The sequence below is a fragment of the Leifsonia sp. genome (assembly GCF_051955155.1).
GTDB lineage: Bacteria > Actinomycetota > Actinomycetes > Actinomycetales > Microbacteriaceae > Leifsonia.
The window spans coordinates 1-45,631 of record NZ_JBQCGZ010000123.1; the positions used below are offsets into that span (position 1 = coordinate 1).

General features: G+C 72.6%; 37 protein-coding genes. 24 read left to right on the forward strand and 13 right to left on the reverse strand.

The annotated features are described in order from the left end of the window. Window positions 1–76 precede the first annotated feature (76 nt). Window positions 77–1,042, reverse strand: coding sequence for an aldo/keto reductase (locus ACTHMF_RS13130; RefSeq protein WP_440318153.1), 966 nt, complete (start codon window positions 1,040–1,042; stop codon window positions 77–79). Between the two features lie 95 nt (window positions 1,043–1,137). On the opposite strand from ACTHMF_RS13130, the gene ACTHMF_RS13135 reads away from it, so the two are divergent. Continuing rightward, complete coding sequence (locus ACTHMF_RS13135) at window positions 1,138–1,908, forward strand: SDR family NAD(P)-dependent oxidoreductase (RefSeq protein ID WP_440318155.1); 771 nt, start codon at window positions 1,138–1,140, stop codon at window positions 1,906–1,908. A gap of 116 nt (window positions 1,909–2,024) precedes the next feature. On the opposite strand, the gene ACTHMF_RS13140 is transcribed toward ACTHMF_RS13135, so the two are convergent. Further along, window positions 2,025–3,443 (reverse strand): amidohydrolase, encoded by a 1,419-nt coding sequence (locus ACTHMF_RS13140; protein WP_440318157.1) that lies wholly within the window; start codon window positions 3,441–3,443, stop codon window positions 2,025–2,027. Between the two features lie 107 nt (window positions 3,444–3,550). On the opposite strand from ACTHMF_RS13140, the gene ACTHMF_RS13145 reads away from it, so the two are divergent. The 5 genes from ACTHMF_RS13145 to ACTHMF_RS13165 are packed head-to-tail and all read left to right on the forward strand — an operon-like array spanning window position 3,551 to window position 8,895. After that, window positions 3,551–4,672, forward strand: a complete 1,122-nt coding sequence (locus tag ACTHMF_RS13145; RefSeq protein WP_440318159.1) for a zinc-binding dehydrogenase — start codon at window positions 3,551–3,553, stop codon at window positions 4,670–4,672. A gap of 32 nt (window positions 4,673–4,704) precedes the next feature. Further along, window positions 4,705–5,667 carry an aldo/keto reductase gene (locus ACTHMF_RS13150; RefSeq protein ID WP_440318161.1) on the forward strand — a complete coding sequence of 321 codons (963 nt, stop codon included), beginning with the start codon at window positions 4,705–4,707 and terminating at the stop codon, window positions 5,665–5,667. A 23-nt stretch (window positions 5,668–5,690) separates the two neighbouring features. Continuing rightward, window positions 5,691–6,671, forward strand: coding sequence for an alpha/beta hydrolase (locus tag ACTHMF_RS13155; protein WP_440318163.1), 981 nt, complete (start codon window positions 5,691–5,693; stop codon window positions 6,669–6,671). After that, entirely contained in the window at window positions 6,668–7,690 is a 1,023-nt protein-coding gene (locus ACTHMF_RS13160; protein ID WP_440318165.1) for an alpha/beta hydrolase, read from the forward strand. The genes ACTHMF_RS13155 and ACTHMF_RS13160 overlap by 4 nt, the downstream gene beginning before the upstream one ends. Next, window positions 7,687–8,895, forward strand: a complete 1,209-nt coding sequence (locus ACTHMF_RS13165; protein WP_440318166.1) for a multidrug effflux MFS transporter — start codon at window positions 7,687–7,689, stop codon at window positions 8,893–8,895. The genes ACTHMF_RS13160 and ACTHMF_RS13165 overlap by 4 nt, the downstream gene beginning before the upstream one ends. A gap of 68 nt (window positions 8,896–8,963) precedes the next feature. Here the strand turns inward: ACTHMF_RS13165 and gap are convergent, their stop codons facing one another. The 3 genes from gap to ACTHMF_RS13180 all read right to left on the reverse strand — a co-directional run bounded on the left by gap (window position 8,964) and on the right by ACTHMF_RS13180 (window position 12,614). After that, window positions 8,964–9,959 carry a type I glyceraldehyde-3-phosphate dehydrogenase gene (gap, locus tag ACTHMF_RS13170; RefSeq protein WP_440318167.1) on the reverse strand — a complete coding sequence of 332 codons (996 nt, stop codon included), beginning with the start codon at window positions 9,957–9,959 and terminating at the stop codon, window positions 8,964–8,966. 111 nt (window positions 9,960–10,070) lie between these two features. After that, window positions 10,071–11,027 (reverse strand): GlxA family transcriptional regulator, encoded by a 957-nt coding sequence (locus ACTHMF_RS13175; RefSeq protein ID WP_314147389.1) that lies wholly within the window; start codon window positions 11,025–11,027, stop codon window positions 10,071–10,073. 123 nt (window positions 11,028–11,150) lie between these two features. Further along, on the reverse strand, window positions 11,151–12,614 hold the full coding sequence (locus ACTHMF_RS13180; protein ID WP_440318169.1) for a GMC family oxidoreductase: 1,464 nt from the start codon (window positions 12,612–12,614) through the stop codon (window positions 11,151–11,153). Window positions 12,615–12,814: 200 nt separating this feature from the next. On the opposite strand from ACTHMF_RS13180, the gene ACTHMF_RS13185 reads away from it, so the two are divergent. Then, window positions 12,815–14,254, forward strand: coding sequence for an aldehyde dehydrogenase family protein (locus tag ACTHMF_RS13185; RefSeq protein WP_440318171.1), 1,440 nt, complete (start codon window positions 12,815–12,817; stop codon window positions 14,252–14,254). Between the two features lie 66 nt (window positions 14,255–14,320). Here the strand turns inward: ACTHMF_RS13185 and ACTHMF_RS13190 are convergent, their stop codons facing one another. The 5 genes from ACTHMF_RS13190 to ACTHMF_RS13210 form a co-directional block, all read right to left on the reverse strand. Continuing rightward, entirely contained in the window at window positions 14,321–16,612 is a 2,292-nt protein-coding gene (locus tag ACTHMF_RS13190; RefSeq protein WP_440318172.1) for an arylsulfatase, read from the reverse strand. Beyond that, entirely contained in the window at window positions 16,609–17,439 is an 831-nt protein-coding gene (locus ACTHMF_RS13195) for an ATP-binding cassette domain-containing protein (protein ID WP_440318173.1), read from the reverse strand. Before ACTHMF_RS13195 ends, ACTHMF_RS13190 begins: the two co-directional genes overlap by 4 nt. After that, window positions 17,436–19,253, reverse strand: a complete 1,818-nt coding sequence (locus ACTHMF_RS13200; protein ID WP_440318175.1) for a dipeptide/oligopeptide/nickel ABC transporter permease/ATP-binding protein — start codon at window positions 19,251–19,253, stop codon at window positions 17,436–17,438. The genes ACTHMF_RS13195 and ACTHMF_RS13200 overlap by 4 nt, the downstream gene beginning before the upstream one ends. Then, entirely contained in the window at window positions 19,250–20,191 is a 942-nt protein-coding gene (locus ACTHMF_RS13205) for an ABC transporter permease (RefSeq protein ID WP_314147382.1), read from the reverse strand. Before ACTHMF_RS13205 ends, ACTHMF_RS13200 begins: the two co-directional genes overlap by 4 nt. A gap of 69 nt (window positions 20,192–20,260) precedes the next feature. Next, the gene (locus tag ACTHMF_RS13210) at window positions 20,261–21,781 is read right to left on the reverse strand and encodes an ABC transporter substrate-binding protein (RefSeq protein WP_440318178.1); all 1,521 of its coding nucleotides are present in this window, start codon (window positions 21,779–21,781) and stop codon (window positions 20,261–20,263) included. 301 nt (window positions 21,782–22,082) lie between these two features. Here ACTHMF_RS13210 and hpaH point away from each other — a divergent pair, with 301 nt between their 5' ends. The 7 genes from hpaH to ACTHMF_RS13245 all read left to right on the forward strand — a co-directional run bounded on the left by hpaH (window position 22,083) and on the right by ACTHMF_RS13245 (window position 29,961). Further along, a complete protein-coding gene (hpaH, locus tag ACTHMF_RS13215) occupies window positions 22,083–22,868 on the forward strand; it encodes a 2-oxo-hept-4-ene-1,7-dioate hydratase (protein ID WP_440318179.1) in 786 nt (261 codons plus the stop codon). Further along, window positions 22,853–23,665: an HpcH/HpaI aldolase family protein gene (locus ACTHMF_RS13220; protein ID WP_314147379.1), complete on the forward strand. Its 813-nt coding sequence runs from the start codon at window positions 22,853–22,855 to the stop codon at window positions 23,663–23,665. The genes hpaH and ACTHMF_RS13220 overlap by 16 nt, the downstream gene beginning before the upstream one ends. Window positions 23,666–23,861: 196 nt before the next feature. Continuing rightward, window positions 23,862–25,295: a fumarylacetoacetate hydrolase family protein gene (locus ACTHMF_RS13225; protein WP_440318181.1), complete on the forward strand. Its 1,434-nt coding sequence runs from the start codon at window positions 23,862–23,864 to the stop codon at window positions 25,293–25,295. Next, window positions 25,277–25,963 (forward strand): GntR family transcriptional regulator, encoded by a 687-nt coding sequence (locus ACTHMF_RS13230; protein ID WP_440318183.1) that lies wholly within the window; start codon window positions 25,277–25,279, stop codon window positions 25,961–25,963. The genes ACTHMF_RS13225 and ACTHMF_RS13230 overlap by 19 nt, the downstream gene beginning before the upstream one ends. A gap of 26 nt (window positions 25,964–25,989) precedes the next feature. Continuing rightward, window positions 25,990–27,552, forward strand: a complete 1,563-nt coding sequence (hpaE, locus tag ACTHMF_RS13235; RefSeq protein ID WP_440318185.1) for a 5-carboxymethyl-2-hydroxymuconate semialdehyde dehydrogenase — start codon at window positions 25,990–25,992, stop codon at window positions 27,550–27,552. Window positions 27,553–27,601: 49 nt separating this feature from the next. After that, window positions 27,602–28,735 (forward strand): 3,4-dihydroxyphenylacetate 2,3-dioxygenase, encoded by a 1,134-nt coding sequence (gene hpaD, locus ACTHMF_RS13240; RefSeq protein ID WP_440318188.1) that lies wholly within the window; start codon window positions 27,602–27,604, stop codon window positions 28,733–28,735. Between the two features lie 95 nt (window positions 28,736–28,830). Beyond that, a complete protein-coding gene (locus ACTHMF_RS13245; protein WP_440318189.1) occupies window positions 28,831–29,961 on the forward strand; it encodes a hypothetical protein in 1,131 nt (376 codons plus the stop codon). A 37-nt stretch (window positions 29,962–29,998) separates the two neighbouring features. Here ACTHMF_RS13245 and ACTHMF_RS13250 read toward each other — a convergent pair whose 3' ends face one another. Further along, window positions 29,999–30,541 (reverse strand): cysteine hydrolase family protein, encoded by a 543-nt coding sequence (locus ACTHMF_RS13250; protein WP_440318191.1) that lies wholly within the window; start codon window positions 30,539–30,541, stop codon window positions 29,999–30,001. Between the two features lie 12 nt (window positions 30,542–30,553). Next, window positions 30,554–31,813 carry an APC family permease gene (locus tag ACTHMF_RS13255; RefSeq protein WP_440318193.1) on the reverse strand — a complete coding sequence of 420 codons (1,260 nt, stop codon included), beginning with the start codon at window positions 31,811–31,813 and terminating at the stop codon, window positions 30,554–30,556. A gap of 59 nt (window positions 31,814–31,872) precedes the next feature. Between ACTHMF_RS13255 and ACTHMF_RS13260 the strand changes: the two genes are divergently transcribed. The 10 genes from ACTHMF_RS13260 (at window position 31,873) to ACTHMF_RS13305 (ending at window position 42,926) form a co-directional block, all read left to right on the forward strand. Further along, window positions 31,873–32,247 (forward strand): (deoxy)nucleoside triphosphate pyrophosphohydrolase, encoded by a 375-nt coding sequence (locus tag ACTHMF_RS13260; protein ID WP_440318194.1) that lies wholly within the window; start codon window positions 31,873–31,875, stop codon window positions 32,245–32,247. Between the two features lie 132 nt (window positions 32,248–32,379). Then, window positions 32,380–33,756 carry a purine-cytosine permease family protein gene (locus ACTHMF_RS13265; protein ID WP_440318196.1) on the forward strand — a complete coding sequence of 459 codons (1,377 nt, stop codon included), beginning with the start codon at window positions 32,380–32,382 and terminating at the stop codon, window positions 33,754–33,756. 63 nt (window positions 33,757–33,819) lie between these two features. Next, window positions 33,820–35,373: a hydantoinase/oxoprolinase N-terminal domain-containing protein gene (locus ACTHMF_RS13270; protein WP_440318198.1), complete on the forward strand. Its 1,554-nt coding sequence runs from the start codon at window positions 33,820–33,822 to the stop codon at window positions 35,371–35,373. Beyond that, entirely contained in the window at window positions 35,370–36,464 is a 1,095-nt protein-coding gene (locus ACTHMF_RS13275; protein WP_440318200.1) for a DUF917 domain-containing protein, read from the forward strand. Before ACTHMF_RS13270 ends, ACTHMF_RS13275 begins: the two co-directional genes overlap by 4 nt. After that, window positions 36,461–37,579, forward strand: coding sequence for a DUF917 domain-containing protein (locus tag ACTHMF_RS13280; RefSeq protein WP_440318202.1), 1,119 nt, complete (start codon window positions 36,461–36,463; stop codon window positions 37,577–37,579). The genes ACTHMF_RS13275 and ACTHMF_RS13280 overlap by 4 nt, the downstream gene beginning before the upstream one ends. Before the next feature lie 18 nt (window positions 37,580–37,597). Beyond that, window positions 37,598–38,626 carry an S-methyl thiohydantoin desulfurase domain-containing protein gene (locus tag ACTHMF_RS13285; protein WP_440318204.1) on the forward strand — a complete coding sequence of 343 codons (1,029 nt, stop codon included), beginning with the start codon at window positions 37,598–37,600 and terminating at the stop codon, window positions 38,624–38,626. Further along, window positions 38,623–40,152, forward strand: coding sequence for a PucR family transcriptional regulator (locus ACTHMF_RS13290; RefSeq protein ID WP_440318205.1), 1,530 nt, complete (start codon window positions 38,623–38,625; stop codon window positions 40,150–40,152). Before ACTHMF_RS13285 ends, ACTHMF_RS13290 begins: the two co-directional genes overlap by 4 nt. Beyond that, the gene (locus tag ACTHMF_RS13295) at window positions 40,152–41,180 is read left to right on the forward strand and encodes a zinc-binding dehydrogenase (protein ID WP_440318213.1); all 1,029 of its coding nucleotides are present in this window, start codon (window positions 40,152–40,154) and stop codon (window positions 41,178–41,180) included. Before ACTHMF_RS13290 ends, ACTHMF_RS13295 begins: the two co-directional genes overlap by 1 nt. Window positions 41,181–41,374: 194 nt before the next feature. Further along, the gene (locus tag ACTHMF_RS13300) at window positions 41,375–41,974 is read left to right on the forward strand and encodes a cyanamide hydratase (RefSeq protein WP_440318207.1); all 600 of its coding nucleotides are present in this window, start codon (window positions 41,375–41,377) and stop codon (window positions 41,972–41,974) included. 22 nt (window positions 41,975–41,996) lie between these two features. Continuing rightward, window positions 41,997–42,926 (forward strand): 3-methyladenine DNA glycosylase, encoded by a 930-nt coding sequence (locus ACTHMF_RS13305; protein WP_440318209.1) that lies wholly within the window; start codon window positions 41,997–41,999, stop codon window positions 42,924–42,926. Here ACTHMF_RS13305 and ACTHMF_RS13310 read toward each other — a convergent pair. Then, complete coding sequence (locus ACTHMF_RS13310) at window positions 42,923–45,421, reverse strand: penicillin-binding protein (RefSeq protein WP_440318211.1); 2,499 nt, start codon at window positions 45,419–45,421, stop codon at window positions 42,923–42,925. The two genes, ACTHMF_RS13305 and ACTHMF_RS13310, sit on opposite strands and share 4 nt — an antisense overlap. Window positions 45,422–45,631: the final 210 nt, after the last annotated feature.

Here is a 45,631-nt window from a genome sequence, read left to right on the forward strand (position 1 = left end):
CCCCCCCCGCCCGGCCGCGGACGCAGAGTCAGGGCGCCCCCCCCCGTCTCGGGCCCACTTTCTGCGTACTCGGCTGTTACCAGGCGCCGGTGGGGGCGAGGTGGGAGTCGAGCCAGAGGGTGCGGGTGAGGGTGCGGATGGCGTCGGGACCGACGCGGTCGAGGAGGGCGAGCGCGCCGAGGTTGTCCTCGAACTGCTCCAGGCGGCTCGCCCCGAACAGCACGTTCGCGGTCGCCGGGTGCGAGAGCACGAACGCCAGCCCGAGCTGCGTCGGCGTCGCATCCAGGGAGGCGGCGATCCGCTGCACCTCGGGATAGGCCGCGACGATCGCCTCCCGGATGCCGCCGACGTCGGCGCCGATCTTGCGGCCCGGCGTCAGCTTGCCGGCGAGGATGCCGCCCTCGAACACGTCGGAGGCCTGCAGTGCCAGCGCGCCGCGGGCGAACAGCTCGCCGTACGGCTCGCCCTCGGCCATCGTCCGCCGCACCAGCCCGTACTTCAGCTGCGCGAAGGTCGGCGGGGTCAGCCCCTCCGCCTGCGCGAAGGCGATGGCCGCGCGCACGTCGTCGATCAGCCAGTTGTTGACGCCCCAGCCCGCGAAGCGGCCCTTCTCGATCTCGGCGGCGACGTCGGTCACGATGCGCGGGACATCCACCTCGCCGAGGTAATCGCCGACCACCACCAGGTCCGCGCTCTCGACGCCGATCCGGTCGAGGGAGACCGCCAGCTGGTCGGCGAACGACCGCGCCGGGTACTCCCAGAGCCACAGCTTTCCGCAGAGCAGGTAGTCCTCCCGGCGCAGCCCGGCGGCGCGCACCGCCTCGCCGAACAGGATGTCGGTGCGCGCGTTCTCGGCGTGCGGGCCCATGTCGTAGTGCGCGACGTCGAAGAACGCGGCGCCCGCCTCCGCGGCCCGGTGCACGAGCGCGACCGCGTCGTCCGGGGTCATCCGGTCCCAGGTGTTCCAGGAGCCGAGGGCGAAGACCGGGACCTCCGGGCCGCCTGGCCCGAGCGTTCTGGTGGGGACGGGTGCAGCGGACACGGTGCCTCCTTGCGACGGTGGATGCGTTTTTCTACGCTTGTATAATATAACTGGACCCGCGACGCTGCGGGCCGTTCGAGCAGAGAGGGTCCACCGTGACCGACAGCACCAGCATCCCGGCCTCCCCGACCGCCCCCGGCGACCGCGTCGTCCTGGTCACCGGCGGCGCAGGCGGCATCGGCCGCGCCATCGCCGAGGCCTTCCTCGCGGTCGGCGACCGCGTGATCGTCGCGGATGTCGACGCCGACGCCGCGGCGGCCACCGCCTCCGCGCTCGGCGCGACCGCCCTCGCCGTGGACATCACCGACCCCGCCGCCGTGGCCGCCGCCGTCGACCAGGTCGTCGCCGACCACGGCCGCATCGACGTGCTGGTCAACAACGCCGGCATCCTGTCCGTGCACGGGATGCTGACCGAGCTGAGCCCGTCCGACTACGAGCTGATCGTGCGCGTCAATATCCTCGGCACCTTTACGATGACGCAGGCCGTCGCCCGCCGGATGACCGCGGACGGCGTGCGCGGCGCCATCGTCAACATCTCGTCCATCGGCGGCAGCCAGCCGACGCCCGGCATGGGCGCGTACGAGTCCAGCAAGGCCGCGGTCGACTCGCTCACCCGCTGGGCCGCGATCGAGCTCGCCGCCTCCGGCATCCGCGTGAACGCGGTCGCCCCCGGCCCGGTGCTCACGCCGATGCTGCGCGCCGGGATGCCGGAGGGCTCGCCCGCGCGCGAGGCGTGGGCGTCGCGCATCCCGCTCGGGCGTCTGGCCGAGGTGGAGGATGTGGCGCCGGCCGTCGTCTTCCTCGCCGGCGCCGAGCACATCACGGGGGTGAGCCTGGCGGTCGATGGGGGCCAGCTGCTCGCCTGAATCGGCCGACCGTCCGAAAGGGAGGACATCCGGGGCCCAGACGCCCTGGGGGCGGGGAAGGGAGGACGTCCGCGCGCGAGCCGCGCGGAAGTCCTCCCTTCTCGACGGCTGCGCCGTCAGACCGCGACGCCCACCCGCTCGAACACCACATCACCGTCGACCACCGTCAGGTCCACCCCGACCCCGGGCAGCTCCGCCGGGCTGAGTGTCAGCGGGTCCGCCTGCAGCACGCACAGGTCCGCCGCCTTGCGCGGCTCGAGCGAGCCCTTCCACGGCTCCGCGCCGTCCTGCTTCGCCGGCACCGTGGTGTACGCCCGCAGCAGGTCGCGCATCCGCTCGGTCTCGCCGCCGGGCGCCGGGGCGCCGAGCCAGGCGTCCGCGTCCGCGATGCCCTGCCGCCAGTCCGGGGCCAGGATCGGCGCATCCGAGCTGAGCGACACGTCCACCCGGGCAGCACGCGCCGCGGCGAGCGGCCAGGCCGCTGCTGCGACCTCCTCGCCGAGCACGCCGGCCAGCCACGGCGCCGTCTTCACCGCGATGCCCGGCTGGACGTTGAGCCCCATCCCGAGCGCCGCCATCCGCCGCAGCGCGTCCGGCGTCACGAGGTCGCCGTGGATGACGTAGTGCCGCAGCTCCATCCTGCTCTCGGCCAGCGCCGCCTCCACCGCATCCACGACGGTGTCGATGGTGCGGTCGCCGGTCGCGTGCACGCCGACCTGCAGCCCGAGCCGGTTGGCCGCGCGGATCCTGCCGGCGAGGGCGGCCGTCTGCTCGTCGAGGTCCGTCCCGTCGATGAGCAGGCCGCCGCTCGCGCCGTCCGGGTAGCGGTGCCTGGTCCAGGCCTGGTGCATGGGCGGGATGCCGTCGGCGAAGATCTTGACGCCGGCGACCCGCAGCCAGGTGGGCCGGTCGGTCTCGCGGCGCAGGTCGCGGACGCCCTCGACCACGTCCCGCAGCGTGCTCGGCCCGTCCAGCACGCCGAACAGGGCGAGGACGTTCACACGGGCGGTGAGCGCGCGCTCGGCCTCCAGTTCAACGTAGGCGTCGAAGACATCCTGCCCGAAGCAGCCGGTCGCGCCGCCGTTCTCGCCGGGGCCGAGTCCCGGCTCGGTGTAGCTCGTGATGCCGAGCGAGGCGATCAGCCGGCCGGCGCGCAGGATGGCCGCCCTGCGGTCCTCGTGCGTCGTCAGCAGCGGGGCGGAGTGCGAGGTGTCGTGCGGGTCGCCGTGCGCGGCGTCGTCGGGCGCGGCCGGCGCGTCCTCACCGCCGCCGAACACGGTGCGGGGCCACATCGCCCCGAGCCAGGTCGCGTGCAGGTGCGAGTCGTTGATGCCGGGGAGCACGGCGCGGCCGTCGAGGTCGACGACGCGCGTGCGCCGGCCGATGGTCGCCTCCACCTCCGCGTCGGTGCCGACCCGCAGGATGCGGCCGTGCCGCACCGCGATCGCCTGTGCGGTGCCGTCGTCCGCGTCGAGGGTGTGGACGACGCCGCCGCGCAGGACGAGGTCGGCGCTGGGATCGGGTGCTGTCTGCACGGGTTCTCCTGTTCTCCGGTCGACCTCGCTATTTTGGTCAACGTATGTAGAATAACCCACGCAGACGCTTTCGCACCCGCGTTCCGTCCCGACGATCTGGAGTCTCGATGACGATGCCCAGCACCCTCCCCGCCTCCACCCGCGCCGCCGTGCTCACCGAGCACGGGCGCCCGCTGGAGCTGCAGGAGATCCCGCTCCCCGCCGAGCTCGAGCCGGGCGCTGCGCTCGTGCGCATCGCCTGCACGACGCTCTGCGGCACCGACATCGAGATCTGGGCGGGAAAGATGACCTTCCCCGGGATGCTGCCGATGGTGCTCGGCCACGAGATGGTCGGCGAGATCGTCGCCGTCGGCGATGGCACCGCGGACGCGCTGGGCCGGCCGCTCTCCCCCGGCGACCGCATCGGCTGGTCCGAGTCCACCTGCGGCGCCTGCTACGGCTGCACGGTGCTGCGCGAGCCCGTGCACTGCTCCGCGCGCGGCTACGGCTTCCTGCAGCGCTCGGACGTCCCGCCCTACGCGACCGCAGGCCTCGCCGACTACGCGTACGTGACGCCAGGAGCGGCGAAGCTGCTGCTGCCCGACGAGGTCGCGGACACCTGGGCGTCGATGGCGGGATGCGCGGCCAAGACCGTGCTGCGCGCCTTCCACCGCGCCGGCGGCGTGCGGCCGGGCTCCCGCGTCGTCGTGCAGGGCTCCGGCGCGCTCGGCCTCTTCGCCACCGCCGTCGCCCGGCTCTCCGGCGCGGGCGCGGTGATCACCGTCGGCGCCCCCGCCGACCGGCTCGCGATGGCGCAGCGCTTCGGCGCGGACGCGGTCGTGGACATCGCCGGCGGCTCCGAGCAGACCGTGCAGCGCGTGCTCGAGATCACCGAGGGGCACGGCGCGGACCTCGTGCTGGACTTCGCCGGCGCGCCGAGCGTCGGGCCGGAGGCGCTGGCGATGGCCGCGCAGCGCGGCACGTTCGTCGTCGTCGGCTCGACGGGGCCCGCCGGCGACCCGGTGGCGCTCAGCACCATCATGGGCAAGGAGCTCACCGTGGTCGGCTCGCTCAACGGCGACATCGCCGACTACGCCCGCGCGATCGAGTTCTTCCGCGACTTCGCCGGGCGGATGCCCTGGGACGAGCTGTTCAGCGCGCCCGTCGGGCTGGCCGAGGCGTCCGAGAAGATCGCGAGCATGGCCGGCCTCGGCGAGATCAAGGCCGTCATCGACCCGCGCATCGGCTGAGCCAGCGCACCCCGCGCTCAGGAAGGAACGACATGACCACCCGCATCCCCACCCGCCCGCTCGGCTCCTCCGGGATCGAGGCCGGCGTCCTCGCCCTCGGCTCCTGGCACACCTACGACCGGATGGACTTCGCCGACGCCGTCGAGATGGTCGGCTACGCGATCGAGCACGGCGTCACCCTGTTCGACGTCGGCGTGTACGGGTTCCGCGGGATGCAGCCGCCGGTGTTCACCGACGTGCTGTTCTCCGCGATCGTCCGCGCGGCGGGCATCGACCGCTCCGACTACCTGCTCTCCGAGAAGCTGTGGCTGGAGGGCTACGGCGACGGCGGCTTCCGGCCGCAGCTGGAGCACGCGCTGTTCCGCGTCGGCTCCGACTACGCCGACCTCGTCGTCCTCGGCGACCTGCGCCGCGACGACCTGGAGCTGCGCGACCTCGTCCTCGACCTCGCCGGGCTGACCGAGGCCGGCCTGATCCGGGCCTGGGGCGTCAACAACTGGTCGGCGGCGAACATCGAGACGCTCCTCGACATCGCGGAGGCCGAGGGCGTGCCGGGACCGCAGCTCGCCCAGCTCAAGTACAGCGTGGCCAGGCGGTCCATCCCGGACGGCGCCCCCTTCGCCCGGCTGTGGGAGCGCGGCCTCGCGATGCAGGCCTCCGACGTGATGGAGGGCGGCATCCTGGCCGGGAACGTGCAGCCCGGCCGCGAGGTCGGCCGCGACCCCGGCGGCATCCGCGAGCGGATCGTCGCCGACGTTCCCGCGTTCGCCGCGGTCGCCTCCGACCTCGGCACCACGCCCGCCCAGCTCGCGGTGGCGTTCAGCCTCACGCACCCCGCGACGGCGACCACCCTGTTCGGCGCCAGCCGGCTGGAGCAGGTGCGCAGCAACCTCGACGCCGTCGCGCTCGTCGAGCGCGTCGGCGCCGAGACCATCCGCGCCGCGGTCGCCCCGTTCTGGGCCGACCGGGACGTCGTCGACCCCGCCGGTCCGTGAGCCGGCCGACCAGAAGGAGTGCCATGATCCCCGTCCCGTTCGACCCCGAGATCGCGCCCGTCATCGACGCGCTGGCCGCCGACCCGCAGCCGCCGCTGAGCAGGGAGACGCTCCCGCAGAGCCGCGCGGGCGCTGCCACCGCGTTCCCGGCCGCGGCCGACGTGATCGGCGACCTGCCGATCGACGCGGAGGACCGCGTCATCCCCGGGCCCGCAGGAGCGCCCGACCTCGAGATCACCATCCTCACGCCGCGCGGGCACGACGCGAGCGCCCCCGCGCTGCCCGTGCTCTACAACATCCACGGCGGCGGGATGATCGTCGGGCACCGCAGCTGGGAGACCGGCCGGCTCGTCGAGCTGGTCGCCGAGCTCGGGGTGATCGCCGTGAACGTCGAGTACCGGCTCGCGCCGGAGAATCCGTACCCCGCCGGCGTCGAGGACTGCTACGCCGGGCTGGTCTGGCTGGCGGAGAACGCCGCGTCGATCGGAGCGGACCCCGAGCGCATCGTCGTGATGGGCGGCAGCGCGGGCGGCGGCTTCTCCGCGGCCGTCGCGCTGCTCGCCCGCGACCGCGGCGGCCCCGCCATCGCCGGCCAGCTGCTGCTGTGCCCGATGATCGACAACACCAACTCCACGGTCTCCAGCCACCAGTACGCGGGCCTGGGCACCTGGACGCGCGAGGCCAACCTGCTGGCCTGGGAGTGCGTGCTGGGCGAGGAGCTGGCCTACAGCACGGACGCTCCGGCGTATGCAGCGCCCTCGCGCGCGACCGACCTCTCCCGGCTGCCGCACGCCTACATCGAGGTCGGGGCGGCCGAGCCGTTCCGCGACGAGGACATCGCCTACGCCTCGCGGATCTGGGCGGTCGGCGGCGAGGCGGAGCTGCACGTCTGGTCCGGCGGCTTCCACGGCTTCGACATGTACGCCCCGGCGAGCGAGGTCACGCGCGCTGCGCTGGCCGCCCGGTTCTCCTGGCTGCGCCGCGTGCTCCGGCTGAACCCGTGACCGACGCGACGCCGCGGCCGGTGCCCTACGACCGCGAGCTCGAACCCGGCCTCGCGGCGTTCCTCGACCTCGTGGAGCGGATCCCGCTGCGCGCGCACACCATCCTGGAGAACCGGGCGCACTTCGCGACGATCATCCCGCCGATCCAGGCGCAGGTCGCCGGGCTCCCGGTCGTCTGGGAGGACCGGGTGATCCCGGGGCCGGTAGGCGCGCCCGAGGTGAGCGTGACGGTGATCCGGCCGACCGCGCCGCCGACCGCCGGGCCGGCCGCCGCGCCGGGCCGCGCACCCGGCGTGCTCGGCATCCACGGCGGCGGCCAGGTGCTCGGCACCCGGTTCTTCGGCACCGGCGAGCTGATCGACCTCGCGGTCCGGTACGGGACGGTCGGCGTCGCCGTCGAGTACCGGCTCTTCCCGGAGGCCGCGGGCGACGGCGTCCCCGGCACCGCCTCCGGCGAGGACTGCTACGCCGCGCTCGAGTGGTTCGCCGGGCACGCGGACGAGCTCGGCGTCGACCCCGACCGCCTGCTCGTCTCCGGCGCGAGCGCGGGCGGCGGCCTCTCCGCGTCCGTCGCGCTGCTGGCACGGGACCGCGGCGGCCCGCGGCTCGCCGGGCAGCTGCTGAACACGCCGATGCTGGACGACCGCAACGACACCGTGTCCAGCCGCCAGTACGACGGGATCGGCGCGTGGGACCGCAACAACAACGACACCGCCTGGGACGCCATCCTCGGCGCCGTGCGCGGCACCGACGCGGTCTCCCCGTACGCCGCGCCCGCCCGCGCGCGGGACCTCTCCGGCCTGCCGCCCGCGTACATCGAGGTCGGCTCGGCCGAGGTGTTCCGCGACGAGGCGGTCGACTACGCGACGCGCATCTGGGCGACGGGGGGCGAGGCCGAGCTGCACGTCTTCAGCGGCGCGTACCACGGCTTCTCCGGCTTCTCGCCGGACGCGATCGTCTCCCGGGCGGCGCTCGATGCGCGCGACAGCTGGCTGCGGCGCGTGCTCCGGCTGTCGTGAGCGTCGTCGCGGCGCCGCCGCTGATGAGCGTGCGGCGCAGCATCCTGGTGCTCGGCGTGCTGGAGGCGTTCGGTCCGCTGTCGATGGACCTCTACCTCCCGCAGCTGCCGCAGCTGGCGTCCTCGCTCGGCACCAGCGACGCGCTTGCCCAGGCGACGATGGCGGTCTGCATGGCGGGGCTCGGCGTCGGCCAGCTGGTCGCGGGTCCGCTCTCCGACCGGTTCGGCCGCCGTCGGCCGCTGCTGGTCGGCGTCGCGCTGTTCACGCTGTTCTCTCTGGCCTGCGTGCTCGCGCCGACCATCCAGGTGCTGCTCGTCGCGCGCCTGCTGCAGGGGCTCGCCGGGTCCGCCGGGCTGGTGATCACGATGGCGGTCGCGCGCGACATGTACAGCGGCGCCGATTTGTCCCGGATGCTCAGCCTGCTCGCCCTGGTCAGCGCGTCCGCGCCGATCCTCGCGCCGGTCGCGGGCGGCGCGCTCGCGCTGGTGCTGGACTGGCGCGGGATCTTCGCCGTGCTCACCGGCGTCGGGGCCGCCCTGTTCGTGCTCGCCTTCACCGGGCTCCGCGAGACGCTGCCGCCGCCGGCCCGGCACCGCGGCGGGATGCGCACCCTCGGCGCCCACCTGCGCTTGCTCGCGCGCGATCCGCTGTTCGTGCTCGTGGTGATCGCCGCGGCGGCCGGCGGGGCAGCGTTCTTCGCCTACCTGTCGATGTCGAGCTTCGTGCTGCAGGACCAGTTCGGGCTGAGCCCGCAGGCGTTCAGTCTGTTCTTCGCGGTCAACGCGCTGGCGAACCTGCTCGGCGCGCAGCTCAGCCGGGTGCTCGTGCGGCGGCTCGGGCCCGCGCGGATGTATCTGACCGGGCAGCTGGCGTCCTGCCTCGCGGCGGCGCTCCTGCTGGCCTCCGTGCTGCTCGGCTGGGGACTCCCGGGCATCCTCTGCGCGCTGCCGCTGTTCCTGTTCGCGTCGGGCGTCGGCGGTCCCAACGGCACCACGCTCGCGCTCGGCGCGCACGCCGCCCGCGCGGGCACCGCGGCCGCGCTGCTCGGGACGGTCACGTTCACCGTCGGCCCGATCGTCGGCCCGCTCGCCGCGCTCGGCGGCGCCTCCGCGCTCGCGATGGCCGTCACCATCGCCTGCGCCAGCACGCTCGCGGCCCTCGTCGCCTTCGGCGCCTCCTCCCGCTCCCGCACCCCCTCCGCATAGCACCCGCCGAGTACGCAGATCGTCTGCGTACTCGGCGGTTCTGGTGCGATTTTCTGCGTACTCGCGGGTTACTCGGCGAGGAGGGCGAGGGTGTCGACGACGCGGTTGGAGAAGCCCCACTCGTTGTCGTACCAGGCGACCACCTTGATGTGGCGGCCGTCGACGCGGGTGAGCGCCGAGTCGAAGATGGAGCTGGCCGGGTTCCCGGTGATGTCGGAGGACACCAGCGCGTCCTCCGAGTACTCCAGGACGCCCGCCAGGCGGCCCTCCGCCGCCGCGCGGTACGCGGCGAGCACCTCGTCGCGTGTCACGTCGCGGGACACGGTGGTGTTCAGCTCCACGATCGAGCCGACCGGGACCGGGACGCGGATGGAGTCGCCGGAGAGCTTGCCGTCCAGGTTCGGCAGCACCAGGCCGATCGCTTTGGCGGCACCGGTCGTGGTCGGCACGATGTTGACGGCGGCGGCGCGGGCGCGGCGCGGGTCGCGGTGCGGGCCGTCCTGCAGGTTCTGCTCCTGGGTGTACGCGTGCACCGTCGTCATGAAGCCGTGCTCGATGCCCGCCAGTTCGTCCAGCACGTCCGCGAGCGGCGCGAGGGCGTTGGTGGTGCAGGAGGCGTTGGAGACGATGGTGTGCACGGCGGGGTCGTAGGCGTCCGTGTTCACGCCGTAGGCGAGCGTCACGTCGGCGCCGTCGGCGGGTGCGCTCACGAGCACCTTCTTCGCGCCGGCCTCGATGTGTGCGCGCGCGGCGGTCGCGGAGGTGAACCGGCCGGTCGACTCGAGCACGATCTCGACGCCGAGCTCGGCCCACGGCAGCTGCGCGGGCTCGCGCTCGGCGAGGACCTTGATGCGGTGGCCGTCGACGACGAGCTCGTCGCCCTCGGCCGAGACCGGGCGGCCGAGACGGCCGGCGGTGGAGTCGAAGGCGAGCAGCTTGGCCAGGGCGGCCGGCTCGGTGAGGTCGTTCACGGCGACGACCTCGAGCGCGGTGTCGCGCTCCAGCAGGGCGCGGAGCACGTTGCGTCCGATGCGGCCGAATCCGTTGATGGCGATGCGGGTCATGGGAGTGGAGGTTCCTTTCTTCCTTCTCCCGTCCAGGCTCGCGCCCGGCGCCGCGGCACGACAGCGGCAGGAACGACACGGTTCGAAAGCATCCCGCCACGCGGGTGCCGGTCACTCCGCGTCGCCCGCGAACGTCCTCCGGTACTCGCTGGGCGTCGTGCCGAGGATGCGCTGGAAGTGCAGGCGCAGGTTCGCGCCGGTTCCGAGCCCCGCATCCGCGGCGATCTGCTCGACGCTGCGCTCGGAGCGCTCCAGCAGTTCGCGGGCGAGGTCGATCCTGGCGCGCATGACCCACTGCATCGGGGTGTAGCCGGTGTCCTCCACGAACCGGCGGGAGAAGGTGCGCGGCGACACCGCGGCGCGCCTGGCCAGCACCTCCAGGGTCAGCGGTTCGCCCAGCCGGTGCAGCGCCCACTCCCGCACCTCGGCGAAGCGCTCGCCGAGCGGCTCCGGGACGCTGCGCGGAACGTACTGCGCCTGCCCGCCGCTGCGGTACGGCGCCGCGACCAGCCGCCGGGCGGCGTGGTTGGCGGCGGCGATGCCGAGGTCGCCGCGCAGGATGTGCAGGCACAGGTCGATCCCGCTCGCCGCGCCTGCGGAGGTGAGCACGTCCCCCTCGTCCACGAACAGCACGTTCTCGTCGACGCGGATCAGCGGGTGCTTGGCGGCCAGCGCGCGCGTGTAGTGCCAGTGCGTCGTCGCCCGCTTGCCGTCGAGCAGGCCGGTCGCCGCGAGCGCGAACGCGCCGGTGGAGATCGCGGCGAGCCGCGCGCCGCGGTCGTGCGCGGCCAGCAGCGCGGCGACGACCTCCGCGGGCGGGTCCTCGCGGTCGGGATGCCGGTAGCCGGGCAGGAAGACGATGTCGGCCCACTCCAGCGCTTCGAGCCCGGACGCCACGTGGTACGACAGCCCGTCGCCTCCGGTCACGAGCCCGGGGGCCGCACCGCAGACGCGCACCTCGTACGGCATGCTCGCGCGCGTCGTGAACACCTGCGCCGGGATGCCGACGTCGAGCGGCTTCGCGCCCTCCAGCACGAGGACGGCGACGCGGTGGAGACGCTCGGGCACCCCACAACGCTAGCGCCCCGCCCCTCGCCATCGCTTCCGGAGTTGTTCACGCCCGGCACCGGCGTGTCGCGTGAGGAACTCCGGAACGGATGGCAGGGCGCGCCGGCGAGAGGGGTCGCCGTGTCAGGCGCCGGCGAGGAGGAAGCGCGCGGCCTGCTCGCCGATGACGACGCTCGGCGCATTGGTGTTGCCTGTGGTCACCGTCGGCATCACCGACGCGTCCGCCACCCGGACGCCCGCGACGCCGTGCACGCGCAGCGTCGGCGAGACCACCGCGTCCTCCCCGATCCCCATCGCGCAGGTGCCGACCTGGTGGTGGTACGTGATCGCGGTGCGCCGCACGTAGTCCTCCAGCGCGTCGTCGCCCACCTCGGGACCGGGGTGGATCTCGGTCGCGCCCCACGCGGCGAGCGCCGGCCGGGCGCCGATGCTGCGGCACTGCCGCACCGACGCGACGAGCGAGGCGACATCGTCCGGGTGGCCGAGCGCGTCCAGATCGATCAGCAGCGGGTCGTGCGGGCCGGGTCCGGAGAGCCGGACGCTCCCGCGCGCCTTCGGCGTGACGATCCCCGCCATCAGCGAGAACCCGTCCGCCGGCCCGGTCATGCCGTCCTGGTACATCGGCACGGAGAAGTGGATGGGCTGGGTGTCCGGCACCGGGAGGTCCTGGTCGCTCTTCCAGAACAGATGCGACTGGGTCACCGACACCCCCTCTCGCGGCGGCCCGACCGGGCGCTCCGTTCCGAAGATCACCGGAGACAGCAGGTGGTCGTGCAGGTTCCGGCCGACGCCGGGCAGGTCGGCGACCGGCTCGATGCCGAGCGCGCGCAGCTCGTCCGCCGGGCCTATGCCGCTGCGCAGCAGGATGCGCGGCGAGTCGAGCGCGCCCGCGCACAGCACCACCTCGTCCGCGTGCAGCCGCCGCACCTCGCCGTCCTGCTCGAACTCGACGCCGACGACGCGCGCCTCGGCGCCCTCGATCAGCAGCCGGTGCACCCAGCATCCCGTCCGCACGTCCACCCGGTCGCGCACCGGCTTCAGGTAGGCCATGTAGGTGTTCCAGCGCCGGCCGTCGCGCAGGGTCACCTGCTGCTGGGAGACCCCGTCGAGGTGGTCGCCGTTGTAGTCGGGGTTGCGCTCCAGCCCCTCCTCCACGGCCGCCTCGACGATGGACTCCTGGATGGGGTCGAGCGGATAGTCGTCCGTCACCGAGAGCAGCGCCTCCGCCTGCTCGAACAGCGGCCGCAGGTCGTCCCACGCCCAGCCGGCGTTGCCGCGCGCCGCCCAGCCGTCGTAGTCGGCGGGCGCGCAGCGCACCCAGATCATCGCGTTCAGGGCGTGCGAGCCGCCGAGCACCTTGCCGCGCGGCAGGTGCAGGCGGCGCCCCGCCGCGCTCGGCTGCGGCACGGTGACGTAGTCCCAGTCCTCCGGGCTGTGCCAGAGCTCGCCCATCCGCGACGGGTCGTGGATGGCCGGGTTGGTGTCCTCTCCCCCGGCCTCCAGCACGGTCACCGCGTGGCCCGCATCCGCGAGCCTCCTGGCCACGACGCTGCCGGCGGAGCCGGCGCCGATCACGATGACGTCCATGGGTGTCCTCCTCGTCGAGTGCTGGGGTCACCTGCGAGGCTGGCACGGAGGCGCACCCGCGCGGAACGCCCGCGCGCGCGGCGTTCCCGGATCGTCAACGGCCATGCCGTGCGCGTCAAGACAGCCCGAGCCGCAGCTTTGGACACTGGTTCCGTCCCACCCAACGGTCCACAGACCACAGGCAAGCGAAGGAGCACCCCGTGGCCACCAAGTTGTTCATCGACGGCGAGTGGACGGAGGCGTCCGGCGGCGCCATCGCCACGGTCGACCCCGCCACCGAGCAGGTCATCGAGGAGGTCGGCACGGCCGCCGCCGCCGACGTGGACGCCGCCGTCGCGGCCGCCCGCGCCGCCCTGGGCCGCGCCGACTGGGCGGGTCTGCTGCCTGTGCAGCGCGCCGCGCTGCTGTTCCGCCTCGCCGACCTCATCGACCAGCACGCGGACGAGCTCGCCGCCCTGGAGACGCGCGACCAGGGCCAGCCGATCGGCATCTCGCGCATGGTCAGCGTCGGCGGCGCCGCCGAGCACTTCCGCTACTACGCCGGCTGGGTCACCAAGATCCAGGGCACCGTGAACCCGGTCTCCTTCCCCGACACGCTGCACTACACGCGCCGCGAGCCGGTGGGCGTCAACGCGCTGATCACGCCGTGGAACTTCCCGCTGATGATCCTCGCCTGGAAGCTCGCGCCCGCGCTCGCCACCGGCAACACCGTCGTCATCAAGCCGAGCGAGGTCACCCCGCTCACGAGCATCCGGCTGGTCGAGCTGTGCCGCGAGGCCGGCATCCCGGACGGCGTCGTGAACCTGGTCACCGGCGACGGCTCGACCGGCGCGCTGCTGGCCGAGCACATGGACGTCGACCACCTCTCGTACACCGGCTCCACCGCGGTGGGCAAGATCATCACCCGCGCGAGCGCCGACTCGAACCTCAAGCGGCTGACGCTGGAGCTGGGCGGCAAGGCGCCCTCGATCATCGCCGCGGACGCGGACATCGACGCGGCGGTCGCCGGGAACATCCAGGGCAGCATCCTGAACTCCGGCCAGGTGTGCGCCGCATACACCCGGTTCTACGTCGACAAGAAGCGCGAGGCGGAGTTCGTGGACAAGCTGGCGGGCGGCGTCTCGGGCCTCCGCCTCGGCAACGGCCTGGAGGAGGGCACCGACCTCGGCCCGCTCGTCTCGGCCAAGCACCTCGGCCACGTGGAGCGGCTGGTGGAGGTGGGCCGTCAGCAGGGCGCGGAGGTCGTCACCGGCGGCGCGCGCGCCGACCGCGATGGCTTCTTCTTCACCCCGACCGTCTTCGCCGGGGTCACCGACGAGATGACGATCATGCACGACGAGATCTTCGGGCCGGTGCTCTCCATCACCTCGTACGAGGACACGGACGAGCTGGACGCGATCATCGCCCGCGCGAACGACACCGAGTACGGCCTGGCGGCGACCGTGTGGACGAGGGACATCGCGACCTCCCAGCGGCTCGCCAACGGCATCCGCGCCGGCGCCGTCTTCGTGAACATGCCGTCCATTCCCGACATGGCAGCCCCCTGGGGCGGCTACAAGGCGAGCGGCTGGGGCCGCGAGATGGGCCCCTGGGCCATCGACGCCTACACGGAGACCAAGTCCGTCTGGCTCCACTACTGAACACTGAGGGGCGGCTCGTTGCGACCTTCCGCACCGCGGAACCCGCAACGACTCGCCCCTCGACGCCTACTCGTAGATGCGGGCAATGGCGCGCTCGACGGGGACGATGACCTCGGGGTTCTCCGGCGCGCGCTCGCCGGGGAGGTAGCGCACCCAGCGCAGCGTCCCGGTGAACGGGTCGGAGCGGCGGCGCTCGTGGCGGTCCCAGTCGCCGGGGCCGCCGCGGTCGAGGCCCACGCTGATGCCGGTGAACGGCGCCATCCCGAGCAGCTGCAGCACGGGATCCAGCGCGAACAGCTCCTCGCCGTCCGCGGACGCGGCGATCCGCCAGCGCAGGCCGGGCTCCGCGGCGAACCGCAGCAGCACCTCCGTCTCGCCCGCGGTGTCGAGGCCGCCCAGCGGCGCGGACGCCCGGTGCAGGCGGCCGTACTCGTTGTATGCCAGTTCGAGCATGCTCTCGCGCACCGACAGCGCATAGCCGCCGCCCTGGTCGCCGTGCGCGACCAGGACGCCCTCACCGCTGCGGAAGTCGGCGCGCACGAGGACGTCGAAGCTGCGCAGCTTGGTGAGCTTCGACGACCGGAACCGCTCCAGCGTCGCCGTGCCCGGGTACAGCGTCACGGGACGCTCCAGGTCCAGCTCGGTGGACGGCCGGTGCGTGAACAGCGAGCCATCGTCGTCCAGCGGGAACACCGTGTTCCACCACGCCGCGCGCCGCCACTCGGCCGCGAGCTCCGCCACCACGTCCGGGTGCACGGCCGCCAGGTCGTGCAGCTCCGTCGGGTCCAGCTCGGTGTCGTACAGCCGCCACTCGGCGTCGTCGTAGGCGTCGCCCCAGCGGTGCTGCGTCACGATCTTCCAGCGCCCGCGCGAGAACGCACGGTTCCCCGCGAACTCGGAGTACTGCTCGGCGCGGGCCGGCGCGGCGGCCGGCGAGCGCAGCACGGTGTCGAACGGGACGCCGTCCACCTCGTGCGGGGAGGCGGCGCGCGGCACCCCGGCCAGCGCGAGCAGCGTCTGGCCGAGGTCGGTCACGTACGCGTACTGCGACCGGATGCCGTCGTCGCCGTCCGCGCGCGGCAGCCCGGCCGGCCAGGACACCACGAGCGGGACGCGGATGCCGCCCTCGTACGTCGCGCCCTTGTACAGCCGGAACGGCGTGTTCGAGACGCGCGCCCAGCCGGCCGGGTAGTGCGCGTGCACGCGCGGACCGCCGATCAGCGACGGGTCGCGGTCCACGTCCCGCTCCCAGTCGGCCGGCAGCCCGGCCAGCTGCACGAACTGGCTGAAGTAGCTGCGGGTGCCCTCCGGGCCGCCCTCGCCGGTGCCGCCGTTGTCGGAGGCGACGACCACGATCGTGTTCTCGTACTCCCCGAGGGCGCGCAGCTCGTCCAGCAGCCGCGCCAGGTTCTGGTCCACGTTGTCGACGGCGGCGGCGTACACCTCCATGTAGCGCGCGAAGAGGTCGCGCTGCTCGTCGGTCAGCGACTCCCACGGCACGTCGCCGGGCGCCGGCTCGGTGCCGGGCGGGAACAGGCCATCGCGCACCTGGCGGGCGAACCGCTCCGAGCGGATGTGGTCCCAGCCGCGCTCGTACGCCCCGCGGTAGCCCTCGATGTCCTCCGGCTTCGCCTGGATCGGGCCGTGCACCGCGTGGTGCGCGACGTATAGGAAGAACGGCTTGTCCGCGTCGTTCGCGCGCAGCGTCCTGATCATCCCGATCGCGCGGTCGGTGAGGTCGTCGGTGAGGTAGTAGCCGTCCGGGTACTCGTCGACGGTCACGGGCGAGTTGTCGGACACCAGCCGGTGCGGGTGGAACAGCGTCGTGAAGCCGTCCATCGAACCGAAGTAGCGGTCGAAGCCGCGCTGCAGCGGCCACGAGCCCTTGTCGGCGCCGTCGTGCATCTTCGACTCGGTGGTCAGGTGCCACTTGCCGACCATGAAGGTGGCGTAGCCGGACTCGCGGAACGACTGGGCGATGGTCGGCACGTCCTCCGCGATCTCCATCACGTAGCCGGGGAACCCGGGATCGGCGTGCACGACCGACGCGAAGCCCGCCCGGTGCGGGTTCAGGCCGGTGAGCAGGGCGGCGCGCGCCGGCGAGCAGACCGGCGTCGAGTGGTAGTTCGTGAACCGGTAGCCGGTCTCCGCGAGCTCCTGCACCGCCGGGGTGCGGATCTCGCTGCCGAACGGCGACAGGTCGCTGAAGCCCAGGTCGTCCAGCAGCACGACGACGACGTTCGGCGCACCCTCCCGCGCGCGGACGCGCTGCGGCCAGGACGGCACCGACGCACTGGCGACCTCGGCGACGACGCCGGCGAAGCCCTCGTAGCCGCGGCTCGGCGGCGCGTCGGTCACGCCGCCTGCTCCCGCAGCTTCAGCCACGCCGCTCGGCGCTCGGCCTGCTTGACCGGGTCCGCGATCGGCGAGGCCGTGAGCAGCCGCCGGGAGTAGGGATGCTGCGGGTCGCGGGTGATCTGCTCGCCGTCCCCGGTCTCCACGATCTCGCCGCGGTACATCACGGCGACGCGGTGGCAGATCCGGCGGACGACGCCGAGGTCGTGCGAGACGAATAGGTAGGAGACGCCGGTGTCGCGCTGCAGCTCGATGAACAGGTCGATGATGGTCGCCTGCGTCGTCAGGTCGAGCGCGCTGACCGGCTCGTCGCACACGATCAGCCGGGGCTTGCGCACGAGCGCCCTGGCGATCGCGATGCGCTGCCGCTGGCCTCCGGAAAACTCCTTCGGGTAGCGGTCGATGACGTTCGCCGGCAGCTTCACCCGATCGAGCATCTCGGCGACGGCCGCCCTGGCCTGCCTCCGGCCGGTGCCGGCCGTGGTGAGCGGCTCGGCGAGGATGTCGCCGATCGTCATCGCCGGGTTCAGCGACCCGTACGGGTCCTGGAAGACCACCTGGATGCTGGAGGCGAGCTCGCGCCGCTTGGCGACCTTCAGCCGGGTGATGTCCCTGCCGTCGAACGTGATGGTGCCACTGGTGACCGGCACCAGCCCGAGGATCGCCTTGCCGAGCGTGGACTTGCCGGAGCCGGACTCGCCGACCAGGCCGACGCACTCCCCCGCCCCGACCTCGATCGACACCTCCTTCAGCGCGCGGAACGAGCCGCGGCGCTGACCGTAGTCGACGACAACGTTCTCGGCGGTCAGCAGCGGGGTGGGCGCGGTCATGCGAGCACCGCCTTCCTGTTCTCGGTGTCCGCTCCCGCCGCGACCGTCGCGTCGAGCTCGCTGCGGCTCGCCGCGCCGTCGAGGGACGCGGCGATCAGCTCGCGGGTGTATGCGCGGGTGGGCTGCGCGAAGATGCGGTCCACGTCGCCGATCTCGACGATCTCGCCGCTGCGCATCACCACGACGCGGTCGCAGATGTCGGCGACGACGCCGAAGTTGTGGGTGACGATCACCAGCGCCATCCGGTACTCCTGCTGCAGCTCGCGCAGCAGCTCCAGCACCTCCGCCTGCACGGTCACGTCGAGGGCGGTGGTCGGCTCGTCGGCGACCAGCACCGACGGCTTGCCGGCGATCGCCCCGGCGATCAGCACGCGCTGAGCCATGCCGCCGGAGAGCTGGTGCGGATAGGACCTCATCACGCGCGGCGGGTCGACGATGCCGACCTTCTCGAGCATCTCCAGCGCACGTCGCCTGGCGTCCGCCCTGGACAGCTTGTGCACCGCGCGCAGCGGCTCCGTCAGCTGGTGGCCGATCGTGAACGACGGGTCCAGGTTCGACATCGGCTCCTGCGGGATGTAGCCCACCTCGTCGCCGAGCAGCCGCTGCCGGTCGCGGTGGCCGAGGCGCGTGACGTCTCGGCCGCCGATCCAGATGGCGTCGGCCGTGCACGCCCCGCCGGCCGGCAGCAGGTCCAGGATGCTGAACACGGTCTGCGACTTGCCGGAGCCGGACTCGCCGACGATGCCGAGCACCTCGCCGGGCGCGACGTCGAGGGTGATGCCGTGCACCACCTCGGTCTCGCCGCCGTCCGGCGCCGCGTAGCTCACCCGCAGGTTCTCCAGCCGCACCGCGGAGTCGGAGGCGCGGTGCGCGACCGCACCCGTCGAGCTCGTGACCGCGCCCGGCTCCGCGCCGGCGCGGGCGCGGCGCCTGCGGCGGTGGACCGGGGTCTTCACGCTGACGACGTCCGCGAGAGTCGAACCGAGCACCGCGAGCGCCGCGATGGTGATGCCGAGCGCGAGCGACGGCCAGAGCAGCAGCAGCGGGCTGGTCAGCATGGTGCGGAAGCCCTCGTTCATCATCGCGCCCCAGCCCGGGGTGCGCGCGCCGCCGATGCCGAGGAACTGCAGTCCCGCTTGCATGCCCATCGCCATCCCGGCGGTGAGCGCGGTCTGGATGATGACGGGTGCGTAGACCGCCTTGACGATGTGCCGCGCCATGATCCGGGCGTTGCCGAGGCCGGAGACGCGGGCCGCATCCACGTACGGCTCGTTGCGCACGGCCAGGACGGTCGAGCGGGTGAGCCGGAAGTAGCCGGGCGCCATGAACACGCCGAGCGTCGCCATCAGCACGGTGAAGTCGTTGCGGGTGCCCGCGGCCACGATGAGCAGGATGATCATGCCGGGAACCGCCTGCAGCGCGTCGCTCACCCAGGTGGCGCCGCGGTCGAACGCGCGCCCGTAGTATCCGGCGGCGAGGCCGGCGGGGACGCCGACGATCATGGCGACGACGATGGTGACGAACGCTCCCCACAGCGTGGACTGCGTGCCCCAGATCAGCCGGCTGAGCACGTCCCTGCCCGCGCTGTCCCCGCCGAGGGGATGCGCGGCGCTCGGCGGCGCCTTGGTGAGGGCGAGGTCGACGAAGTTCGGGTCGTGCGGCGACAGCAGCGGCGCGAGCACCGCCACCAGCAGCACCAGCGCGAGCACGCCGAAAGAGACCGCGCCGGCCGGGCGCTTCAGGAAGCGGACGAAGGTTGAGCCGCGCCGCGGCACGACGGCCTTCGGGTCGATGATGACTTCGGTCGCCGTCATTGCACACGCGCCTTCGGGTTGATCCAGCCGAGCACCACGTCCAGGACGAAGTTGACGACCACCACGAAGATGACCGTGATCACGGTGATGCCGAGCAGGATGGGGATGTCGCCGTTCTGGGAGGAGCCCGAGGTGAGGGCGCCGATCCCCGGCAGGGAGAAGATCTGCTCCACCACGATCGCGCCGCCGAGGAGGCCGACGAACATGAGCGCGAGCACCGTGAGGGAGGCGGGGGCGGCGTTGCGCACGAGGTGCACGACGACGCGCGGCTGCGACAGGCCGCGGCTGCGCAGGGTGCGGACGTAGTCCTGGTTGTTCGCGGAGATGATCGCGTTGCGCAGCTGCTCGGCGATCATCACGATCGCGCCGAGCGAGAGGGCGATCGCCGGCAGTGTGATCGAGCGGAGCCAGCCCTCGACGCTCACCGCGGGCTGCACGTAGCCGACGGCGGGGAACCACTTGAGGTTGACCGCGAACCAGATGACGAGCACCAGGCTGACCCAGAAGCCGGGCAGCGCGAACAGGATGACCGAGGCCGCCTTGATGATCTTGTCGAGCACGCTGCCCGGCCGCAGCCCGGCGAGGATGCCGAAGACCCCGCCGAACAGTGCGGACAGCAGGGTCGCGGCCGTGACGACGGAGAGCGTGACCGGCAGCTTGATCGCGATCTGGGCGTTGACCGGCTGGAAGTTGCGCCAGGAGTCGCCGAAGTCGCCGACGATGGCGTGGCTCCCCCAGTCCCAGAACTGCACGAGCAGCGGCCGGTCGGTACCGATCTTCGCCGCGAGAGCCGCCTGCTGGGCCGGCGTCGCCGAGCTGCCGAGCAGGCCCGCGGTGGGATCGCCGATGGCCAGGTGGGCGAGGAAGAACGTGCCGATGGACACGGCAACCAAGAGGATGACGCCCGAGATGAGCCTCTTGATCGTGAATCTGATCATGTGCGGGGTTCCTGCCGGTCGGATGGTCGGGAGGGCGGGCCGCGACGGCTGCGCGGCCCGCCCCTGGTGCTACTTGGCCGCGATCTGCCGCAGCGTGGGGAACATCATCCCGACCACCGGCGTGACCTGGATGTTCGAGGTGGACGTGTAGCTGTTGTTCGCCTGGTACCAGACCGAGAACCACGCCTTCTGGGTCACGAGCGTGTTGAGCGCCTCGATCTGGGCGGCCTGCGCGCTCGGGGCCGCGGTGAGGACCTTCTGCACGGCCGCCTGCACGTCGGGGAACTGGTCGATCTCCGGAGTGGGGTTGTACCACTGCGGCAGGTTGATCATGCGCTGCACGGTCGCGACCGGGTTGGCGTCCATCGACAGGAAGGCGACGAACATCGGGTAGGTCGGGGCGTTCTTCTGGTAGTCCATGTACTGCATGTCGTCCCAGGTGACCGTGATGCCGAGCTGCTTGAACGTCTGGTCGACGACCGGCTGCCAGACCTGGAAGACCTGCGACATCGGCATGTGCAGCTCGAACCCGTCCGCGTAGCCGGCCTCCGCCAGCAGCGACTTGGCCTTGGAGACGTTGTAGGCGTACAGCGAGTTCAGCGACTCGACGTTGCCGGGCAGGCCGGCAGGGAACACCTGGTTGGAGACCTTGCCCGCTCCGCTGCCGACCGACTTCAGGATGCTCGCGCCGTCGAACGCGTAGTTCAGCGCCTGGCGGACCCTCTCGTCGCCCAGCGGCTTGAACTTCGTGCCGGCCCGGTCGGTGAACTGCAGGCCCACCCAGCCGGAGACCTTGGCCGCGACGTTCCAGCCGTTCTCCTTCGCTTGCTTGAGCGCGGTGTCGTCGGCGTAGTTCACGTTGATCTGGCCGGAGAGCATCGCGTTGTCGCGCGCGGTCGCGTCCTGGATCGGGTAGACCGCCAGCGGGTCGAACGGGAACTCCTTGGCGTCCCAGTGCTTCTTCACCTTGGTGAAGTGGTACTCGGAGCCGGCGACCGAGGTCGAGTCGAGCGTGTAGGGGCCGGAGCCGACCGGCTTCTTGGCCAGCGTGCCGGCCGCGATCGCCTTCGGGGCCATCATGTAGCTGCGCCCGATGCCCATGAAGTAGAGCAGCGTGTCGTCGCGCTCCTTCAGGTCGATCTCGACGGTCTTGTCGTCGACCGCGACGAACTTCTCGACGCTGCGGTATGCCTCTCCGCTGCGCGCGCCCTGCTTCAGGTACTCCAGGCTCTTCACCGCCGCCGCGGCGTCGAACTTCTCCCCGTCGGAGAATGTCACGCCGGTGCGCAGGTCGAGGGTGACCTTCTTGTAGTCGTCGGAGACCTTCCACGAGGTCGCCAGCGCCGGGACCGGCGTGCCGGCTCCGTCGACGGCGATCAGCGGGTCGTACACGGCGGACAGGTAGGGGCCGGCGAAGCCGACGTCGGCCAGCGACGGGTCCCAGCTGGTGACGTCGGCGAAGTTGCCGATGTTGAGCGGGCCGCCGGCCGCACCGGTCGTGCTCGCGGTGTCGCTTCCCCCGGAGCCGCAGGCGCTCAGCGCCAGCGCGGTCACGGAGGCCAGGGCCACCGCGATCAGTGCTTTCTTCATGGTGTCTTCTCTCGGTTCGCAAGGCAGGGTGTGGAACTCGAAACTGCGACGGGTGGAGCGAGACCGACCGTGATCGGCCGACACTCCGCTGTGTCGTGGCGGTAATTCTACAGTTGTTGACAAGAAAGGCAACTGGTGGAGAAAAACGACAGGAGAAGCCTGACACGGCGGTGCCGCGGACGGGAAATCCACGCATTCCGATTGCGGATGCGTGCACGACCGTGGCCAGGATGTACGGGATGATATACGATCCAAGCGGGGCGTTCTCCGCCCTCCTCCGACGGCGAAGGGAGCCATCACGGTGCTCGACACCACGACCATCCAGGCCATCGCGGACGAGCTGGCGGCCGCCGAGCGCGACCGCTCCACCGTCCCCCTGCTGACCGCCAGGCACCCGGACATGACGGTGGAGGACTCCTACGCCGTCCAGAAGGTCTGGGTCGAGCGCGGGCTCGCTTCCGGCCGTCGCCTGGTGGGCCGCAAGATCGGCCTCACCTCGAAGGTGATGCAGCAGGCCACCGGCATCACCGAGCCCGACTACGGGGCGATCTTCGCCGACATGGTCTACGAGACCGGTGCGGTCATCCCCTTCGACCAGTACTCCAACGTGCGCATCGAGGTCGAGCTCGCCTTCGTCCTCGCCTCGCCGCTGAAAGGCCCGGACGTGACCCTGTTCGACGTGCTGAGCGCGACGGAATACGTGGTGCCGGCGCTCGAGATCCTCTCCTCCCGCATCGAGATGCAGGGCAGGACCATCGTGGACACCATCTCCGACAACGCGGCGATGGGCGGCATGGTCCTCGGCGGCCGCCCGGTCGCCGTCGACGCCGTCGACCTGCGCTGGGTCGGCGCCCTGCTCTACCGCAACGAGACCATCGAGGAGTCCGGCCTGGCCGCGGCCGTGCTCGACCATCCCGCGAGCGGGGTGGCGTGGCTGGCGAACAAGCTCGCCAAGCACGGCTCCCGCCTGGAGGCCGGCGACATCGTCCTCGCCGGCTCGTTCACCCGCCCGATGTGGGTCGAGCGCGGCGACACCGTGCACGCCGACTACGGAACCCTGGGAGCCATCACATGCCGATTCAGCTGACCCCGACCCCGACCTTCGCCGACCGGCTGCGCGCGGCCGACCGCACGCTCTACGGGATGTGGTCGTGCGCGGGCAGCCCCCTGGTCGCCGAGATCTGCGCGGGCAGCGGGCTGGACATCGTCCTGATCGACGGCGAGCACTCCCCCGTCGGCCTGGAGTCGATCCTCGCCCAGCTGCAGGCCGTCGCCGCCTACCCCGCCGTGCCGCTCGTGCGCGCGCCGATCGGCGACCCCGTGATCCTCAAGCAGCTGCTCGACCTCGGCGCGCAGAACGTGCTCGTCCCGATGGTGGACGGCGCGGAGCAGGCCGAGGAGATGGTGCGGGCGCTGCGCTATCCCCCGCTCGGCGTGCGCGGAGTGGGCAGCGCGCTCGCCCGCTCCTCGCGCTGGAGCCGCATCCCCGACTACCTGGCCCGCGCGCACGAGCTGGTCTCGCTGACGGTGCAGATCGAGACGGCGGAGGGCCTCGCCGCCGCCGCGGACATCGCCGCCGTTGACGGGGTCGACGCGATCCTCGTCGGCCCGGCCGACCTGGCGGCCTCGCTCGGTCTGCTCGGTCAGCAGAACCACCCGGACGTCGTCGCCGCCGTCGAGGACGTCATCCGCGCCGGCCGCGCCGCCGGCACCCCGGTGGGCGTGAACGCCTTCGACCCGGCGACCGCCGAGCGCTACGCCGCCGCGGGCGCCGCCTACGTGCTGGTCGGCAGCGACGTCACGCTGCTCGCCCGTGCCTCGGAGGGCCTCGCCACCCGCTTCATCGGCGACGACCCCGCCGCCCCGACCCCGGCCTCGTACTGATGCGCGCCGTCCCCGCGCCGAAAAGGGAGGAACTTCCTCCCCGACCTGCCCCTCGCTTCCTCCCTTTCCTGCAACACGCCGGCTCCCGCGACGTGAAGTCCTCCCTTCCCGACACCGCGCCTTGCCCCACCGTTTCCAAATCGTATACAATCTCGAATACGTTCCACTCATCCCCGACGACGAGGAGCCTCCACCCGTGAGCGCCATCAGCCTTCCCGGCAAGATCATCGCGGTGCACCTGAACTACCGGTCCCGCGCCGCCCAGCGCGGCCGCACCCCGGCGCAGCCGTCCTACTTCCTCAAGCCCGCGTCGTCCGTCGCCGCCACCGGCGACGCGCTGGAGCGTCCCGCCGGCACCGAGCTGCTCGCCTTCGAGGGCGAGATCGCGCTCATCATCGGCCGGCCCACCCGCCGGGTCTCGCCCGAGGAGGGCTGGGCCGCCGTCTCCGGCGTCACGGCCGCCAACGACTTCGGCGTCTACGACCTGCGCGCCGCCGACAAGGGCTCCAACGTCCGCTCCAAAGGCGGGGACGGGTTCACGCCGCTCGGCCCGGACGTCATCCCCGCCGGCTCGGTCGACCCGGACGCGCTGCGCGTGCGCACCTGGCTGAACGGCGAGCTGGTGCAGGAGGGCACGACCGACGACCTGCTCTTCCCGTTCGGCCGCCTCGTCGCCGACCTCTCCCAGCTGATGACGCTGGAGCCGGGCGACGTCATCCTCACCGGCACGCCCGCCGGGTCCTCCGTCACGCAGCCCGGCGACACGGTCGAGGTCGAGGTGGATGCCCCCAGCGCCCCCGGCGCCCCGACCTCCGGCCGTCTTCTCACGCGGATCACCGAGGGGACGGTCCCGTTCGGCGACTTCGGCACCAAGCCGAGCGTCGACGACCACCAGCGCTCGGAGGCGTGGGGCGCGCCGCCCACGCCGGGCTTCGTGCTCACCGACGACCTGCGCGCGAAACTCGCGAGCGTCGCCACCGCCACCCTCAGCTCGCAGCTGCGCAAGCGCGGCCTCGACAACGTCTCGATCGACGGCCTCACCTCAACGCGTCCCGGCACCCGCGTCGTCGGCACCGCCAGGACGCTCCGCTACCTGCCCAACCGCGAGGACCTGTTCGCGTCGCACGGCGGCGGCTACAACGCCCAGAAGCGCGCCTTCGACGCGGTCGGCGCGGGCGAGGTGCTCGTGATCGAGGCCCGCGGCGAGCGCGGCAGCGGGACCGTCGGCGACGTGCTCGCGCTGCGCGCGCAGGTCAACGGCGCCGCCGGGATCGTCACGGACGGCGGCGTGCGGGACCTCGCCGTCGTCGCCGAGCTCGACATCCCCACCTACCATGCCGGCCCGCACCCCGCCGTCCTCGGCCGCAAGCACGTCCCGTGGGACGCCGACATCGCGATCGCCTGCGGCGGCGCGACCGTGCTGCCGGGCGACGTGATCGTCGGCGACGCCGACGGCCTGCTCGTCATCCCTCCCGCGCTCGTCGAGGAGGTCGTCGCCGATGCGATCGAGCAGGAGCGCGAGGAGGAGTTCATCGCGGAGATGGTCACCGCCGGCGAGCGCATCGACGGCCTGTTCCCGATGAACGCGGCGTGGAAGGAGAGGTACCGCGCATGGCTGACGCAGCGCTGAAGGCGGCCGCTCCGAGCAAGTCCCAGCTTGCCTACGAGTTCATCCGCGCGCGCATCGACGACGGCCGCTACGTCTCCGGGTTCCGGCTCGTGCTCGGCCAGATCGCCGGCGAGCTGGAGATCAGCGTCGTCCCGGTGCGCGAGGCGATCCGCCGGCTCGAGGCCGAGGGCCTCGTCACCTTCGAGAAGAACGTCGGCGCCCAGGTGGCCCTGCTCCAGGACGCCGAGTACACGTACACGATGGAGACGCTGGCGCTCGTGGAGGGCGCGGCGACCCAGCTGTCCGCTCCCCTGCTGAACGGCGACCACCTGCACCGCGCCCGCATGGTCAACCGCGACATGATCGCGTGCCTGGACGACTTCATCCCGCACCGCTTCACGCAGCTCAACCAGGAGTTCCACTCCGTCCTCTTCGAGGAGTGCCCCAACCCGCACATCCTCGATCTCGTGCACCGCGGCTGGAACCGGCTGACCGTGCTGCGCGACTCCACCTTCAGCTTCGTGCCCGGCCGCGCCCGCGAGTCGGTCGACGAGCACGAGCAGATCCTCCAGCTCATCGAGTCCGGGGCGGACGCCCTGGAGATCGAGCTCGCCGCCCGCCGGCACCGGCTGGCGACCCTGGACGCCTTCCACGCGTACCAGGACGAGCACAAGCAGCAGCAGCACTGACCGACAGCAACGACAGGAGGCCGCGCATGGCGCAGCACGCAGAGTCCACCCACTACGTCCCCGAGAACCTTCCGGAGAAGATCCAGCACTTCATCGACGGCGCGTTCGTCGACAGCGTCTCCGGGGCGACCTTCGACGTCCTGGACCCGGTGTCGAACGAGACCTACGTGCAGGCCGCGGCGGGGCAGAAGGAGGACATCGACCTCGCCGTCGCCGCCGCGAAGCGCGCGTTCGAGTCCGGCCCGTGGCCGCGGATGAAGCCGCGCGAGCGCGCCCGGATCCTGAACAGGATCGCCGACGCCGTCGAGGCGCAGGACGCCAGGCTCGCCGAGCTGGAGACCTTCGACACCGGCCTGCCGATCACGCAGGCGCTCGGCCAGGCGCAGCGCGCGGCGGAGAACTTCCGGTTCTTCGCCGACCTGATCGTCGCCCAGGCGGATGACGCGTACAAGGTTCCGGGCAGCCAGCTCAACTACGTCAACCGCAAGCCGATCGGCGTCGCCGGCCTGATCACGCCGTGGAACACCCCGTTCATGCTGGAGAGCTGGAAGCTCGCCCCGGCGCTCGCGACCGGCAACACCGTCGTGCTGAAGCCCGCCGAGTTCACCCCGCTCTCCGCCAGCCTCTGGGCCGAGATCTTCCGCGGCGCCGGCGTGCCGGACGGCGTCTTCAACCTGGTCAACGGCCTCGGCGAGGAGGCGGGCGACGCGCTGGTCAAGCACCCGGACGTCCCGCTCATCTCGTTCACCGGCGAGAGCCGCACCGGGCAGATCATCTTCGCCAACGCCGCACCGTTCCTCAAGGGCCTGTCGATGGAGCTGGGCGGCAAGTCCCCCGCCGTCGTGTTCGCCGACGCCGACCTGGACGCCGCGATCGACTCGACCCTGTTCGGCGTGTTCTCGCTGAACGGCGAGCGCTGCACCGCCGGTTCGCGCATCCTCGGCGAGCGCGCCGTGTACGACGAGTTCTGCGAGCGCTACGCAGCGCTCGAGAAGAACATCGTCGTCGGCGACCCGCACGAGAAGACGACAGAGGTCGGCGCGCTCGTGCACCCCGAGCACTACGAGAAGGTCATGAGCTACGTCGAGATCGGCAAGCAGGAGGGCCGGCTGCTCGCCGGCGGCGGCCGGCCGGCCGGGCTCGACACCGGCAACTACGTCGCCCCGACCGTGTTCGCCGACGTGAAGCCGGACGCGCGGATCTTCCAGGAGGAGATCTTCGGCCCGGTCGTCGCGATCACGCCCTTCGACTCCGACGAGGAGGCGCTGCAGCTCGCCAACGGCGTGCGCTACGGCCTCGCCGCCTACATCTGGACCAGCGACCTGGAGCGCGCCCACACCTTCGCGCAGAACGTGGAGGCCGGGATGGTGTGGCTCAACTCGCACAACGTCCGCGACCTGCGCACGCCGTTCGGCGGCGTCAAGGCGTCCGGGCTCGGCCACGAGGGCGGCTACCGGTCGATCGACTTCTACACCGACCAGCAGGCCGTGCACATCACGCTCGGCCCGGTGCACACCGCCCGCTTCGGCGCGACGGAGCACCAGCCGGAGGAGGCGGCGGAGGCGGCGGAGGACGCCGGCGACGCCTGAGACCAGACCCGAGAACCATCACCACTCGACGAAGAGGAAACACCGCACCATGACCATCACTCCCGACTCCCCGGAGCCCATCGTGACCGGCGCCGACCCGGTCCCCGCGCCGGCGGACCGCATCCCCACCCCGAAGGCCGCCCCGCCGGACGTCGTCCGCTGCGCCTACATGGAGCTCGTCGTCACCGACCTCGAGGCCAGCCGCAACTTCTACGTCGACGTCCTGGACCTCGTCGTCACCGAGGAGGACGAGAACACCGTCTACCTGCGCAGCTTCGAGGAGTTCATCCACCACAACCTGGTGCTGCGGAAGGGCCCGGTCGCCGCGGTCGCCGCGTTCTCGTACCGCGTGCGCACCCCGGAGGACCTGGACCGCGCCGTCGCGTTCTACACCGAGCTCGGCTGCCGCGTCGAGCGTCGCGCCGAGGGCTTCACGAAGGGCGTCGGCGACAGCGTCCGCGTGGAGGACCCGCTGGGCTTCCCGTACGAGTTCTTCTACGACGTGCAGCACGTCGAGCGTCTCGCCTGGCGCTACGACCTCTACACGCCGGGCGCGCTGGTCCGCCTCGACCACTTCAACCAGGTGACGCCGGACGTCCCGCGCGCCGTGAAGTACATGGAGGACCTCGGCTTCCGCGTCACCGAGGACATCCAGGACGCGGAGGGCACCACCTACGCCGCGTGGATGCGCCGCAAGCCCACCGTGCACGACACCGCGATGACCGGCGGCGACGGCCCCCGGATGCACCACGTCGCGTTCGCCACCCACGAGAAGCACAACATCATCGCGATCTGCGACAAGCTCGGCGCGCTGCGCATGAGCGACGTCATCGAGCGCGGACCCGGCCGGCACGGCGTCTCCAACGCGTTCTACCTGTACCTGCGCGACCCCGACGGCCACCGCGTCGAGATCTACACGCAGGACTACTACACCGGCGACCCGGACAACCCGGTCGTCACCTGGGACGTGCACGACAACCAGCGCCGCGACTGGTGGGGCAACCCGGTCGTCCCGTCCTGGTACACCGACGCCTCCCTGGTGCTCGACCTGGACGGCAACCCCAAGCCGCTGACCGCCCGCACGGACGACTCCGAGATGGAGGTCACGATCGGCGCAGACGGCTTCTCGTACACCCGCAAGGGCGACGAGGAGAAGGGCTTCAAGCTCGGCGCGCAGGTCTGACGCCGGCTCGCGACCGAACGGGGCTCCCGGATTTCCGGGGGCCCCGTTCGGCGTCCGCGGTCCTACTCTGGGTGCGTTCGAGATCGGAGCACACCATGGGATGGAGCATCAAGAACCTCACGACGACGACCGCCGGGGCGCGCGAGGCCGTCTACCAGCCGACCGCGTGGCTGTTCGCGCAGTTCACCCGGCACGTCGTCTTCCAGGGCTTCGACCCCACGAACGGCGACGACGGGCAGCTGTACGAGCTGTACTGCAGCGCGAGCGACGACTGGCACGTCAAGAACCTCGTCTCGGAGGCGGGAGGCGCGGCGGCCGCGACGAACGCGAACGGCTACATCTGGGCGCACCAGGGCTCCCAGCACGTCGTCTACCAGGGCAGGCAGTTCGACGGTCACGTGCACGAGCTCTGGTACACGAGCGACGACGGCTGGAACGCGAACGACCTGACGAACGCGGCGCACGCGCCGCTCGCGCTCGGCCAGCCGTCCGGCTACGAGACGTTCTACGACGGGTCGCAGCGCGTCGTCTACCAGGGCAGGGACCTGCACGTGCACGAGCTGCGGAACGCCGGCAACGGCTGGCACCACCTCGACCTGACCGCCGCGACCGGCGCGCCGAACGCCGACCCGGTGTCCGCCCCGGTCGGCTACGCGTTCGAGGACCAGCGGACCGCGCACGTCATCGTGCACACGCCGACGGACCGCGGCCAGGGCCACATCCTGGAGTACTGGGCGGACGCCTCCGGCTGGCACTGGGGCGACCTGACCACGGCCACCGGCGCTCCCCCGGTGTCGGGATGCGAGAGCATCCACGGCTACGTGTTCCGGGGCGAGGGGACGCAGCACGTCGACTACGTCGGCGTCGACGGGCACGTGCACGAGCTGTGGTGGAGCACGGCGGGCTGGCACCACAACGACCTGAGCGCCGCCGCGTCCGCGCCGACCCTCGCGGCGCAGGGCTCGAGCCCGGCCTGCTACGCGTTCGAGTCGAGCCTGTTCCAGCCGACCGCGACCCAGCACGTCGTCTACGCCGGCACCGACTCGCTGCTCCACGAGCTGTGGTGGAGCGCCGGCGCCTGGCACGTGAACGACATCGCGGCGCGCGTCGGCGCTCCGCCGGTCGTCGGCGACGCCGACGCGTTCGTGGAGGTGGACGACGGCACCCAGAACGTCTTCTACCTCAGCGACGCGCACCAGATCATCGAGCTGCGCTGGCGCCCCTGAGCGCGCGGTTCAGAGCGCGCGGCTCAGAGCGCGCGACTCAGAACGCGACGTCGGCGGCAGGGACGACCGCGAAGGACTGGTCGGGGTAGCGCAGGCCCGCGAAGTAGCGGTTGGTGTGCGCGACGATCTGCTGCCCGCTGACGGCGACGCCGTCCCACTCCGTGTCCACCGTGGTGTGCGCGTCCCCGACGAGGGTCACGTCGTAGCCGCGCACCGCCGCGCTCTGGGTGGTGGTGCGGATGCAGTAGTCGCTCTGCGCTCCTGCGACGATCAGCCGGGTGGCGTCCAGCCCCTCGAGCACCTCGTCCAGGTCCGTCTCCGCGAAGGCGTCCCGGTACTCCTTGCGCACGCGCGGCTCGCCGGACGCGGGCACGAGCTCGTCCACCAGCTGCCAGTCGTCGCTGCGGTACGGCATCTCCGGCTCCTCGTGCTGCACCCACACGACCGGCGTGCCGGCCTCGCGCGCGCGGCCGACGAGGGCGGCGGTGCGCGCGACGACGCCGTCGGCGTCGAAGCAGCCGGGCAGCACCCCCTTCTGCAGGTCGATCACGAGCAGAACGGTGTCGGAGGATGCGGTCACGGCACCATCCTGTCAGAAGCCGTGCGGGCGCTCCCGCCGCTGCACGCGGAGCCGGACCGCCCGGATGGCGAAGCCGGCCGCGACGACACCGGCCCCGGCGAGGACGCCGGCGATCGGCAGCGTCACCGCGAGCAGCGCGCATCCGGCCATACCGGCCGGCTGCAGCCAGCGCGGATACCGCCGGGCCGCTCCGCGCTGCCGGAGCGCCGCCGCGTTCGCGACGAAGTAGTAGAGCAGCACGCCGAACGACGAGAACGCGATCGCGCCGCGCAGGTCGACGAGCAGGACGAGGGCGACGACGACGACGCCGAGCGCCACCTCCGCGCGCCGCGGCACCCGCCAGCGCGGATGCACGGCTGCCAGAGCGCGCGGCAGGTCGCCCTCGCGGGCCATCGCCAGGGTGGTGCGGCCGATCCCGGCGATGAGCGCGAGCAGCGCCCCGAGGGACGCCGTCGCCGCGCCGAACCGCACCACAGGCGACGCCCATGACCAGCCTGCCGCGGTCACGGTGTCGGCGAGCGGCGCTGTCGACGCCGCCGTCCCCCCGGCGCCGAGCACCAGCAGCACGGTCACCGCGACCACCGCGTAGACGACGACCGTGATCGACAGCGCCAGCGTGACCGCGCGCGGGATGGTCCGCCTCGGGTCGCGCACCTCCTCGCCCATCGTCGCGATGCGCGCGTAGCCCGCGAACGCGAAGAACAGCAGGCCGGCCGACTGCAGGACGCCGTAGACCCCGCCCGCACCCCCCGCCGACGACCCGAACCCGGCCTTGGGCGCCGCGCCGCCCGCGACCACCACCAGGGCGAGCACGGCGAGCGAGATCACGACCAGGACGCGCGTGAGCTGCGCCGTGCGCGTCACGCCGAAGGCGTTCACGCCGACGAGCGCCGCGACGGCGGCCGCGGCCACCGGCCGCTCCCAGCCGGGCGCGGCGTAGGCGGCGAAGGTGAGCGCCATCGCCGCGCAGCTCGCCGTCTTGCCGATCACGAAGCTCCAGCCGGCCGCGAAGCCCCACCACTCGCCGAGTTCCGCGCGACCGTACGCGTACGTGCCTCCCGAGGTGGGATACACGGCCGCGAGCTGCGCGGAGGCCGTCGCATTGCAGAACGCCACGGCCGCGGCGAGCACGAGCCCGGCGAGCAGCCAGGCTCCCGCCGCGTGCGCGGCGGGCGCGAACGCCGAGAACACGCCGGCGCCGATCATCGAGCCGAGCCCGATGAAGACGGCGTCGCCGAGGCCGAGCCGGCGGTGCAGGGAAGGCTGGGTCACAGGCAGATGGTAGCGGTGCCGGGGGAACGGCCGGTGCGCGTGCACGGCACAATGGACGGGTGCCCCTCCTCGTCGTCGCCGCCGTCATCGAGCACGACGGACGGCTCCTGGCCTGCCGCCGCGCGCCGCACAAGGACGCGGCCGGTCGCTGGGAGTTCCCCGGCGGCAAGGTGGAGCCCGGCGAGACGCCGGAGGCGGCGCTGGAGCGCGAGCTGCGGGAGGAGCTGGACGCGCGCATCCTCGTCGGGCGGCTGCTGGATCGCACCGTGACCGGGCACGTCGACCTGGCCTGCTACGCCGCGACGCTCGCCGGGCCGGCGCCGGTGCGCAGCACCGACCACGACGCGCTGCGCTGGCTTCGGCCGGACGAGCTGGTCGGTGTGGACTGGGCGGACGCCGACCGGCCGGTCGTGGCGCTCCTGGCGCAGCGCTGAACCTCCGCGACGGACCCGCGATGTGCAGCACGCACACATTCCGTCCGAATTCGTGCACACCGCACATTCCACGGCCGGAGAGGCGCGAACTACCGTGTTCGCAACCCTCCCCCCCGTCGATAGGACCCCCTCATGGCACGTACAGCACATGCCGACGACTTCGCCCTCAGCCGCGTCACCCCGGACGCGCGCAAGCCCTGGTTCGGGATCGCCGTTCAGCGATTCGGCCAGGTGTCGGCCCTCTCGCAGTTCCTCCTCGGCGCCACCCTCGGCTACAGCATGAGCTTCGGGCAGGCCGCCCTCGCCCTGCTGCTCGGCTCGATCATCCTCGAGGTGATCATGTGCATCGTCGGCATCATCGGGCAGAAGGAGGGGCTGAACACCGCCCTGCTCGCCCGCTGGACCGGCTTCGGCGAGATCGGAGCCTCGCTCGTCGGGCTCGCGATCGGCATCAGCCTGATCGGCTGGTTCGGCATCCAGTCCGCCATCTCCGCGCAGTCGCTGGACGCGTTGATGCCCGGCGTCATGCCGATCTGGGTCTGGAGCCTGCTGTTCGGCCTCGCCGTCACCGCGATCGTCGCGTTGGGCTTCGTCGGGATGCAGTGGCTGGCGAACATCACCGTCCCGCTGTTCCTCATCCTGGTCGGCTGGTCGGTGCTCAGCGAGCTGAGCAAGCACTCCTTCGCCGACCTGCTCACCTCGCCGGCCCCCGGCCCGACCATGACCGTCTGGCAGGGCACCGGCATCGTCGCCGGCGGCCTCATCGTCGGCGCGATCATCACGGCGGACATGACCAGGTTCAACCGCTCCAAGGCGGACGTCGTCAAGCAGACCGTCGTCGGCGTCACCCTCGGCGAGTTCGTGATCGGCCTGGCCGGCGTCCTGCTCGCCCACGCCGCGGCGACCGGCGACATCGTGGCGATCGTCACCTCGTCGATCGGCTTCGTCGGCCTGATCATCGTCATCACCGGGACGCTGAAGATCAACGACTGGAACCTCTACTCCTCCACGCTGGGCCTGGTGAACTTCATCTCCACCGCGTTCTCGAAGAACCTGCACCGGGTCACCACGACCATCGTGCTCGGCATCGTCGGCTCCGTGCTGGCCGCTGCGGGCATCCTCGCCCAGTTCACCGGCTTCCTCACGATCCTCGGCGTCGCCTTCCCGCCGATCGCCGGCATCATCGTCGCCGAGTACTTCTTCGTGCGGCGCTGGCGCGGCGACCTGGAGGCGACCCGCGCCTCCGGCCGGCTGCCCGAGTACGCTCCGCGGATCGTCCCGGCGACCATCGTCATCTGGCTCGTCTCGTCGCTGGTCGGCTACTTCGTGACCTGGGGCATCCCGGCGATCTCCTCGCTCGTGCTCTCGATCGTCCTCTACACGGTCGCCGGCCGGCTCGGCTGGGTGCGCGGCGTCGGCCGGGCACGCACCCTGCAGCCGCTGGCGGAGGGGCCGGAGACGGGCACCGCAGGCACGGCAGGGACCGCGGAGGCGATCCCCTCCAGCTGATCCCCCGCGACACCCGCGACCGCACCACCAGCTCCACCCGCACCGGAAGAAAGCGAAGCGACAATGCATATCGGCATCGACGTCGGCGGCACCAACACCGACGCAGTGCTCATGGACGGCAGGCAGACCCTCGCCGGCGTCAAGAACTCGACCAGCCCGGATGTCACCAGCGGCATCGTCAACGCCATCGAGGCGCTGCGGGCGGCCAGGGACTTCGACGGCGCCGAGATCGACGCGGTGATGATCGGCACGACGCACTTCATCAACGCGCTGGTCGAGGCGAAGCGGCTCGCCCCCACGGCCGCGCTCCGGCTCGGCCTGCCGGCGACGAAGGCGCTCCCCCCGCTCGTCGACTGGCCGGTCGCCCTGAAGGACGCGATCGGCGCGCGCAGCTACCTGGCGCACGGCGGCTACGAGTTCGACGGCCGGCCGATCTCCCCCATCGACAGGGCGGAGCTGAAGGGCCTCGCCGCGGACATGGCGGCGAACGGCGTGCGCTCCGTCGCGATCTCCTCGGTGTTCTCCCCGGTGAACCACGACGTCGAGACCGAGGCGGCGGCCATCATCGCCGACGAGCTCGGCGAGGACGTCGCCATCTCGCTCTCGCACGAGATCGGCCGCATCGGCCTGCTCGAGCGCGAGAACGCGACGATCATCAACGCGGCGCTGCGCGAGCTGGCCTCCGAGATCGTCGACGGGCTCACCTCCGCCGTCCGGGCGCAGGGCATCGAGGCGCCGATCTTCCTCAGCCAGAACGACGGGACGCTGATGGACGAGGACTCCGGGCGCCTCTACCCGGTCGCGACGTTCGCCGCCGGTCCGACCAACTCGTTGCGCGGCGCCGCGCTCACCAGCGGCCTCGACACCTGCGCCGTCGTCGACATCGGCGGCACCACCGCCGACATCGGCCTGCTCATCAACGGCTTCCCCCGGGAGACCGCCAACGAGGTCAAGGTGGCCGGCGTCCGCACCAACTTCCGGATGCCGGACGTGCTCTCGATCGGCATCGGCGGCGGCTCGATCGTGAACGAGGAGACCGCGGAGGTCGGGCCGGAGTCCGTCGGCTACCGGCTCACCGAGGAGGCGCTGGTGTTCGGCGGCTCGACGCTCACCGCGACCGACATCGCCGTCGCCGCCGGGCGCGCGAGCATCGGCGACCCGGCCAGGGTGGCGCACCTCGACCCGGCGTTCGTGCAGCGCGTGCTCGACCGGATCGCCGAGCGCGTCGCAGAGGCGGTGGACAGGATGCGCACCTCCCCCGACCCGATCCCCGTCGTCGCGGTCGGCGGCGGCTCCATCCTGCTGCCGGACGAGCTCCCGCTGTTCGGGACGGTGCACCGGCCGGAGAACTACGCGGTGGCCAATGCGATCGGCGCCTCGATCGCCCAGGTCGGCGGCGAGATCGACAAGGTCTACGCCGTCGAGCCCGGCCGCCGTGACGACGCCATCGCCGCCGTTCGGGCGGAGGCGGTGGACAAGGCGATCGCGGCCGGGGCCTCCCCCTCCTCGGTCGCGATCGTCGACTTCGACGAGGTGCCCATCCCCTACCTGCCCGGCAACGCCACGCGCATCCGTGTGAAGGCCGTCGGCGACCTGGACATGGGGGTGCGGGTATGAGCTGGACGCTGACCGCCGACAGCATCGGCGACCTGGCCCGCGGCGCGGCCGTGCTCGGCACCGGCGGCGGCGGCGACCCGTACATCGGCTCGCTGCTCGCCCGCCAGGCGCTCGCCGAGCACGGCCCCGTCACCGTCGTCGGCCTCGACGAGGTGCCGGACGACGCGCTCGTGCTCACCGTCGCGATGATGGGCGCTCCCACCGTGATGGTGGAGAAGCTGCCCAGCCTCGACGAGGTCATCGCCCCCGTGAACGCCCTCGGCACGTACCTCGGCCGGCCAGTGACGCACGTCGCGTGCGCCGAGGTCGGCGGCGTGAACTCCACCATCCCCGTCGCCGCCGCGGCCGCCCTCGGGCTGCCGCTGATCGACGCGGACGGGATGGGACGCGCCTTCCCCGAGCTGCAGATGGTGCTGCCCACCCTGTACGGGGTCACCGCCTCCCCGCTCGCGTTCAGCGACGAGAAGGGCAACGTCGGCGTCCTGCAGACGGTGGACAACCACTGGACGGAGCGCATCGCGCGCGTCGCGTGCGTGGAGATGGGCTGCTCCATCATGATCTCCGGCTTCCCGATGCCCGGCCCGGTCGCCAGGGAGGCGCTCGTGCCCGGCTCGCTCCGGCACTGCGTCGCCATCGGCTCCGGCATCGCCGAAGCGCGCGCCGAGAAGACGGACCCGGTCTCCTCCGTGGTCGGCCTGCTCGGCGGTCGCGAGTTCTTCGGCGGCAAGGTCGTCGACGTCGAACGCGGGACCACCGCCGGCTTCGCGCGCGGCCGCGCCAGGATCGAGGGCGACGGCGGCACGCTCACGCTCTCGTTCCAGAACGAGCACCTGATCGCGCGCACCGAGGACGAGGTCTTCGTGACGACGCCCGACCTCATCATCGTGCTCGACGCCGAGAGCGGCGAGCCGATCACCACCGAGGGCCTGCGCTACGGCCAGCGGGTCCGCGTCGTCGCCGCCCCCAGCGACCCGCGCTGGCACCAGGAGGCGGCGCTCGCGATGGTCGGGCCCGGCTACTTCGGCTACGACCTGCCGTCGCACCGCTTCGACGGAACGCCAGAGGGCGCGCTCGCGGAGGCGGTCGCATGAGCTGGACCCTGACGGCGGCCGACCTGCCCGACCTCGCGCGCGGCGCAACGCTGCTGGGCACCGGAGGCGGCGGCGACCCGCACATCGGCCAGATGCTCGTGGAGCAGGTGCTCGGCGACGGCGGCATCACCGTCCTGGATCCGGACGAGCTGGCGGACGACCTGTTCGTCATCCCGACCGCGCAGATGGGCGCTCCGACCGTCATGGTCGAGAAGATCCCGGCCGGAACGGAGCCGACGCTCGCACTGCGGACCCTGGAGGAGCACCTCGGCCGCCGTGCCGACGCCACCATGCCCATCGAGTGCGGCGGAATCAACTCGATGATCCCGCTGATCGTCGCGGCGGAGACCGGCCTGCCGGTGGTGGACGCGGACGGCATGGGGCGCGCGTTCCCCGAGCTCTCGATGGAGACGTTCGCCGTCTACGGCGTGCACGGCTCCCCGCTCGCCCTGGCCGGCGAGCGCGGGGAGACGGTGGTGATCGACACCGGAGACGACGACCGGCAGATGGAGTGGCTCGCCCGCGGCGTCACCATCCGGCTCGGCGGCGTCGGCCACATCGCCGAGTACGCGATGACGGGGGCGGACGTGCGCCGCACGGCCGTCCCCCGCACGATCTCGATGGCGCTCGCCCTGGGACGCGCCATCCGAGAGGCCAGGGAGGAGCACCGCTCCCCGTTCGACGCGATCGCGCAGACCCTGTCCACGACCCTCTACTCCGAGGTGCGCGAGCTCTTCGCCGGCAAGGTCGTGGACGTGGAGCGCCGCACGACGGACGGCTTCGCGAAGGGCCGTGCGACGGTCTCCTCCCTGGACCAGGACGGCTCCGAGCTGCAGCTGCACTTCCAGAACGAGAACCTCGTCGCGCGCCGCGACGGCGAGGTCGTCGCCATCGTCCCCGACCTGATCTGCGTGACCGACATCGAGTCGGGCGAGCCGATCACCACGGAGGGACTGCGCTACGGCCAGCGCGTGCGCGTGCTCGGCATCTCCACGCCGGCGATGATGCGCACCCCGGAAGCGCTGGCGGCGTTCGGGCCGACGGCGTTCGGGCTCCGCGAGCCGTTCGTGCCTGTCGAGTCCCTCGACCTCGCCGCAGCCCACCGCAGCGCCTGACGCCCCTACCCTGGTTGCATGGACATCCTCGGGCGCGAGCGCCTCGCCGCGCTCGGGAGGGGCTTCGAGCTGCTGGGCTCCGGCGGGGGCGGCGGCACCACCATGATGGAGCTGATGGTCGCCGACGCCCCGGTCTGGCCGCTGACCGTGCACGCCGCGACCGACCTGGATCCCGGCACGCCGTGCGTCGCCGCGGCGTTCGCCGGCTCGACCTACCTGCTCGCCGAGCGCATCCCCGCCGCCGACGTGTTCGACCCGCTGGTGGAGGCGGCCGAGCGCTGGACGGGCGTCGGAGCCGCCGCGGTCTGCGCGCTGGAGGGCGCCGGCCTGAACGGGCTGACCCCGCTGCTGCTCGCCGGCGCGCACGCGCTGGTGGACGCGGACTTCATGGGACGCGCGCTGCCGCGCCTGGACCAGCTGTCGCTGCTGGTCGACGCCGTCCCCGGCGTGATCGCGGTGTGCGACACCGGGCGCGGCGTCGCCGTCGTCGACTCGCAGCGTCCCGCCGACGTCGAGGCGCTCGTGCGCTCCTCCATCGTGCAGGCGGGAGGCGCCGGCGCCGTGCTCGTCGCCGGGTTCACCGTGGGTGACCTGCTCGAGCACGCCGTGCTGGGCACGTACTCGCGCGCGCTGGCCCTCGGCGGCGCGGCGGAGGACGACGCGCTCCCGCTCGACGCCCTCGCCGCCGCGCTCGGCGGCCGGCTGCTCGGCGCCGGGCGGGTGACCGCCATCGATCCCGCGCCGGGCGACCCGTTCGCGAGCGCCGTCGAGCTGGCGGGCGACGACGGCGCCGTGCTCCGCATCGTGGCCAGGTCGGAGCTGCTGGCGTTCGTGCGCGACGGGGAGACGGTCGCCGCCTCCCCCGAGATCATCGTCGCGCTCGACACCATCTCCCGCGACATCCTGCAGGCGGACGCGATCACGCTCGCCCGGCACGTCGCCGTCGTCGCGCTCCCCGCGCCCGGCTGGTGGCTGGCCGACCCGGCGCGGGTCCGGCACGTCACACCGTCCGCGTTCGGGCTGGCCGGGCTGGAGGTGCAGGCGTGAGCAGGCGGCTGGACCTCGCCGCGCTGCTGGCGCACCCGGCGAACGGCGGCCTGCGGCCGGTCGCGGGGCCCGGCGGCACGGAGGCGTGGCCGGACATGGTCGTCGCGGCGGACGAGGCCGCGCTGCCCGCGGCGGGCGACGGCGCGCTCGCGGTGCTCACCTCCCCGCCGCCGCCCGCGCCCTGGCAGCAGGACGCGCTGCTGCGCCGGGTGCGCGACCGCGGCTTCCGCGCGCTGGCGCTGCCGGGGGCCGACGTGTTCGGCGGCGGCAGCCGCCTCCTCGCCGCCCGGCTCGGCGTCGACCTGCTCGCGACCGACGACCCGATCGCGCTGGCCCGCGCGGGCTGGGAGCTGCTGGAGGCGAGGGACGCCCTGACCCTCGGCTACGTGCGCCGCGTCGCGCAGTCCATCGAGTACCCGGCCGACAACCTCGCCGACCTGCTGCGCCACCTCTCGGCGAGCGTCGGCCACGGGGTCGCCCTGATCGACGCCGAGGGCGTGCTGCTGGAGGCCGGCGGCGCCCTGCCCGCCGCCGTGCACGCCGCCATCGACTTCGGCCCGTGGCTCGACACCGTCTCGGTGGAGGCGGGCGCCGCCGCCTCCGTCCACGTCGACTCGCCGAGCCGCGCCGGGCTCCGGCTCGCCGTGTTCGGGGACGGTCTCGGCCCGCAGCAGCTGAGCGCGCTCGCGGTCGCGGCCGAGGTGGCGATGCCCGTGGTCGCCGCCCGCATCCTGATCGACGAGGTCGCCGACGTGAACGACGCCGCCGTCGCCTCCGGCCTGCTCCGCGACTTCCTGGAGGAGCGCGACAGCAGGGATGCGGAGCTGGAGCAGCGGATGCTGGAGCGCGGCTGGCGCACGACCGGCTACCACCTCGGCTTCCGGATCGTCGGCCGCAGCAGGGTGGACACCCTGCAGCTGCTGCGCCTGGTGACGCGCGAGCTCGCCGCGCTGCCCGTCGACTCGCACGCGGCGACCAGCGGCCGCGGCGTCACCGGCTGGATCTCGTTCGCCGCGCCTCCCCCGCCCGGCCGGGTGGAGGAGAGCGTCGCCGCCGTCCGCGCGCTGCACATCGCCGCCCGTCGGGTGTTCAACGTCGCGACGGGCGTCGGAACGCTGGAGAGCGGTCCCGCCGGGCTGGTCGCCACGATCGACGGGGCCGCGGACGCCGCCCGTATCGCGGCCGGCCGCTCGGCAACCGGCTGGTTCGTGCGGATCGACGCTCTCGGCCTCGAGCAGCTGCTGCTGTCCTGGACGGAGAGCGACACGTTCGTCCCCGCAGCGGAGTCGCTGCTCGCGCCGCTGGTCGCGCGCGGGCCGGAGCTGCTGGAGACCCTCACCGCCTACCTCGACAACGAGTCCGGCATCGCCGCGACCGCCGACGCGCTCGGGCTGCACCGCAACACGGTGTCCACGCGCGTCGCCAGGGCGCAAGAGCTGCTCGGGCTCGACCTGGGCGACCCGGAGACCCGGCTCGCCGTCCACCTGGCCTGCCGCGCGCTGCGCCCCCGACCGAACGGAGCATGATGAGAGCCCTCCTCTACGAGCGGTTCGGCGGCCCGGTGTCCGTCGCCGACGTCCCGGAGCCGGAGCTGCCGGAGGGCGGAGCGCTGGTCCGCGTCGCGGCGTCCGGGCTGTGCCGCAGCGACCGGCACGCCTGGGCGGGACACGACGACACCGTGCATCTGCCGCACGTGCCGGGGCACGAGTTCGCCGGAACCGTCGCCGCCGTCGGTGCCGGGGTCTCGCGGTGGCGCGTCGGCGACCGGGTGACCGCCCCGTTCGTGAACGGCTGCGGCCGCTGCGAGTGGTGCCGCTCCGGCCGGGCGCAGGTGTGCTCCGACCAGACCCAGCCGGGCTTCACGCACTGGGGCTCGCACGCCGAGCTGGTCGCGGTGCGCGCCGCGGACCTCAACCTCGTCGCCGTGCCGGACGACGTCGGCGACGACGCCGCCGCGTCGCTCGGCTGCCGGTTCGCGACCGCGTTCCGGGCGGTGACCGCGCGGGCGCGCCTCCAGCCGGGCGAGTGGCTGGCCGTGTACGGCGCCGGCGGCGTCGGCCTGAGCGCGATCACGATCGCGCGGGCGCTGGGCGCGCGCCCGATCGCCGTCGACCCCTCCCCCGCCGCGCGCGAGCTCGCCGCGCGGCTCGGCGCGGAGCACACCGTCGACGCCGGTGCGGACGCGCCGGCCGAGATCGCCGCGCTCACCGGCGGTGGCGCGCACGTCTCGATCGACGCGGTCGGCTCGGCGGAGACCGCGACCGCCTCCGTCCTGTCGCTGCGCCGGCTCGGCCGGCACGTGCAGATCGGCCTGCTCGCCGGGGACGCGATGCCGGTGCTGCCGCTGGACCGCGCGATCGCGTGGGAGCTGGACCTGCTCGGCAGCCACGGCATGGCCGCCGCGGACTACCCCGCCATGCTCGCCCTGGTCGCCTCCGGCGCCGTGCGCCCGCAGGACCTGCTCGCCGCCCCCGTCGGCCTCGCCGCGGCCGCCGCCCTGCTGCCCGCCACCCCGCCCGCCGGCGTCACGGTCCTGCACCCCGACCTCCCCTGACCCCCTCCCGCCCTCCCGCCACCCGCCGCGTCGGTAAGGGAGGACTTCCCGCTCGTCTCGCCTCGGATGTCCTCCGTTCCCCGCACCACCCCGGCGTGGCGCGCCCGGCCTCCTCCCTTTCCGACGCCCCACTTCGTCCGGATCTCGTGGTCCCCCGGCCGGATCTGTGCGGCGCGGGGAGCGAGGATGGACCCATGCTGACCGACATCGTCCCCGACACCGCCGCAGCCCGCGCCGCCCGCGAGATCGCGGCCGAGTACCACACCCCGTCGCTGCTGAACCACGTGCACCGCTCCTGGCTGTGGGCGGAGGGCTTCGCGACCGCCGAGGGGATGCACGGCATCGACCACGAGCTCCTCTACGTCTCGGCGCTGCTCCACGACATCGGCATCGTGCCCGCGTTCGACAACGTCGCCCTCGCCTACGAGGACGCCGGCGGCCACGTCGCGAAGGCGCTCACCGCGGGGGCCGGCTGGCCACCGGAGCGCCGCAACCGCGCCCACGAGGTGGTCGTGCGGCACAACTGGCCGGAGGTGGACCCGGCCTTCGATCCGGAGGGGCACCTGCTCGAAGTGGCGACCGCGCTCGACATCTCAGGGGTGCGTCCGGAGGCGCTGCCGCTCGACTTCCGCCGCGAGGTGCTCGCCGCCTACCCGCGCCTGGAGCTCGCGGCCGAGTTCACCGCGTGCGTCACCGACCAGGCAGCACGTAAGCCGGAGACCGCGGCACGACGCATCGTCGACCGCGGCGTCGCGCGCAAGCTGGCCGAGAACCCGCTGGAAGCGCTCGGCTGACCGACCTCGTATCCTCGACAGGGTGATCCTGCTTCCTCCCGGTGAATGGCGCGCTCGCGAGGCCGCGCACGCCGAGCGCGCCGACGCGCTGACGGCCGGTCACCGCGCCCGCGCCGCGCGAGGCGAGAAGCACCCGGTCGAGGACTTCCTCTTCACCTACTACTCGTACTCGCCCGGCGCGCTGCGGCGCTGGCATCCCGGGGCGGGCGTCGAGCTGGCCGACTCCTCCGGCGATCCGCGGGCATCCTGGCGCTGGTACGTGCCGGGCGAGACGTCCGGCGGCCTCGTCGTCGACCGCGAGGGGATGGAGCGTGAGAAGGCCCCGCTGCTCGCCGCGGTCGAGCGCATCCTGCGTTCGACCGCCGCGCGGCCCGGACAGTTCGGCTGCTTCGGCCTGCACGAGTGGGCGATGGTCTACCGGCAGGCCGAGCGCCGTCATCCCGTGCCGCTGCGCCTCGGCCAGGACGGCACGGACGCGGTCGTCGAGTCGCACGAGCTGCGCTGCACCCACATCGACGCGTTCCGGTTCTTCACACCCGATGCGGTCCCGCGCAACCGCTTCGCCCCGACCAGGCAGACGCAGCCCGAGCTGGAGCAGCCCGGCTGCCTGCACGCCGGGATGGACGTGTACAAGTGGGCGATGAAGCTCGGCCCGCTCGTCCCCGGCGAGCTCCTGCTCGACGCGTTCGAGCTCGCCCGCGACATCCGCCTGCTCGACATGCAGGCCTCCCCCTACGACATGCGCCCGTGGGGCGCCGAACCGGTGCGCATCGAGACCCCGGAGGGCAAGGCCGAGTACGTGCGCCGCCAGCGCGGCTTCGCCGACCGCGCGAACGCGCTCCGCGCCCGCATCCTCACCGCGTGGCGGCCGCCGAAGGGCACGTCGTCGTCACTTTCCGGGCACGAAAGCGACAACAACGTGCCCCTCGGCGGTCGGGGTGTTGCGGGTTAGCCGTTGCCGCCGCCCCTGCCGTTCCCCGGAGTCGGCGTCGGGGTCGGCGTCGGACCTGGGGCGGTCGGTGCGCCGGTCGGCGGCGCGGTCGATCCCGTCTGCTGGCCGGAGCTGACCTGGATGGTCACCGACGAGCCGGGGTCGACGGACGAGCCGGCCGACGGGTCGGTGCTCGCGACGGTGCCCGCCGGCTGATCGCTCGCGACCGGGGTGGAGTCGACGCTCGCGGTCAGGCCGAGGCCCTCGAGCAGGCTCTGCGCCTCCGCGGGCGACTTGCCCGTCACGTCGGGGACGGTCACCTGGCTGCCGTAGAGCATCGAGCTGTCCGGCTCCGGGAACGCGTCGCCGCCGTAGAGCTGGTCGAGGGCCGCCTGGATGGGCTCGACGATCGAGAACTTGACGTCGCCGCCGCCGATCCCGTCGAAGTCGAGGCTGCGCAGCGGCGTCGAGCCGGAGACGTTGCCGACCCACGTCGCCTGGGCGACCTTCGTGGTGGAGGTGATCAGCCAGTTCTGCAGCGAGTCGTCCGTTGTGCCGGTCTTGCCCATGATCGGCGTGCCGTCCCACGGGTTGGCGCTCGTCGCCGTCCCGTCCTTCATGACGCCCTGCAGCGCGTAGGAGACGCCGGCCGCGATGTTCTTCGGCATCCCCTGCGTGCACGTGGACGCGCTGACCTTGTGCGGCGTACCGTCCGCGTTCAGCACCTTGTCGATCGCGATCGGCGTGCAGACCTGGCCGCCGTTGGCGATGCCGGCGTACGCGGTCGCCATCGTGAGGGGGGCGATGTTGTTGGTGCCGAGGATCATCGACGGGTACGAGTTCAGCGTCCCCCCGGTCTTCGCGGTGTGCACGCCGAGCGACTTGGCCGCGTTCAGGATGCTGCACAGGTCGGTCTGGGTCGCCATCATCGCGAACGCGGTGTTCACCGACTCCGCCGTCGCGCTCATCACGGACAGCCGGCTCGCGGAGCCCTCGTCGTTCGACACCGGCCAGTCCGGACCGGAGACGTCGCCGCAGGTGCTGTGGAAGTCGGACATCGGGAAGGTGTGCTGCGACGCGTCCACGTACTCGTAGAGGCTGTGACCGCCCTCCAGCCAGCCGGCGAGGTCGAACGCCTTGAACGTCGATCCGGTCTGGAAGCCCTCCGAGCCGCCGTACGCCTCGTCGGTGTTGTAGTTCACCGCCGTGGCGCCGTCGACGGGCTGATCGGTGTTGTTGAACGATTTGTTCTGCACCATCGTCACGATGCGTCCCGTCCCCAGCTCGACGGAGACGTTGGACGCGCCCAGGTCGATGTCGGGGCGGGAGGCGGGGATGTATTTGCTGAGCGACTGCTGCGCCACGGCCTGCAGGTCGAGGTTCAGCGTCGTGTAGATCTTCAGGCCGCCGCGGTTCAGCGTCGCCCAGCGGTCGTCGCTGGTCTTGCCGTACGCGGGGTCGTTGAGGATCACGTCGCGCACGTAGTCGCAGAAGAACGCGGCGTTGTACTTCGCGGCCGTCGAGCAGCCGGAGGCGGTGGGCGTGACGGTCGGGGCGATCGGCGTCTTCTTCGCCGCGTCCCGCTCCGCCGCCGTGATCTTGTGGTTCACGTACATGCGGTCGAGGACGTAGTCGCGGCGCTCCTTGGTGAGCCGGTAGCCGTTCGCCTTGCCGTTGTCCTTGTTGTCCGGCTCGTCGATGCGCAGGTTCGCCGGGTTGTTCACGATCGCCACCAGCGTCGCCGCCTGGGGCAAGGTGAGGTTCTTGGCCGAGGTGTTGAAGTAGTACTGCGCCGCCGCCTGGATGCCGTAGGTCTGACCGCCGAAGCCGACGACGTTCAGGTACCCCATCAGGATCTCCTGCTTGCTGTACTTCTTCTCCAGGCCCACCGCGTAGCGCATCTCCTGCACCTTGCGCTGCAGGGTGACGCCCGCCGCGTCGTCATAGCAGGCCTGCACCTTCTTCTGGTCGGTGAGCGCCTCGCACTTCTCGACCTCGACGTTCTTGACGTACTGCTGGGTGATCGACGACCCGCCCTGCACGTCCCCGCCGATCACGGTCGAGAGCGCGCCGCGCACGGTGCCGAACACGTCAACGGCCCCCTCGGTGTAGAACCGCGGGTCCTCCGCCGCGATGACCGCGTCCTTGACGGTCTGGGAGACGTCGTTCCAGCCGACGTCCTGCCGGTTCTGCGCGTAGAACTGCGCGATCGCGACGTCCTTGCCGCCCTGCTTGGCGTACACGGTCGAGTTCTGCGCGAACTGCTGGATGGCGAGGTTCGCCGGCAGCTGGTTGAAGTCGTTGATGCCCGCCGCGGCCGCCATCCCGGCTCCCAGGAAACCCGGAAGGAGGAACAGCGACATCAGCACCGCCGCGACCAGCGCGAGCCCGAGGAACTGCAGGATCGCCTGGTTCCTGGTGCGCGGCGTGCGCAGCTCGAACCGCTTCAGCGGCGCGAACCTGGCGTCCAGGGCCGACAGGCGCGGGGAGTTGGGGAATCTGTCCTGAGGGGGCACGGCCTCCACGGTCCCAGCCGTTTCTGGATGCCAGGTTGGCGAAAGGCGAGAGGTTGTTTGGAGGTTTTCAGGGAAGGGCGGTCGCACCGGCCGCCCCCTCGAGGGCTCTCGGGACCTCCAGTGGTGGGGGGGGGGGGGGGGCGCCGGCGCGGCGCCCCCGCGGCCCGCGCCGCCGCCGCCCCCAGCCCCGGCCGCCGCCCGCCGCCCGGG

Coding starts and splice junctions, on each gene's coding strand:
- hpaE (WP_440318185.1), top strand. CDS start 25,990: ATGGCGCAGCACGCAGAGTCCACCCACTACGTCCCCGAGAACCTTCCG.
- ACTHMF_RS13210 (WP_440318178.1), bottom strand. CDS start 21,781: ATGAAGAAAGCACTGATCGCGGTGGCCCTGGCCTCCGTGACCGCGCTG.
- ACTHMF_RS13180 (WP_440318169.1), bottom strand. CDS start 12,614: ATGGACGTCATCGTGATCGGCGCCGGCTCCGCCGGCAGCGTCGTGGCC.
- ACTHMF_RS13265 (WP_440318196.1), top strand. CDS start 32,380: ATGGCACGTACAGCACATGCCGACGACTTCGCCCTCAGCCGCGTCACC.
- ACTHMF_RS13270 (WP_440318198.1), top strand. CDS start 33,820: ATGCATATCGGCATCGACGTCGGCGGCACCAACACCGACGCAGTGCTC.
- ACTHMF_RS13295 (WP_440318213.1), top strand. CDS start 40,152: ATGAGAGCCCTCCTCTACGAGCGGTTCGGCGGCCCGGTGTCCGTCGCC.
- ACTHMF_RS13205 (WP_314147382.1), bottom strand. CDS start 20,191: ATGATCAGATTCACGATCAAGAGGCTCATCTCGGGCGTCATCCTCTTG.
- ACTHMF_RS13230 (WP_440318183.1), top strand. CDS start 25,277: ATGGCTGACGCAGCGCTGAAGGCGGCCGCTCCGAGCAAGTCCCAGCTT.
- gap (WP_440318167.1), bottom strand. CDS start 9,959: ATGACCCGCATCGCCATCAACGGATTCGGCCGCATCGGACGCAACGTG.
- ACTHMF_RS13145 (WP_440318159.1), top strand. CDS start 3,551: ATGACGATGCCCAGCACCCTCCCCGCCTCCACCCGCGCCGCCGTGCTC.
- ACTHMF_RS13280 (WP_440318202.1), top strand. CDS start 36,461: ATGAGCTGGACCCTGACGGCGGCCGACCTGCCCGACCTCGCGCGCGGC.
- ACTHMF_RS13150 (WP_440318161.1), top strand. CDS start 4,705: ATGACCACCCGCATCCCCACCCGCCCGCTCGGCTCCTCCGGGATCGAG.
- ACTHMF_RS13285 (WP_440318204.1), top strand. CDS start 37,598: ATGGACATCCTCGGGCGCGAGCGCCTCGCCGCGCTCGGGAGGGGCTTC.
- ACTHMF_RS13220 (WP_314147379.1), top strand. CDS start 22,853: ATGCCGATTCAGCTGACCCCGACCCCGACCTTCGCCGACCGGCTGCGC.
- ACTHMF_RS13245 (WP_440318189.1), top strand. CDS start 28,831: ATGGGATGGAGCATCAAGAACCTCACGACGACGACCGCCGGGGCGCGC.
- ACTHMF_RS13300 (WP_440318207.1), top strand. CDS start 41,375: ATGCTGACCGACATCGTCCCCGACACCGCCGCAGCCCGCGCCGCCCGC.
- ACTHMF_RS13200 (WP_440318175.1), bottom strand. CDS start 19,253: ATGACGGCGACCGAAGTCATCATCGACCCGAAGGCCGTCGTGCCGCGG.
- hpaD (WP_440318188.1), top strand. CDS start 27,602: ATGACCATCACTCCCGACTCCCCGGAGCCCATCGTGACCGGCGCCGAC.
- ACTHMF_RS13155 (WP_440318163.1), top strand. CDS start 5,691: ATGATCCCCGTCCCGTTCGACCCCGAGATCGCGCCCGTCATCGACGCG.
- ACTHMF_RS13275 (WP_440318200.1), top strand. CDS start 35,370: ATGAGCTGGACGCTGACCGCCGACAGCATCGGCGACCTGGCCCGCGGC.
- ACTHMF_RS13195 (WP_440318173.1), bottom strand. CDS start 17,439: ATGACCGCGCCCACCCCGCTGCTGACCGCCGAGAACGTTGTCGTCGAC.